The 54,964-nt window shown below is 59.5% G+C and carries 59 protein-coding genes, 1 tRNA gene and 1 riboswitch; of the genes, 26 read left to right on the forward strand and 34 right to left on the reverse strand.

Annotated elements, in window-relative coordinates; translation table 11 throughout:
* Positions 1 to 125: 125 nt before the first annotated feature.
* From ASC74_RS16555 to ASC74_RS16565, 3 genes are read right to left on the reverse strand one after another with little or no spacing between them, the layout of a single operon-like run.
* Positions 126 to 668, reverse strand: a complete 543-nt coding sequence (locus ASC74_RS16555) for a DUF2937 family protein (RefSeq protein ID WP_056742513.1) — start codon at positions 666 to 668, stop codon at positions 126 to 128.
* A 12-nt stretch (positions 669 to 680) separates the two neighbouring features.
* A complete protein-coding gene (locus ASC74_RS16560; protein WP_046046095.1) occupies positions 681 to 1,457 on the reverse strand; it encodes a class II glutamine amidotransferase in 777 nt (258 codons plus the stop codon).
* Positions 1,458 to 1,489: 32 nt separating this feature from the next.
* The gene (locus ASC74_RS16565; protein ID WP_056742515.1) at positions 1,490 to 1,987 is read right to left on the reverse strand and encodes a hypothetical protein; all 498 of its coding nucleotides are present in this window, start codon (positions 1,985 to 1,987) and stop codon (positions 1,490 to 1,492) included.
* Between the two features lie 100 nt (positions 1,988 to 2,087).
* On the opposite strand from ASC74_RS16565, the gene ASC74_RS16570 reads away from it, so the two are divergent.
* Positions 2,088 to 4,142: a S9 family peptidase gene (locus tag ASC74_RS16570; protein WP_056742517.1), complete on the forward strand. Its 2,055-nt coding sequence runs from the start codon at positions 2,088 to 2,090 to the stop codon at positions 4,140 to 4,142.
* A gap of 216 nt (positions 4,143 to 4,358) precedes the next feature.
* On the forward strand, positions 4,359 to 4,832 hold the full coding sequence (locus ASC74_RS16575; protein ID WP_056742518.1) for a cyclic nucleotide-binding domain-containing protein: 474 nt from the start codon (positions 4,359 to 4,361) through the stop codon (positions 4,830 to 4,832).
* On the opposite strand, the gene ASC74_RS16580 is transcribed toward ASC74_RS16575, so the two are convergent.
* Positions 4,829 to 5,119, reverse strand: a complete 291-nt coding sequence (locus ASC74_RS16580) for a hypothetical protein (protein ID WP_056742521.1) — start codon at positions 5,117 to 5,119, stop codon at positions 4,829 to 4,831. The two genes, ASC74_RS16575 and ASC74_RS16580, sit on opposite strands and share 4 nt — an antisense overlap.
* Before the next feature lie 98 nt (positions 5,120 to 5,217).
* Here ASC74_RS16580 and ASC74_RS16585 point away from each other — a divergent pair, with 98 nt between their 5' ends.
* The 4 genes from ASC74_RS16585 to ASC74_RS16600 all read left to right on the forward strand — a co-directional run bounded on the left by ASC74_RS16585 (position 5,218) and on the right by ASC74_RS16600 (position 7,477).
* The gene (locus ASC74_RS16585) at positions 5,218 to 5,904 is read left to right on the forward strand and encodes a spermidine synthase (protein ID WP_056742522.1); all 687 of its coding nucleotides are present in this window, start codon (positions 5,218 to 5,220) and stop codon (positions 5,902 to 5,904) included.
* A gap of 49 nt (positions 5,905 to 5,953) precedes the next feature.
* Positions 5,954 to 6,328: a YajD family HNH nuclease gene (locus tag ASC74_RS16590; RefSeq protein WP_056742523.1), complete on the forward strand. Its 375-nt coding sequence runs from the start codon at positions 5,954 to 5,956 to the stop codon at positions 6,326 to 6,328.
* 208 nt (positions 6,329 to 6,536) lie between these two features.
* On the forward strand, positions 6,537 to 7,007 hold the full coding sequence (locus ASC74_RS16595) for an RNA methyltransferase (RefSeq protein WP_007944014.1): 471 nt from the start codon (positions 6,537 to 6,539) through the stop codon (positions 7,005 to 7,007).
* Positions 7,008 to 7,099: 92 nt separating this feature from the next.
* Positions 7,100 to 7,477: a YgaP family membrane protein gene (locus ASC74_RS16600; protein ID WP_056742524.1), complete on the forward strand. Its 378-nt coding sequence runs from the start codon at positions 7,100 to 7,102 to the stop codon at positions 7,475 to 7,477.
* Positions 7,478 to 7,607: 130 nt separating this feature from the next.
* Here the strand turns inward: ASC74_RS16600 and ASC74_RS16605 are convergent, their stop codons facing one another.
* A complete protein-coding gene (locus ASC74_RS16605) occupies positions 7,608 to 8,837 on the reverse strand; it encodes a hypothetical protein (RefSeq protein WP_056742525.1) in 1,230 nt (409 codons plus the stop codon).
* A 36-nt stretch (positions 8,838 to 8,873) separates the two neighbouring features.
* Entirely contained in the window at positions 8,874 to 9,323 is a 450-nt protein-coding gene (locus ASC74_RS16610; protein ID WP_007898698.1) for a YcgN family cysteine cluster protein, read from the reverse strand.
* A gap of 165 nt (positions 9,324 to 9,488) precedes the next feature.
* Between ASC74_RS16610 and ASC74_RS16615 the strand changes: the two genes are divergently transcribed.
* A complete protein-coding gene (locus tag ASC74_RS16615) occupies positions 9,489 to 10,082 on the forward strand; it encodes a nitroreductase family protein (protein WP_033054040.1) in 594 nt (197 codons plus the stop codon).
* A 124-nt stretch (positions 10,083 to 10,206) separates the two neighbouring features.
* On the opposite strand, the gene ASC74_RS16620 is transcribed toward ASC74_RS16615, so the two are convergent.
* The 6 genes from ASC74_RS16620 to ASC74_RS16645 form a co-directional block, all read right to left on the reverse strand.
* A complete protein-coding gene (locus ASC74_RS16620) occupies positions 10,207 to 11,139 on the reverse strand; it encodes a D-2-hydroxyacid dehydrogenase (RefSeq protein WP_056742527.1) in 933 nt (310 codons plus the stop codon).
* 120 nt (positions 11,140 to 11,259) lie between these two features.
* Positions 11,260 to 11,553 (reverse strand): YcgL domain-containing protein, encoded by a 294-nt coding sequence (locus ASC74_RS16625; protein WP_007898694.1) that lies wholly within the window; start codon positions 11,551 to 11,553, stop codon positions 11,260 to 11,262.
* Positions 11,550 to 12,683, reverse strand: a complete 1,134-nt coding sequence (gene rnd / locus ASC74_RS16630) for a ribonuclease D (RefSeq protein ID WP_056742529.1) — start codon at positions 12,681 to 12,683, stop codon at positions 11,550 to 11,552. Before rnd ends, ASC74_RS16625 begins: the two co-directional genes overlap by 4 nt.
* 123 nt (positions 12,684 to 12,806) lie before the next feature.
* Positions 12,807 to 13,469, reverse strand: coding sequence for a class I SAM-dependent methyltransferase (locus ASC74_RS16635; protein ID WP_056742531.1), 663 nt, complete (start codon positions 13,467 to 13,469; stop codon positions 12,807 to 12,809).
* A 72-nt stretch (positions 13,470 to 13,541) separates the two neighbouring features.
* On the reverse strand, positions 13,542 to 15,191 hold the full coding sequence (locus ASC74_RS16640) for a phosphoethanolamine transferase (RefSeq protein ID WP_056742533.1): 1,650 nt from the start codon (positions 15,189 to 15,191) through the stop codon (positions 13,542 to 13,544).
* Between the two features lie 179 nt (positions 15,192 to 15,370).
* Complete coding sequence (locus ASC74_RS16645; RefSeq protein WP_056742535.1) at positions 15,371 to 16,753, reverse strand: glutamine synthetase family protein; 1,383 nt, start codon at positions 16,751 to 16,753, stop codon at positions 15,371 to 15,373.
* Positions 16,754 to 17,296: 543 nt separating this feature from the next.
* Here ASC74_RS16645 and ASC74_RS16650 point away from each other — a divergent pair.
* The 3 genes from ASC74_RS16650 (at position 17,297) to ASC74_RS16660 (ending at position 20,483) form a co-directional block, all read left to right on the forward strand.
* Entirely contained in the window at positions 17,297 to 18,481 is a 1,185-nt protein-coding gene (locus tag ASC74_RS16650) for a cyanate transporter (RefSeq protein WP_056742537.1), read from the forward strand.
* A 16-nt stretch (positions 18,482 to 18,497) separates the two neighbouring features.
* Complete coding sequence (locus ASC74_RS16655; RefSeq protein WP_056742539.1) at positions 18,498 to 19,415, forward strand: DMT family transporter; 918 nt, start codon at positions 18,498 to 18,500, stop codon at positions 19,413 to 19,415.
* Between the two features lie 132 nt (positions 19,416 to 19,547).
* Positions 19,548 to 20,483 carry a LysR family transcriptional regulator gene (locus ASC74_RS16660; RefSeq protein WP_046046111.1) on the forward strand — a complete coding sequence of 312 codons (936 nt, stop codon included), beginning with the start codon at positions 19,548 to 19,550 and terminating at the stop codon, positions 20,481 to 20,483.
* Positions 20,484 to 20,486: 3 nt separating this feature from the next.
* Here ASC74_RS16660 and ASC74_RS16665 read toward each other — a convergent pair whose 3' ends face one another.
* From ASC74_RS16665 to ASC74_RS16680, 4 genes are all read right to left on the reverse strand, one after another.
* Positions 20,487 to 20,852, reverse strand: coding sequence for a 5-carboxymethyl-2-hydroxymuconate Delta-isomerase (locus ASC74_RS16665; protein ID WP_056742541.1), 366 nt, complete (start codon positions 20,850 to 20,852; stop codon positions 20,487 to 20,489).
* A 57-nt stretch (positions 20,853 to 20,909) separates the two neighbouring features.
* Positions 20,910 to 21,833 (reverse strand): LysR family transcriptional regulator, encoded by a 924-nt coding sequence (locus tag ASC74_RS16670; protein WP_056742543.1) that lies wholly within the window; start codon positions 21,831 to 21,833, stop codon positions 20,910 to 20,912.
* Positions 21,834 to 22,003: 170 nt separating this feature from the next.
* Positions 22,004 to 22,195, reverse strand: a complete 192-nt coding sequence (locus ASC74_RS16675; RefSeq protein ID WP_056742545.1) for a YegP family protein — start codon at positions 22,193 to 22,195, stop codon at positions 22,004 to 22,006.
* A gap of 290 nt (positions 22,196 to 22,485) precedes the next feature.
* Positions 22,486 to 22,830 (reverse strand): hypothetical protein, encoded by a 345-nt coding sequence (locus ASC74_RS16680; protein ID WP_056742606.1) that lies wholly within the window; start codon positions 22,828 to 22,830, stop codon positions 22,486 to 22,488.
* 204 nt (positions 22,831 to 23,034) lie between these two features.
* On the opposite strand from ASC74_RS16680, the gene ASC74_RS16685 reads away from it, so the two are divergent.
* The gene (locus tag ASC74_RS16685) at positions 23,035 to 24,282 is read left to right on the forward strand and encodes an MFS transporter (RefSeq protein ID WP_056742548.1); all 1,248 of its coding nucleotides are present in this window, start codon (positions 23,035 to 23,037) and stop codon (positions 24,280 to 24,282) included.
* A gap of 84 nt (positions 24,283 to 24,366) precedes the next feature.
* On the opposite strand, the gene ASC74_RS16690 is transcribed toward ASC74_RS16685, so the two are convergent.
* The 5 genes from ASC74_RS16690 to dapA all read right to left on the reverse strand — a co-directional run bounded on the left by ASC74_RS16690 (position 24,367) and on the right by dapA (position 28,056).
* Positions 24,367 to 24,456: transfer RNA gene (locus ASC74_RS16690), tRNA-Ser, on the reverse strand.
* 83 nt (positions 24,457 to 24,539) lie between these two features.
* Positions 24,540 to 25,253 (reverse strand): phosphoribosylaminoimidazolesuccinocarboxamide synthase, encoded by a 714-nt coding sequence (purC, locus tag ASC74_RS16695; RefSeq protein ID WP_008034929.1) that lies wholly within the window; start codon positions 25,251 to 25,253, stop codon positions 24,540 to 24,542.
* A gap of 28 nt (positions 25,254 to 25,281) precedes the next feature.
* Positions 25,282 to 26,040, reverse strand: coding sequence for an MBL fold metallo-hydrolase (locus tag ASC74_RS16700; RefSeq protein WP_008153089.1), 759 nt, complete (start codon positions 26,038 to 26,040; stop codon positions 25,282 to 25,284).
* A 4-nt stretch (positions 26,041 to 26,044) separates the two neighbouring features.
* A complete protein-coding gene (bamC, locus tag ASC74_RS16705) occupies positions 26,045 to 27,160 on the reverse strand; it encodes an outer membrane protein assembly factor BamC (protein ID WP_056742549.1) in 1,116 nt (371 codons plus the stop codon).
* Between the two features lie 17 nt (positions 27,161 to 27,177).
* On the reverse strand, positions 27,178 to 28,056 hold the full coding sequence (dapA, locus tag ASC74_RS16710; protein ID WP_046046122.1) for a 4-hydroxy-tetrahydrodipicolinate synthase: 879 nt from the start codon (positions 28,054 to 28,056) through the stop codon (positions 27,178 to 27,180).
* 329 nt (positions 28,057 to 28,385) lie between these two features.
* On the opposite strand from dapA, the gene ASC74_RS16720 reads away from it, so the two are divergent.
* Both ASC74_RS16720 and ASC74_RS16725 read left to right on the forward strand, forming a co-directional pair.
* Positions 28,386 to 28,946 (forward strand): glycine cleavage system protein R, encoded by a 561-nt coding sequence (locus tag ASC74_RS16720; protein ID WP_008034925.1) that lies wholly within the window; start codon positions 28,386 to 28,388, stop codon positions 28,944 to 28,946.
* 10 nt (positions 28,947 to 28,956) lie between these two features.
* Positions 28,957 to 29,430: a peroxiredoxin gene (locus ASC74_RS16725; RefSeq protein WP_008153083.1), complete on the forward strand. Its 474-nt coding sequence runs from the start codon at positions 28,957 to 28,959 to the stop codon at positions 29,428 to 29,430.
* Between the two features lie 134 nt (positions 29,431 to 29,564).
* On the opposite strand, the gene ASC74_RS16730 is transcribed toward ASC74_RS16725, so the two are convergent.
* The gene (locus ASC74_RS16730) at positions 29,565 to 30,635 is read right to left on the reverse strand and encodes an AI-2E family transporter (protein ID WP_046046124.1); all 1,071 of its coding nucleotides are present in this window, start codon (positions 30,633 to 30,635) and stop codon (positions 29,565 to 29,567) included.
* A gap of 31 nt (positions 30,636 to 30,666) precedes the next feature.
* Entirely contained in the window at positions 30,667 to 30,906 is a 240-nt protein-coding gene (locus ASC74_RS16735; RefSeq protein WP_020300476.1) for a sulfurtransferase TusA family protein, read from the reverse strand.
* Between the two features lie 98 nt (positions 30,907 to 31,004).
* Between ASC74_RS16735 and ASC74_RS16740 the strand changes: the two genes are divergently transcribed.
* The gene (locus ASC74_RS16740; RefSeq protein WP_056742551.1) at positions 31,005 to 32,438 is read left to right on the forward strand and encodes a M48 family metalloprotease; all 1,434 of its coding nucleotides are present in this window, start codon (positions 31,005 to 31,007) and stop codon (positions 32,436 to 32,438) included.
* A 75-nt stretch (positions 32,439 to 32,513) separates the two neighbouring features.
* Here the strand turns inward: ASC74_RS16740 and ASC74_RS16745 are convergent, their stop codons facing one another.
* The 4 genes from ASC74_RS16745 to rpoE all read right to left on the reverse strand — a co-directional run bounded on the left by ASC74_RS16745 (position 32,514) and on the right by rpoE (position 36,284).
* A complete protein-coding gene (locus tag ASC74_RS16745; RefSeq protein WP_056742553.1) occupies positions 32,514 to 33,941 on the reverse strand; it encodes a DegQ family serine endoprotease in 1,428 nt (475 codons plus the stop codon).
* Between the two features lie 181 nt (positions 33,942 to 34,122).
* Positions 34,123 to 35,076: a MucB/RseB C-terminal domain-containing protein gene (locus ASC74_RS16750; RefSeq protein ID WP_056742555.1), complete on the reverse strand. Its 954-nt coding sequence runs from the start codon at positions 35,074 to 35,076 to the stop codon at positions 34,123 to 34,125.
* 8 nt (positions 35,077 to 35,084) lie between these two features.
* Positions 35,085 to 35,672: a sigma-E factor negative regulatory protein gene (locus ASC74_RS16755; protein ID WP_033054066.1), complete on the reverse strand. Its 588-nt coding sequence runs from the start codon at positions 35,670 to 35,672 to the stop codon at positions 35,085 to 35,087.
* 30 nt (positions 35,673 to 35,702) lie between these two features.
* Positions 35,703 to 36,284, reverse strand: a complete 582-nt coding sequence (rpoE, locus tag ASC74_RS16760) for an RNA polymerase sigma factor RpoE (protein ID WP_007944079.1) — start codon at positions 36,282 to 36,284, stop codon at positions 35,703 to 35,705.
* 558 nt (positions 36,285 to 36,842) lie between these two features.
* Between rpoE and nadB the strand changes: the two genes are divergently transcribed.
* Positions 36,843 to 38,459, forward strand: a complete 1,617-nt coding sequence (nadB, locus tag ASC74_RS16765) for an L-aspartate oxidase (protein ID WP_046046129.1) — start codon at positions 36,843 to 36,845, stop codon at positions 38,457 to 38,459.
* On the opposite strand, the gene ASC74_RS31170 is transcribed toward nadB, so the two are convergent.
* Together ASC74_RS31170 and ASC74_RS16770 are read right to left on the reverse strand one after the other, a co-directional pair.
* The gene (locus ASC74_RS31170) at positions 38,428 to 38,880 is read right to left on the reverse strand and encodes a protein YgfX (RefSeq protein WP_082555836.1); all 453 of its coding nucleotides are present in this window, start codon (positions 38,878 to 38,880) and stop codon (positions 38,428 to 38,430) included. The two genes, nadB and ASC74_RS31170, sit on opposite strands and share 32 nt — an antisense overlap.
* Positions 38,864 to 39,118, reverse strand: coding sequence for an FAD assembly factor SdhE (locus ASC74_RS16770; RefSeq protein WP_007944081.1), 255 nt, complete (start codon positions 39,116 to 39,118; stop codon positions 38,864 to 38,866). The genes ASC74_RS31170 and ASC74_RS16770 overlap by 17 nt, the downstream gene beginning before the upstream one ends.
* Positions 39,119 to 39,267: 149 nt before the next feature.
* On the opposite strand from ASC74_RS16770, the gene ygfZ reads away from it, so the two are divergent.
* Positions 39,268 to 40,209, forward strand: a complete 942-nt coding sequence (ygfZ, locus tag ASC74_RS16775; RefSeq protein ID WP_056742557.1) for a CAF17-like 4Fe-4S cluster assembly/insertion protein YgfZ — start codon at positions 39,268 to 39,270, stop codon at positions 40,207 to 40,209.
* A 34-nt stretch (positions 40,210 to 40,243) separates the two neighbouring features.
* Positions 40,244 to 41,065 carry an HDOD domain-containing protein gene (locus tag ASC74_RS16780; protein ID WP_046046131.1) on the forward strand — a complete coding sequence of 274 codons (822 nt, stop codon included), beginning with the start codon at positions 40,244 to 40,246 and terminating at the stop codon, positions 41,063 to 41,065.
* Between the two features lie 126 nt (positions 41,066 to 41,191).
* Here ASC74_RS16780 and ASC74_RS16785 read toward each other — a convergent pair whose 3' ends face one another.
* Both ASC74_RS16785 and ASC74_RS16790 read right to left on the reverse strand, forming a co-directional pair.
* The gene (locus ASC74_RS16785; protein WP_056742559.1) at positions 41,192 to 42,577 is read right to left on the reverse strand and encodes a sensor histidine kinase; all 1,386 of its coding nucleotides are present in this window, start codon (positions 42,575 to 42,577) and stop codon (positions 41,192 to 41,194) included.
* Positions 42,570 to 43,241: a response regulator gene (locus ASC74_RS16790; protein ID WP_008153060.1), complete on the reverse strand. Its 672-nt coding sequence runs from the start codon at positions 43,239 to 43,241 to the stop codon at positions 42,570 to 42,572. The genes ASC74_RS16785 and ASC74_RS16790 overlap by 8 nt, the downstream gene beginning before the upstream one ends.
* 234 nt (positions 43,242 to 43,475) lie before the next feature.
* Here ASC74_RS16790 and ASC74_RS16795 point away from each other — a divergent pair, with 234 nt between their 5' ends.
* The 5 genes from ASC74_RS16795 to ASC74_RS16815 are packed head-to-tail and all read left to right on the forward strand — an operon-like array spanning position 43,476 to position 48,852.
* Entirely contained in the window at positions 43,476 to 44,768 is a 1,293-nt protein-coding gene (locus ASC74_RS16795; RefSeq protein ID WP_056742561.1) for an OprD family porin, read from the forward strand.
* A 39-nt stretch (positions 44,769 to 44,807) separates the two neighbouring features.
* A complete protein-coding gene (locus ASC74_RS16800; protein ID WP_056742562.1) occupies positions 44,808 to 45,785 on the forward strand; it encodes a Bug family tripartite tricarboxylate transporter substrate binding protein in 978 nt (325 codons plus the stop codon).
* 59 nt (positions 45,786 to 45,844) lie between these two features.
* A complete protein-coding gene (locus tag ASC74_RS16805) occupies positions 45,845 to 46,303 on the forward strand; it encodes a tripartite tricarboxylate transporter TctB family protein (RefSeq protein ID WP_056742564.1) in 459 nt (152 codons plus the stop codon).
* 1 nt (position 46,304) lies between these two features.
* A complete protein-coding gene (locus tag ASC74_RS16810; protein WP_056742566.1) occupies positions 46,305 to 47,819 on the forward strand; it encodes a tripartite tricarboxylate transporter permease in 1,515 nt (504 codons plus the stop codon).
* The gene (locus tag ASC74_RS16815; protein ID WP_056742568.1) at positions 47,812 to 48,852 is read left to right on the forward strand and encodes an AbrB family transcriptional regulator; all 1,041 of its coding nucleotides are present in this window, start codon (positions 47,812 to 47,814) and stop codon (positions 48,850 to 48,852) included. Before ASC74_RS16810 ends, ASC74_RS16815 begins: the two co-directional genes overlap by 8 nt.
* A gap of 129 nt (positions 48,853 to 48,981) precedes the next feature.
* Here the strand turns inward: ASC74_RS16815 and ung are convergent, their stop codons facing one another.
* The gene (gene ung / locus ASC74_RS16820; protein ID WP_056742570.1) at positions 48,982 to 49,674 is read right to left on the reverse strand and encodes a uracil-DNA glycosylase; all 693 of its coding nucleotides are present in this window, start codon (positions 49,672 to 49,674) and stop codon (positions 48,982 to 48,984) included.
* A gap of 132 nt (positions 49,675 to 49,806) precedes the next feature.
* Here ung and ASC74_RS16825 point away from each other — a divergent pair, with 132 nt between their 5' ends.
* The gene (locus ASC74_RS16825; protein ID WP_056742572.1) at positions 49,807 to 50,910 is read left to right on the forward strand and encodes an enoyl-CoA hydratase/isomerase family protein; all 1,104 of its coding nucleotides are present in this window, start codon (positions 49,807 to 49,809) and stop codon (positions 50,908 to 50,910) included.
* Between the two features lie 60 nt (positions 50,911 to 50,970).
* Here the strand turns inward: ASC74_RS16825 and ASC74_RS16830 are convergent, their stop codons facing one another.
* Positions 50,971 to 51,423, reverse strand: coding sequence for a hypothetical protein (locus ASC74_RS16830; protein WP_082555837.1), 453 nt, complete (start codon positions 51,421 to 51,423; stop codon positions 50,971 to 50,973).
* 167 nt (positions 51,424 to 51,590) lie between these two features.
* A complete protein-coding gene (locus ASC74_RS16835; protein WP_056742607.1) occupies positions 51,591 to 51,833 on the reverse strand; it encodes a hypothetical protein in 243 nt (80 codons plus the stop codon).
* A gap of 277 nt (positions 51,834 to 52,110) precedes the next feature.
* Positions 52,111 to 52,211: riboswitch (guanidine-I (ykkC/yxkD leader) on the forward strand.
* 62 nt (positions 52,212 to 52,273) lie between these two features.
* On the opposite strand from ASC74_RS16835, the gene ASC74_RS16840 reads away from it, so the two are divergent.
* The 3 genes from ASC74_RS16840 to ASC74_RS16850 are packed head-to-tail and all read left to right on the forward strand — an operon-like array spanning position 52,274 to position 54,958.
* Positions 52,274 to 53,341, forward strand: coding sequence for a putative urea ABC transporter substrate-binding protein (locus ASC74_RS16840; protein WP_056742576.1), 1,068 nt, complete (start codon positions 52,274 to 52,276; stop codon positions 53,339 to 53,341).
* A gap of 16 nt (positions 53,342 to 53,357) precedes the next feature.
* Positions 53,358 to 54,173, forward strand: a complete 816-nt coding sequence (locus tag ASC74_RS16845; RefSeq protein WP_046046146.1) for an ABC transporter permease — start codon at positions 53,358 to 53,360, stop codon at positions 54,171 to 54,173.
* Complete coding sequence (locus ASC74_RS16850) at positions 54,170 to 54,958, forward strand: ABC transporter ATP-binding protein (protein ID WP_056742578.1); 789 nt, start codon at positions 54,170 to 54,172, stop codon at positions 54,956 to 54,958. The genes ASC74_RS16845 and ASC74_RS16850 overlap by 4 nt, the downstream gene beginning before the upstream one ends.
* Positions 54,959 to 54,964 lie beyond the last annotated feature (6 nt).

Genomic DNA, 54,964 nt, shown 5'->3' on the forward strand with positions numbered 1-54,964 from the left:
CCAGAGCAGTAATCCTGTACCGCTAGCAGCTTCGCTTGAACCGTATACTTTCGCATTAAGCACCCCATCAGTTGTGTCCAACTTTTGGGGTGCAGACCAGAGCGTGGGAACGATCAATCATCGACTCAAAGACCGCGCACATCCCGATCTTCGATCGGCCGGCTCTGGCGCAGGCGTTTGCCGCCCAGCACCACCCAGTCGATCAGACGGAACAGGCATTCAATGCCGAACGACAACAGCAACGCCCCGCTCATGCCCCAGATCATCGCTTCCGGCGTCAGCAGGATCTGGTAGCTGTAGCCGTTCCAGGTTTCCTTGCGAATATCCGGATCGGCGGCCAATGCCACTTGCAGGAAGCGGATGTACCACGGGCCCTGCATGGCCTGGAACTGTTTATCGAGGGCCAGTTGACGGGTCAGCAAGGTGCTCAGGCTGTCGGCATCGTTGCGAAAGATCGGGTCTTCGCTGGCGCGGTAATGGGCCACCAACGCCTGCATGTCACCCTTGAAGAACTGATTCGCCGTGCCCTGAAAACCGCTCAGACTGGTCTGTGCCTCAATCAAATGCGCTTCGACCCGCTTGGCATAATCGCTGATGAACCCTGGCACCTGGACACCGATCAACAGGCCCGCCGCAAACAACACCAGCCGTAGATAACTGAGCAACATGAAGGGAAATCCTTATTCGGTCTTGCCCTGGCTGACGCATTCACCGCGTCGCCAGAGGCTCCATTGGCCCGGTTCGTAGCGGGTCCAGGTTTCGTTTTCAGTCAAGGGTTCGGTGGCGATCACCGTGACCACGTCGTTGGGCGTGGTTTCGGCCTGGAAGTCGACGATTACATCGACGTCCTTCAAGCGCGCCGGGCCGAATGGCGCGCGGCGGGTGATCTGCGCCAGTTTGGTCGAGCAATAGCAGAACAACCAATCACCATCGCTGAGCAGGCAGTTGAACACGCCTTTGCTGCGGTATTCGGCGCAGGCGGCCACCAGATCTGGCAGCAGTTCTTCGACCTCTACCGGTTCCGGGAATGCGGCGCGCACGCGGTTGAGCAAATCGCAGAACGCCGCTTCGCTGTCGGTATCGCCAACGGGGCGGTAAAAACTCTTGATCGGTTGAAACTCCGCGAGCTGGCCATTGTGGGCAAAACACCAGTTACGCCCCCACAGCTCGCGCACGAATGGATGGGTATTGGACAGGCAGACCTTGCCGACATTGGCCTGGCGGATGTGCCCGATCACCACTTCGCTCTTGATCGGATAGCGTTGCACCAGGTTGGCGACTTCGGACTCACAACTCGCCGCCGGGTCCTGAAACAGGCGCAGGCCACGACCCTCGTAAAAGGCAATGCCCCAGCCGTCACGGTGTGGACCGGTGCGGCCGCCGCGCTGCATCAGCCCGGTGAAGCTGAACACGATATCGGTCGGGACATTGGCGCTCATGCCCAATAACTCACACATGCTCGGATTCTCGCTGAAAGGCAGGGGCAAGGTTACAGACGCGGTTCGACCCGCAATCGCTGAGGGTTGCTCGGCACCGGTGGACGACCGTAACGATCATCGCCCGCACCGCCGAAAGGATGATCCTCTTCAGGGTCATCGGCCCGGGCCGCAGCCTTGGCAGCGGCAGCCTGTTCCTTGCGAGCGTTGGACGCACGTTCGATAGGGAAACGGATCGCCACGAATACCAGGTAAATGCCGAAAGCGATCATGCCATACATGAACAGATCGGAAATCGCGCGCCAGGCGTTGTTGCCGACCTTGAACAGCAAATCGAGGGCCGTGATGGCGATGGCCGGAGCGACCTTTTCCTTCACCGGGTCGATGATGGTGGGGCTGAACAGCAACACAGCAACCAATAGTCGTAACGGCTCACGCAGCCAGCGCCACATCCAGCGGGTGATACGCATCCACACCAACAGGCAGCCCAAAGCGGCGAAGGCGTAGAGGCCCCAAGCGATCAGATAGTCGTTCTCGGTCATGGTGTCCATGGCAAGGCAGGCAAAGAGGCGCTTATAGTAACGACTTTTCGCACGTCAGGCTTGCCCGCCGTCTGCGAACCCTACTTCGTAAAACGCTCGAGAGTCCTTCATGCCCCTATCCGTCAACGTTTCCGACGCTCCCATTGCCCGCAAGGCCGAAGGCGACGACCCGTATGCCTGGCTGCAGGAGCGCGACACCGACGCGGTGCTCGACTACCTGAAAGCGGAAAACCGCTACCAAGAGGCGCAAACCGCCGATCAGGCCGGGTTGCGTGAAACCCTGTTCGAAGAGATCAAGGGCCGGATTCTCGAAACCGACCTGTCCTTGCCCTCCCCTTGGGGTCCGTACCTGTATTACACGCGCACCACGGCCGGTGATGAATATGCTCGTCACTACCGCTGCCCGCGCCCTGTCGATGACAGCCTGCAGCTCGACGAAAGCCAGGAACAGTTGCTGCTGGACCCGAACGAACTGGCCAAAGGTGGCTTCTTTTCCCTGGGCGCCTTCAGTATCAGCCCGGACCACCAGCGTCTGGCCTACAGCATCGATGCCACGGGCGATGAAATTTTCACGCTGTTCGTGAAGGAATTGTCCAACGGCCGTGTCAGTGAACTGGAATTCCAGGATTGCGACGGCAGCATGACCTGGGCCAATGACAGCCTGACGCTGTTCTTCGGCGAACTGGACGACACCCATCGCCCGCACAAACTGTTCCGCTATCGGCTGGACGGTACGGCGGCCGAAGAAGTGTTCCATGAGCCGGACGGTCGATTCTTCATGCATTGCTACCGCTCCAGTTCCGAGCAGCAATTGCTTCTGTCCCTGGGCAGCAAGACCACCAGCGAAGTCTGGGTGCTCGATGCGTTCCAGCCGCAGCAGGCGTTTACCTGCATCGCACCGAGGGTTGAAGACCATGAGTACGACGTCGACCACGGCGCGCTCGACGGTCAATGGACCTGGTTCATTCGCACCAACCGCGACGGCATCAACTTTGCCCTCTACCACGCCGTAGACACCGGCGTGGCGCCGACCGAGGCCGACTGGCAGAACCTGATCCCGCACAGCGACACGGTGATGATCGAAGGCATGAGCCTGAACGCCGGGGCCATGACCCTGAGCTTGCGTGAAGGTGGCTTGCCGATCATCGAAGTTCATCCGCAAGACCTGCCGAGCTACCGCGTGCAATTGCCGGATGCGGCCTACAGCCTGCACGTACAGAACAGTCTGGAATTCGTCAGCGACAGGATCCGTCTGCGCTACGAAGCGCTGAACCGTCCGGCGCAAATCCGCCAACTGGTATTGGGCAACGGTGAGCAGAAAGTCCTCAAAGAAACCCCGGTGCTCGGCCCGTTCGACGCCGATGCCTACGTCAGTCAGCGCCTGTGGGCGAACGCACCGGACGGTACGAAAGTGCCGATCAGCCTCGTCGTCAAACGCGAAGCCCTCGGTAAGCCGACGCCGCTTTATCTGTACGGCTACGGTGCTTACGGTGAAAGCCTCGACCCGTGGTTCTCCCACGCTCGTTTGAGTCTGCTGGACCGTGGCGTGGCGTTCGCCATCGCTCACGTGCGTGGCGGCGGTGAACTGGGCGAGGCCTGGTATCGCGCCGGCAAGCAGGAACACAAACACAACACCTTCAGCGACTTCATTGCCTGCGCCGAGCACCTGATCGCCAATGGCTTCACCACACCTCAGCAACTGGCGATCAGCGGCGGCAGCGCCGGTGGTCTGCTGATCGGCGCGGTGCTCAATCAGCGGCCGGAGTTGTTTGCTGCTGCGATTGCCGAAGTGCCGTTCGTCGACGTGCTGAACACCATGCTCGACCCGGATCTGCCGTTGACCGTCACCGAATACGACGAGTGGGGCAATCCTGAAGAACCGGACGTCTATGATCGGATCAAGGCCTACGCCCCGTACGAAAACGTCACCGCACAAGCTTATCCGGCGACCCTGGTGATCGCCGGCTACAACGACAGTCGCGTGCAGTACTGGGAAGCGGCCAAGTGGGTGGCGAAATTACGCGCGACCAAAACCGACACCAATCCCCTGCTGCTCAAGACCGAATTGGGTGCCGGGCATGGCGGGATGAGCGGTCGTTATCAGGGATTGCGTGACGTAGCACTCGAATACGCATTTGTTTTCAAGGTTTTGGGCATCGCCTGAGGAACTTGGCCCGGTGATTCGGTCTTAAGACCAGACACCGGGCCCGGTACGACACATACCCCCTGTGGGAGCGGGCTTGCTCGCGAAGAGGCCATCACATTCAACATCAATGTTGTCTGACACACCGCCTTCGCGAGCAAGCCCGCTCCCACAAGGGATTTGTGGTGGATTGCAGATCCGGAACAGCAACAAACACAAGAAAAAGACCGTGACGACATGTCAGAACCGACCTTACTGAACAACGAAATTCGCGACTGGCTGATGGACTGTGGCCTGTTCGATCAACTGCTGCCGGCGGACTTCGCCACGGCCTCGGGTTACTTCAGCATCAGCACCATTGCTCAGGGCGAAGAGATTTTCCATGAGGGTGATGCCGGCAGCTTCATGTGCATCATCCACACCGGCCAGGTGGCGGTGCAGAAAACCAACAGCGACGGGCACCTGGTGACCATGGCAACGTTACGCAGCGGTCGGGCGTTCGGCGAAATGGCCGTACTCGACGGCGAACGCCGCTCGGCCAGTTGCGTGGCCGCGAGCAATTGCCAGTTGCTCAATCTGGGCAAGGATTCGCTGGAAAAGATGCTCAACGATGCGCCGAAAATCGCCGCCAAAATAATCCGCGCCCTCGCCTTCTCCCTCTCCAAACGCTTGCGCATGGCCGATGGGCAACTGCTCTCGCAGCAGGTTTAACCGCCGGGTGACTTGATCTTCGTGCTGTTTGGCTCAAGGCCCGGTAACGGTTGATCCTTGGTCGGAGGACTGGGCATCTCGATCGGCACCAGCGGCGGGCCGCCACTGCCGGGGCCGACCTTGGGCACGCTGGTCGGGGTGATTTGCGGGTACGGTGTCGGTGTCGCGGTGCCCGGCGAACCGGGCAGCGGCGCAGGGCTGGTCGGAATGGTTTGCAACTGCTGGGCCTGCACTGCAGTTATCGAGAGCGCGGCCAAGGCAATGACCGTTAGAATGGTGCGCTTCATCAATGGCTCCGTTGGCCTTGTTGTCTTTTTGCAGGCTACTCCCAACGGCGCGTGTTTGCCTTCTCCCTCTTATGCCAATTTCTCCTCAAGTGAGTCCCATGAAACGTTTCGTTCTGCTCGACACCACTCCAATTCCTGAAAATGGCGGTGCCTTGTGCCTGTTCGAATACGGTGAGGATTTCGTCATCAAGATCCAGGGCGGCGACGGCGGGCAACTGATGAACACCCGCATGCACGGCTCGGAAGACGCTCTGGCGGAGATCCCGTGCCGTAAAGTGGCCGGCCGGCCGAATTCGCGCGTGCTGATCGGCGGCCTGGGTATGGGCTTCACCCTCGCGTCGGCCCTCAAGCATCTGGGCAAGACCGCTGAAGTGGTGGTCGCCGAACTGGTGCCGGGCGTGGTGGAGTGGAACCGTGGACCGCTGGGCGAGAAAGCCGGGAACCCGCTGCTGGACCCGCGCACGGCCATTCGCATGGAAGACGTGGCCAAAGTCCTGCAAGCCGAGCCGCAAGGTTTCGACGCAATCATGCTCGACGTCGACAACGGCCCCGAAGGCCTGACCCAGAAGGCCAACAGCTGGCTCTACTCCGCTGGCGGCCTGAGCGCCTGCGCCAAGGCCCTGCGGCCTAAAGGCGTGCTGGCCGTCTGGTCCGCGAGCGCTGACCGACAGTTTTCCGACAAACTGAAGAAGGCCGGCTTCAAGGCCGAGGAAGTCCAGGTCTTCGCCCATGGCAACAAAGGTACCCGCCACACCATCTGGATTGCCGAGAAGCTCAAGGGCTGAGCTAAACTGCGATTAATACCGTCATTAGTCTTTTTACAAAGGTGAACCCATGAGTTCGTCAACGCCTCCCACCAACACGTCGAAACTGGACCGCATCCTTGCAGACAACCAGCGCGACAAGGAAATGGGTTACCGCGACAAGGCCTTGAAAATGTACCCGCACGTGTGCGGCCGTTGCGCCCGTGAGTTTTCCGGCAAGCGCCTGAGCGAACTGACCGTGCACCACCGCGACCACAATCACGACAACAACCCTCAGGACGGCTCGAACTGGGAACTGTTGTGCTTGTATTGCCACGATAACGAACACTCGCGGTACACCGATCAACAGTATTTCGGTGAAGGCTCGCTGAGCTCGCCGAAAATCGCCAAGGCGACACATAACCCGTTTGCCGCGTTGGCTGGCCTGATGAAGAAAGACGAGTAATATCTTCAGCGCCTCGACCGGCCCCTTCGCGAGCAAGCCCGCTCCCACAGGAGATCTTCTGTGAACACAACATTTGTGAACACTCAGGATCCATTGTGGGAGCGGGCTTGCTCGCGAAGACGGCCGACCAAACACCACCAATCTACAAACTGACCACCCTCCCCCAATCCCCGTATAATCGCCGTTTTTTCCCCGAAGGCATCCGCTCGTGGCAGACAAACGGTACAGCTGCATTGGTTTGTATAACCCCAAATCACCGGAGAACGTCGGTTCGGTGATGCGCGCCGCTGGCTGTTATGGCGTGGCGTCCGTGTTCTATACCGGCAAGCGTTATGAACGCGCCGCCGACTTCGTCACCGACACCAAGCGTGTCCACTACGACATTCCGCTGATCGGCATCGACGACCTGAAAAAAATCCTGCCGCTGGGCTGCGTGCCGGTTGCTGTGGAATTGGTGGACGGCGCCCGTTCGCTGCCGGAATACACCCACCCGGACCGCGCGCTGTACATCTTCGGCCCGGAAGACGGCTCGCTGGATAAAGAGATTCGTGACTGGTGCGAAGACGTGGTCTACATCCCGACCACCGGTTGCATGAACCTGGCGGCCACCGTCAACGTCGTGCTCTATGACCGCATGTCCAAGGGACTCAACACTCGGTCCGGGGCGAAATTTCGCTGATTCACCGCACATCCGATGGAACAAGCCGCCCGCCTCGGCAGTCAGCTTAAGTATCTATTCCTGAAGCAGCTATTCCCGACTGGAGACAGATCATGAGCGAACTCAAACGCGTAGAGCGCATCGAATCCACCCCGTTCCAGACTCACACTGAGCAGAACGTGCAGGGCTGGGAACGCATCGGCTCCCTGGCCGGCGGCGTGGTGATGGTCGGCAAGGGCCTGCGTCGCGGTGGTGTGTTCGGGTTGATTCAAGTGGCGATCGGCGGTGTGGCCCTGGCGCGTGGTATTACCGGACACAGTTCGGCGAAAAGCCTGCTGGAGAAAAGCCGTCAGGACATGAACAACGTGCGGGCGAAGATTCAGCGGGCGGGTGAAGAGTTGAACCGGTTGAAGGCGAATGCGGAAGCGGCGACCAATACCGCTACCGTGACCGGTAATGATTCGTTGAAATCTCCGAAAACCGGGGCTTGATCCAGGAAATTCGATGAGGCTTAGGGCCTCTTCGCGAGCAAGCCCGCTCCCACATTTGATCGTCAGTGGACACTGGTTATGTGTACGACAGAGATCTAATGTGGGAGCGGGCTTGCTCGCGAAAGCGGTGTTACTGAAGTAACTCCGTATCAAGGACTTTGGAGGGCTCGCCAATGATGCTTTCGGCGAGCTGAACAAATTCCTTGGTGTCCACGCTCTCCAGATGCATCGCCCCGCGTAACACATCATCCAGCGAGCGTTTGTTGCGGGTCTTCAGGCGAATCTCGCGATCCAGTTCCTGCAGTAACACGACCGCTTTCGACACCTGCGCCGGGCTGACCTGCTCAGCGCGCAAGGTCGTGACGTTCTGGCTGTCCTTGGCCAGCTTCTTCTGCAAACTCTCATACCGCTCGTCACTCATGCCACCGGCGCGACGCACCAGTTCGATGGCGTAATACTCGGCAAATCCTTCGCTGATCCAGTCACTGCGCTGCTGATCGTTGATCCGTCCGAACACCTGCGCCAACTCCCGCACCAGCGCGCTGGTACCGCTTTCGCTGACCAGCGGCAGACGGGTGTTCAGATAGATCGATTCGTGCGCGCCCAGGCTGCCACGCCACATCGGGTCGTTGGCGCCGACAATCAACAGTTTGACGGGATGACGGGGATACACCGCCTGCACTTGCGGCCAGACAAAGGTCAACAGTGTCAGCACATCCATGCGGCGCATGCCCTGGCCCTGAGGTGAGGCAACGGTGACTTCGGTTTCCCCAAGCCGCGTGCGACGGCTGCCGAGGTGGCCGGCGAGCATCCAGCCGGTGGGCCGGTCGAACAATCGAGAGACGTTATCGATCCGGAATTTGTTCTTGCCAATTCGCGGCCAGGCGGTTTCAACGCTTTTCCAGCCGGTGGGCAATTCGAATTCAAGGCGTGAAACCAGCTCGATGCCGTCCTGCTGATCGAGTTTGGCTGCCGGCACCAGATCGTCGCCGCGCATCAGCGCCCAGGTCGGGGTCATGCGCGTATCGAAGCTGCCGCTCTTGCGTCCGTGGCTGATGCGTACGCGGTAGGTCAGGCTGGCCTTGTCGGCGGCCGGACGCCAGACACCACGGGGCTGCTTGCCCGGCGTGAGCTGCCATTGGCCGTCGGCCTTGAAATCGCTGTAGTGGCTGCCATCGCCCAGGTCGAAATCCAGACTGCGCACCGCCGCCCCCTGAGCCAGGGTCAGCCGCACTTCAGCCTGATCGCTTTGCGGCAACAGGCGCACGTGGTAATCCAGATCAACCTTCTTCGCCGCCCACACGGGCGAACTCAGGGCCAAAAGCCCAAAGGCCAACGCCAGCCGCAATCCCACAGCCATACACACTCCTTCGTGAAACGTTAATACGCTTGGCGATTAACCCGCCCGAAAAATCAGATGGTCTTCCCAATCGTCTTCGGCCACGCTGCCTTCGGCGAGCATGCGTCCGGACTGGGAAATACGTTCGTGGTGCACCGCATCGCGATCACCGCACACCAGATGGTGCCAGAGCGGCAGGTCCTTGCCTTCGCTGACCAGTCGATAGCCGCAGGTCGGTGGCAACCATTTGAACTCATCAGCCTTGCCCGGCGTGAGCTGGATACAGTCGGGGACGAAATCGCGGCGGTTCGGGTAATCGGTGCACTGACAGGTTTTCAGGTCCAGCAGCTTGCAGGCGATGCGCGTGTAATAGACGCTGTTGTCGTCTTCATCTTCGAGCTTTTGCAGGCAGCACAGGCCACAGCCGTCGCACAGCGATTCCCATTCCTCTTGATCGAGTTGATCGAGGGTTTTGCGTATCCAGAACGGTTCGACTTTGGCGGCCATGGCTCAAGCATCAACATCAGGTGGTGAAAAGGCCGCCAGTCTAGTGCCAAGGCCCTTGTGGGCCAAGCGTTGGCGACTGCCGGTAGAACGAGCTTGTCAGTTATCGCGCCGCCCAGTAGGGTTTTGCGTCGCCCCACACCTTCAAACGTAGCAAGGAATCTCCTGATGAGTGCTAATCCACGCGTTGCCGACTATGCCATCCACCCTCAGTTCACCGACCGCTGGTCGCCCCGTGCCTTCACCGGCGAAGCGATCTCCGAAGAAACCCTGCTGAGCTTCTTCGAAGCTGCACGCTGGGCGCCATCGGCCTACAACTCGCAGCCGTGGCGGTTTCTGTATGCGCGTCGCGACACGCCAAACTGGGAGCGCTATCTGGGGCTGCTGAACGAATTCAACCGCAGCTGGGCGCAACACGCCTCGGCACTGGTGATCGTGATCTCGAAAACCACCTTCGCGGTGCCCGGCGCCACTGAAGAAACCCCGGCCTTGTGGCACACCTTCGACACCGGTTCCGCTTGGGGCCATCTGGCGCTGCAAGCGAGCATCAGCGGCTGGCACACCCACGGCATGGCCGGTTTCGACCAGGACCTGACCCGCAAGGAGCTGAACATTCCTGAGGGTTATGCGCTGCACGCGGCGGTGGCGGTGGGCAAACTGGGCGACAAGGCGACGCTGGCGGACTACCTGCAAGCGCGCGAAGAGCCAAGCCCGCGTCGTCCGCTGAGCGAGTTGGCGGCCGAAGGCGACTTCACCCTCTAAGCCACACTACAAAACCAATGTGGGAGCGGGCTTGCTCGCGAAGGGGCCATCACGTTCAACATCGATGTTGACTGACAGACCGCTTTCGCGAGCAAGCCCGCTCCCACATTTTATTGCGGTGTACTCAGTAGCCGCGATTGAAATCCACTTCCCCGCGCAACGCCTCACCCGCCTGATACGCCCGCAGGTTTTCGACAAACAGTTTCACCATCATCGATGGCGAGGTCGGTGCCGAGCTGTGGCCGGTCAGCAGCAAGCCCCAAGCGGTCCAGAACGGATGACGTTGCGGCAGCGGCTCCTGACGGCAGACGTCGATCACGGCACCGGCCAGATGCCCTTCTTTCAAGGCCTCCACCAGGTCCGCGTCGACCACTGCCACGCCGCGCCCGACGTTGATGAACAACCCGGTCGGCTTGAACTGCTTGAACAGCGCCGCGTCGTACAGGTCGTGGGTGTTCGGCGTATTGGGCAGCAGATTGATCACGTAATCCACTTCACCGACCAGACGCGGCAGATCAGCCAGCGCCCCGACTTCGGTAAACGGCGCCTGCTCGCGGGCTTCGCTGGCGATGCCGTACAACTCGACACCAAACGGCACAAGGAACTGCGCCACGGTCTGGCCGATGTCACCGGTGCCGACGATCAACACTTTACGGCCGGCCAGGCTTTGGCCTTGGCGACTGTCCCATTTGCGCTCGACCTGGCTGACCAGCCGCGGCAGCACTTCGCGCTCGTGGCCGAGCATGTAGGTCAGCACGTATTCGGCCATGACCTGCCCGAAAATCCCCACCGCCCGAGTCAGGCGATAGTGACGTGGCAAGCCATCGGCCAGCAGCGGCGTAATGCCCGCCCAGGTCGATTGCAGCCATTGTGGCTCGTGGCCCTGACGCAGCAAGGTCGCCAGCAGGTCCGGCTGACCGAGCCAGATCGGACAATCAGCGGCCTGGCTGGCCAGTTCGGCGGAGTCGCCGCTGGTCAGCACTTCCAGGTCGGGCGCTGCTTGACGCAACAGCTGGGCGTACACCGGGTGGTCGTGTTCAGCAATCAGAACGCGCATGGTTCAAACCTTTCAAAAACAGTGCAGACGGCCGCCGACGGAGTATCACTCCATCGCCCTGGCTATCGCCAAAATCATTCCAGTGTTTCATAAAGGCTCTGAACAGAGCCTGTCTGCCGGTCACATCGGATCGTTGCGGCGCAGCAATTCTTCCGGCAAGTGTTCGATGTACTCGTCTTCGGCCGGCGGCATTTGCAAGTGGTAACCCTGCTTCTCAAGGTTTTCCAGCACCACGGTGATGTCCTCGCGCGACAGTTTGCGCTCGGGGGTCAGCACCAGGTCAAAGGCGTGATGCGGTTTGCCGAAGGCGGCCATCAGACTTTCCGGGACGCGCTCCAGTGCATCGCTTTTGAGCACATAGAGGTACATCTCGTTTTTCTTCAAGCTTCGATAGATGGAGCAAATACGTTTCAAGGCTGTTCTCCGGCGGTGGCCAGGCTGTCGAGCAGCGCCTGGCCCATCAATTCGCGGCGCCAGCCACGCAGCGAATCAGGCAATTGGTAAGGACCGTTGGGATAGCCGCTCTTGAGCAGCGCTTCCAGGGTTTTCTTGCGCAGCATCAGCTCTGGTGCAATGTTCAGGCGTTCGGCTTCGGCCTGGCCGATCGCACGCAGCCGTTTGACCAGCGTGGCGGCGTCCACCGGCAAAGGCTCCGGCACCGCAGGCGGCCATTGATCAGGCGACACACTGCCAGAGCGTTTGATCAGATCAAGCAGAAATTCGCCGTCCTGACGCACGGTACGCGGGTGCATGTCTTCGATTTTCGCCAGCGCGCCGAGGTTGTCCGGCTGAGTCCGCGCCAGCGGCCACAGCGAATGCTCACGGACGATGCGGTTGCGCGGCAGATCACGGGCGCGGGCCTCGCGCTCGCGCCAGGCACACACTTCACGCAACACGGCGAGTTGGGCGCGGGAGAGTTTCCAGGCCAGCTTGGCTTCGCGATAGACCTCATACGGATCAACTTCGCGACGCAGGTTGGCCACCAGCTCGGCGCCGTCTTCCAGGACCCAGGCGTACTTGTCGTCAGACAGCTTCGGACGAAGCTGTACGAAAACCTCCGCCAAGTGCAAAGCATCTTCGGCGGCGTAGCTGATTTGGGTGTCGGAAAGCGGACGTTGCAGCCAGTCGGAACGGGTCTCGCCCTTGGGCAGGTCGATGCCGAGCACTTCCTGCACCAGCCGCGAATAGCCCATGGAAAAACCGAGGTTCAGATAAGCGGCGGCCAACTGAGTGTCGAACAGCGGCACCGGCAGGCTGCCGGTCAGGCGCAGCAGGACTTCGAGGTCTTCGCTGCACGCATGGACGACTTTGATCACGGCCGGGTTTTCCAGCAACGCGGCCAGTGGCTGCCAGTTATCGATGCTCAGCGGGTCAATCAGGTAAGCGCGTACGCCATCGCCGATCTGCAGCAGGCCTGCAATCGGATAAAAGGTGTCGACCCGCATGAATTCGGTGTCGAGGGCAACGAATGGCAGCTGCTGCCACTCGGCGCAAAACTGACCGAGGCTATCGTTGTCGCGAATCCAGTGAATATCGATGGCCACACGGCTCTCCCTTGAAGAATGGCGCGCAGTATATATCGCCCCCGGCGATTTCCGCGCATTCACTGAACAAGAGCTTTAGCGAAAACGCCTGCAAAACAGCAAGAAATGTCTGACAAGCGGAGACTAGCCGGCCTTACGCAGTACGTAGACGCGCATCCGCGCACAGCCGGGCAGGAAGTCCTGATGACTGAGCAAACGCAAACCTGCGAGCTTGAACTCGGCTTCGACGTCGGCCTTGCTGGCCAACGGTCGGGCCAGAGCGCCCTGTGCGTCCGTGCGCCGACCTTTGAAATGAGCATCGACCCGTACGGCCACAATCACCGTATCGCGACTGACCCGATGGAACTCCTTGAGCATGGCCAAGCGATGCTCGGGGCAGGTGAGGTGTTGAAACAGTTGCATGCAAAAAATGCAGTCAACCGCATTCGCCGACAAGCCGATGGTAAACGCCGAACTCTGAAAGGTTTTGACCCGCTCCAGCAAACTCTGCGGATGGTGGGTACGGGCATGATCGAGTATGTCCTGCGATGGGTCGGCCGCGAGGATCACCCGGTTTGCATGCTCGGCCAGTACTGGCCAAAAGCGCCCGACACCGCAAGCCAAATCAAGAACAAGACCCGGCTCGCCGGCAGCCTTGAGCGCGTTGCGCACCAATTGCTCGTCACGCCAGAACGTCAACCGCCCGGCCAGGCCACGCGGTCGCGGCTGAAGACAGACGCGGGCGTGCTCCTGATCGTAGCGCCGGGCGATCTCAAGCTCGATGGCAGATGGGGGTTGAGCGGACATGTGCAATGGCTCTCGGGGGAAACTCTGCCGGCCGCACGTTAGCGGCCGGGACATGAAAAAAGGTTGAGGTACTCACTCTGTGGCCAATACGCCGTCGTTCACCGCACCACGACATCCAGCAAACATATCCAGACTCTGCTTGTACACCTTGCTCTGGACCTCCAGCAGACCGAGCATCGAATGGAACAGGTTGTCCTGGCTCAAGGGCTTGTTGCGACTCAGTTGCAGGCAATTGGCGTCCACCAAGAACGACTTTTGATAGCTGTCGGAAAACCAGGCCAACATCGCGACATGCTTTTGTTGTTCCGGTGCCAGCATGTAAGGCGTGCCATGCAGGAACAAGTTGTACTCGCCCAAGGATTCGCCGTGGTCCGACAAATAGAGCATCGCGGTGTCGACTTTGTCCTGATTTTTGCGCAACAAATCGATCAGGGTGGACAGCACGTGGTCGGTGTACACCAGGGTGTTGTCGTAGCCATTGACGATACTTTCGCGACTGCAATTGTTCAGGGCGTTACTTTCACAAACCGGGGTGAAGCGCTCGTATTCTTTCGGGTAGCGCTTGAAGTATTCCGGACCGTGACTGCCCATCTGGTGCAATACCAGTACCGTGTCTTTATCCAGGGTATCGATGAAGTGCTGCAAACCCTGCAACAGGATTTCATCGCGGCACTCACTATCGGCGCACAGTACCGGGTCTTTCAGGTTACTGACGTCGTCGACGGTAACCCTATCGCAAGTACCTTTGCAGCCCGATTGGTTATCGCGCCAGATCACGTCGAGACCCGCGCGTTTGAGCACGTCCAGCAGGCCTTCCTGATTCTTTGCCTTGCTGGCGTTGTAATCCTTGCGACCCATGTCGGAGAACATGCACGGCACCGACACCGCTGTTTCCGTCCCGCAGGAATGCACGTCGGTGAACGCGATCAGGCCGGCCTCTTTACTCAGTTTGGGTGTGGTGTCACGGTCATACCCCAGGACGCCGAAGTTCTCGGCCCGGGCACTTTCGCCCACCACCAGCACGGTCAGGGATTTGCGCTCATGGGTTTGCCAGGCGGGATTTCGCTGGGCATCTTCACCCAGTTTGACGAAGGGCTGCTGCGCAGACGCGACCTGCTCACGCAGAAAGCCGAAAGAGGCACCGATGTAGTTGCTTGGCACGACCATCAGGCGCAATTCATGATGATTGCGAAACAACGAAGACAGGCCCTGATAGTTAATCAGTGCAACGCCACCGATCACGGCAACCGACGCAACACATACCAGTGCTTTACTTAACAGTTCACGGTGCCAGCGACGGTAATTAACCGGGGTCCGCCACAATAACAACGATGGCAAGACACCCAACAGAAGGATATAAACAAGCAACTTCAACGACAGCAAGTCACGCACTTCTGTCGCATTAGTTTGCGCAAAGTTACGCAGCATGCCGGTGTCAATCAGCACGCCATATTGAGCCATGAAGTACGCTACGCTGGCACTGACCATAAAGATCAGCGTCAAAACGGGCTTCATTAGCGGCCGGAACGCCAGCAGGGTCAGCACAATGTTGAATGCAGCAACGATCATCGCCCCGAATGCCACACGCATGACGATGCCTTGACCGTCAGAGGTCGTGATTTCAAACAGGTGTTGCCACAGAACTAAATTGAACCCTGCCAATAGAAAGGCACTGGCAATCAGTGTCACCCACTCGGGGCGCACGGCTTTAATCTTCAACATGATGATCGGCTGTTCCTGAATAAAAGTGCCTTCGCCAAATGTGAAAATTTCATTGGCCGTAACATCACTAAGTTTAAGCTGCCAACCATCAATTTTTTGTGAAAAAGAAGCCAACGATTAGTTGGCTTCTGGTTCGAGGCAAAAACGGTTCACTTATTTGAGAATGATTCAGGTTCTGTTCAGGCTTGATTCAAATACCAACGCCAGTCCTGCTCGCCGACTTCGCCCATGAACTGTCGATACTCGGCACGTTTTACCGCCAGGTACACGCCGAGGAACTCACCGCCGAACGCTTCCCGAGCCCAGCTTGAACCTTCCAGTGCCCGCAACGTGGTCAGCCAGTCAGTCGGCAACAGTTCCGTGGCCTGGGCGTAGCCATTGCCCTCCACCGGCGCGCCAGGATCGAGTTGTTCGCGAATACCGCGATGGATCCCGGCCAGAATCGCCGCAGCCGCCAGATACGGGTTGGCGTCGGCGCCACAGATGCGGTGTTCGATATGCCGGGAAAATGCCGGCCCGCCGGGCACGCGCAAACTCACGGTGCGGTTGTCCACGCCCCACGTGGGTGCCAGCGGCGCATAGCTGTTGGTCTGGAAGCGACGGTAAGAGTTGGCGTTCGGACAGAACAGCAGCAATGAATCGAGCAGCGTACTGAGCATCCCGCCGACCGCCTGCTTGAGCAGTGGTGTGCCGTCCGGGGCTTCGCTGGCGAACAGGTTATTGCCCTCCTGGTCCGCCAGGCTGACGTGCATGTGCATGCCAGTGCCCGCCAGGTCATCGAATGGTTTGGCCATGAAACACGCCGTCATCCCGTGTTTGTGGGCCACGCCTTTGACCAGCCGTTTGTAGCGCACCGCTTCGTCCATCGCCTGCAAGGCGTCGGTGCGGTGTTCGAGGGTAATTTCCACTTGTCCCGGCGCGTATTCGGAAATCGCCGTGCGCGCCGGAATGCCCTGGAGTTTGCAGGCACTGTAGAGATCGGCCAGAAACGGTTCGATCTGCTCCAGTTCACGCAAGCCGTAGACCTGAGTCCCTCGCGGCCGCCCGCCATCGACATCTCGCGCCGGTTGCGGCCGACCGTTGCTGTCGCGCTGCTGATCCAACAGGTAGAACTCCAGCTCCGCCGCCATCACCGGGTAATAACCGTCGGCCTGCAAGCCCTCGATGACTTTCGCCAGCAGATGCCGTGGATCGGCAATCGTCGCGGGCATGCCCTCCTTCGGGTGCATGCTGACCTGCACCGCCGCCGTAGGAATCAGCCGCCAGGGCATGCGCGTCAAACTGCCGCTGATCGGGTACGCCCGGCAGTCGATATCGCCAACGTCCCAGACCAGGCCGGAGTTTTCCACGTCATCACCGTTGATGGTCAGACCAAGAATGGTGCTCGGCAATGGCCGCCCGCTTTCGTACACCGCCAGCAGTTCATCGCGGTGCAGCAACTTGCCCCGAGGTACACCGTTGTTGTCGAGGATGAACAACTCGAACATCTCGATATCCGGATTCTGTTCCAGAAAGGTCAGGGCTTCTTGCTTGGAGGCGAAAGATGTCGTGGCAACACTCATGGGAATTCTCTTATTTCCGCGTCAGGCAAACGCACAGGCGTCGCCGCTTTGATCCCGGCGCATTGCGCGGGACCTGTAAGAACAATCAACGAGGAATGCAGGAATCCGGTGGGCGCGCGTGACGGCAGTGCCACAGCGCCCAAAAGGCTAATTCGGAGGGAAGTGCGACGGGACAACCGTCCATAGATAAAACCGCAGAGAACAGATGACCCGCAGCGTCACACGGGAGGTTAAGTCGTTAAATCGTGATTTGAAGAACTTTGGTTGCAGGTTGGCTAAACAATTGAGCAGCACCACGGTACTTGTAGCAGCTGCCGAAGGCTGCGTTCGGCTGCGAAGCAGGCGCAAATTCTGCCACCGGATTAACCTGCCATACCGCATTGGCTGTTTTAACGTCTGCTTCGCAGCCGAACGCAGCCTTCGGCAGCTGCTACAGGGAGTACGGGGTGTTATTTAATTTCTAAATACTGCTTCGGACTTTCTGATTTGCGGCCCTCAGGCCTCGCGCGCCTAATCGGCTCCTTGTCATTCAAGGTCCGATAGATGGAAAACGTTCGCGCAACCTCTCGCCCCGCCCTCTGGCTGATGTTCAGCATCATTCTTGTCGCCCTGAACCTGCGGCCTTCCATGGCCGCCGTTGGTCCTTTGCTGTCGGCGATTCGCGGCGACATAACACTGAGTTTCAGCCTGGCCTCGCTGTTGACCATGCTGCCAGTGATGGCGATGGGGTTGGCGATGTTCTTTGGGCTGAGCGTCAGCCAACGAATCGGCGAACAACGCACCGTGGTGCTCTCGCTGCTGATCATCGGCGTGGCCACGGTGTCGCGGTTGTTCCTCGATTCAGCGGCCGAACTGATCCTCAGCGCCGTGCTGGCGGGTATCGGTATCGCGCTGATCCAGGCGTTGATGCCGGCGCTGATCAAATCCCGCTTCAGCGACAACGTTTCCGTGTGCATGGGGCTCTACGTCACATCGATCATGGGCGGCGCAGCGATTGCGGCGTCGTTTGCACCGCTGGTGATGATCCGTACCGGCAGCTGGCGCGTAGGCCTGGCGATCTGGGCGGCGCTGGCGCTGGTAGCGTTGCTGTTTTGGTGCGTGCAACGTGAAAGGCTGCCGGCGCAGCCTGCTCAGGCGCAGCGAAATGGCTCCTTCTTTGGTAATTCCCGCGCCTGGTTACTCGCCATCTTCTTCGGCCTGGGCACGGCGTCCTACACCTGCGTGCTGGCCTGGCTGGCGCCGTACTATGTGGAAAAGGGTTGGAGCGAACAAAATGCCGGGTTGCTGCTGGGTTTCTTGACCGCCATGGAAGTGTTGTCCGGCCTGCTGACACCGGCCATCGCCAACCGCAGCCGTGACCGGCGCGTGGTGCTGGTGGTGTTGCTGGCGTTGATCATGGCCGGTTTCTGCGGGCTTGTTCTCAGCCCGCAACACTTGAGCCTGTTGTGGCCCTGCCTGTTGGGGCTCGGCATCGGCGGGCTGTTCCCGATGAGTCTGATCGTGTCCCTGGATCATCTGGACAATCCCCAGCGTGCCGGTGGCCTGACCGCGTTCGTGCAAGGCATCGGCTACCTGATCGCCGGTCTCTCGCCGTTGATTGCCGGGTTGATCCGCGATCAGCTCGGCAGCTTCGAATGGGCCTGGTGGTCACTGACCGGCGTTATGGCACTGATGATCCTGATGGTCTTACGCTTCGATCCGCGGCATTACGCCCAACACATTCGCTGACCCAGGAACCCACCTCATGAAACACACCGGTTTCGCCGCCGCTCACGTCGGCATGCTGCTCTGGGCACTGTTGATCGCTGCATCGTTTTCTGCGGCAGCACAGGTCAGTCAGGCCATCGACCCGATCCTGCTGACCGGTTTGCGCCTGCTGTTCTGCGCCCTGGTATTTTTGCCGCTGCTGCTGTTCAAGGGCGATACCGCCATGACCGCCCGCGGACTGTTCGGCCATGCCGCGCTCGGCTTGTTGCTGGCGGTGTATTTCGGCTCGCTGTTCGAAGCACTGCGCTACACCTCGGCCGTCAATACCGGAACGATGTTCACCTTGGTGCCACTGCTGACATTGCTGTTCGAAGCCGTATTGATGCCCGACAGCAACCTGAAACAGCGGGTGCTGCCGATGCTGATTGCCGCTGCCGGGGCCGTGTTGCTGGTTTTGAAAGGCGCAGGCCCTGGTGAGCTGCCATCGCCGTATGCGGTGGCGGTGTATGGCGTCGGTTGCCTGGCGATGGCGCTCTACTCGCCCCTGAGTCAACGGCTCAAAGCCAGCAGCCTCAAGGGTCGCGGCCCGGTGGGCATGACTTTCTGGAACATGCTGTTCGGCGCGCTGTTTCTGCTGGCATTCTGTGGGTTCAGCGGCGGATGGCGATCGGCGTCATTGCTGACCGTGAGCGATTTCTGGTGGCTGATTTACCTGGCGGTGTTCGCCACGCTGGCGACCTTCTGGCTGCTGCATCGGGCCATCGGCGTTATCGCCCCTTCCTCGGTCATTTCCTACATTTACCTGAGCACGCTGTTCCTCACATTGTTCCACTGGTTCTGGTTACGTCAGTCGCCACTGCCACTGGAAATCATCGGCGCGCTGCTGGTGGGAGTCGGCATATGGGCACTGCTGATGTCCAGCCGCCGCGGGGAGCCTGCAGCCGTTCAGGGCTAAAGGCCTCTGGAACTGCCCCACAACTTTCCATGAAAACTCCTACAAGGCATTCTCCTGGCACCATCGTTCCGTTAGGATCACTCGCACAAGTTTGCGCACAGTCAGCGCAAGGAGCACAGCGAGACGGAACGGATGTTGAACAGTAACTTGCTTAGAAAGCTCGATATGCAGGACCTCATGGTGTTTATTGCCGTGTATGAGCAAAGCAGCGTCAGCGGTGTATCCGAGGCGCTCTGCGTCAGCCAGTCCACCGTGAGTTACTGCCTGAAAAAGCTGCGCACCAGCTTCGAAGACGAACTGTTCATCAATACCCGTGCGGGTATGCGCCCCACCTACAAAGCCAGCACCATGTACGCCCACGTGCTGAAGATCCTCGAAAGCATCAATCTGTGTCACGCCGGTGCGCCAGCATTCGACCCCACCCTGCAACCAGTCACCTTCAATATCTGCGCACCGGAATACTTCGAGCAGTTGATCCTGCCGCGTCTGTTGAAAAGCTTCGATTTCGCCGACCTGCCAGTGATGGTCAACATGCACAAGTTTGAAACCGACATCCCGGCCGAAGAGCTACGCGACGGCAGCCTCGACCTGGTGATTTGCTTCGGCCCGAACTTTCATCGCAATCACGGTGATTTCAAATCCCGGATGCTGCTGGAGGACGACCTTGTCTGTGTCTTCGATAAACGCGCCACACCGCCGGAGCCGCGTTTAAGCCTGCAAGCCTTCGTTGAACGCCGGCACGTGTTCCCGACACCCTGGACTTCCACCACCAACATGGTCGACGGCTGGCTGGCGCAGCAGGCGCAAAAACGGCAGATCGTCGCGCGTTCCAACAGCTACAGCGCGGCACTGAAGATGATCACCGGCACCGACTTCATCCTGACCCTGCCTCGGCGTATCCAGCAATTGCTGGCCAATGACGCGATCTTCAATCACTGCGAAGCGCCCAACGGCTTGCCGGGGTTCAGCCTCGACATGCAGTGGAGCCAGAATGCCGATCAGGACAGCGCCAACACCTGGCTGCGCGAGCAAGTGGTCAAGGCCTGCACCGAGCAGGAAATGGCCTGAATCTCAGTGGCTGATGGCTATCTTGGTGTAGGACTCTCGATCGATGTCGAGGATTTCCACGGCCAGTTGGACGTCAATGTCCGTCGGCCAATCACACAGCTCCTGCACCACAGCCAGCAAACTTTCGGACAACTGCTGCTTGATCTGCGGTGAGCGACCGCTCAACAGTGCCAGTTTCACATGCACAAAAGCTCGCTCACCCGACACCGTGCCGACCTTGAACGTCTCAACCTTAACCGCTCGGCTCTTGATGTCGTATTCGGCAGCAAACTGACCGGAAGCCACCAACGCATTATTAAGCCGAATCAACGCCACGTCGGCATTGAGCTCCGGCAGGTTGGCGGTGTATTCCATGTGCAGGTGAGGCATGACTGAGCTCCTGAAAGTGGGCAGAAAGGTCGTACATATAACACAGCATCGCCCTACTCACTCGGGCGGTAAAAGCGCGCGTTCACTCATGAACGCCTCCAGCCTCGACCTCAACCAGCGCTCGGCGGGGTCCGTATCGACATGACTGAGCCAGACCATGGACAGATCCAGGGTCGGCGCCTTGAACGGGAACGGTTCTTTGAACAGCTGGCCGGACGCGGCCATCGCTTCGGCGGCGTAATCCGGCAGACTGGCGATCAGATCGGTCCCGGCTAGCAAGGCCGGTAGCGAGCTGTATTGCGGCACGGAAAGGACGACTTGGCGCGTACGACCAATCTCCGCTAGCCACTCATCGGCGTAACCACTGACATTGGCAGTGTGGGAAACCAGCACGTGCGGTCGCGCGCAATATTCATCGAGCGTCAACGGTGTATCCGATGCGTCGGCGCGCAAAATGCTGGGCAGGATGTGCCGCAATAACTTGCGCTTGGCGTTGGCCGGCAGCCCGCGAGTCTGGCTGATACCCACCGTGATGTCGCCCGACGCCAGCAAATCCGGAATCCGCCAGTAATCGACATGCTGCACCACGAACACCACCTTGGGTGCTTCCTGGCGCAAGGCACGCAGCAACGGCGGCAGCAGGCCAAACTCGACATCGTCCGACAGCCCGATACGAAAGGTCATGGTACTGCTGGCGGGGTCGAAATCATGGGTCAGGCTCAACGCCACCGACAACGAATCCAGCGCTGGCGACAGGTGCAGAATAATCTCCTCGGCCCGCGCCGTCGGCTCCATACGATGCCCGACACGAATGAACAGCGGGTCGTTGAACATCGTGCGCAAGCGATTGAGTGCCGAACTGATGGTCGGCTGACCGAGAAACAACTTTTCCGCCACCCGGGTGACGTTACGTTCGAGCATCAGCGTTTCAAACACCACCATCAGGTTGATGTCGGCCTTGCGTAGTTCGTTACGATTCATCCACTGACCCCGCTCCCAAATCTGATGACAGTTTAGGTAGGTGTCGCAATCGGCGTCTATGCGACTCAAGCAGTTTGCGCTTAATTCGGATTCAGGCAGCGGCACTCACAACCGTAAGACCGCCCGTTGAAACGAAGCTGCTCTGACCGAGCAGCTTCACCGCCTGAAGCCTAGATTTCCTTGACCGGGGTCTGATCGTGGGTCCCTTGAATCAAACTGATGGCATGCACACAATCAGACTTGTTGACGTAAGCCTCCCCGCTGGCAATCGTTTCATGATTTCCCGCCCTCAAACGCCACCGCCATTGACCTTTGCCGGTCTGTGCGATGCCACGGGTTTGCCTGTAAATCTCAAAATACATTGCTCGCTCCTTGCGATTGCTGATGACGGCAGATCAGTGACCTGCGAAACCAGAGTAGATGAGGTCTTTTTGAGGCAGGGTCTTTCAATGTCAGGGGATGTTTCGCAGATATAGACTTGAATTGCGGGACGACCAATGGATTCGGGGGGCGGTAAATTGGGTGACTGCGCCGAGTAACTTTTCCCTTGAAGATGCATATTTTTCTTACGCTGCGATGCTGTCTGTTCCGACGCAAAAACTCTGATTCGAGCCTTTGGCGATCGCCCAGTCATCCATGCCATACAGACTGTTCACTGATTTTTCTGCTGAGTTGAATCGTCAGCTGACAGGACCAAAGGCTGTTCTTCCATCAGCACGGCATCTTCCTCAAGTTCTGTTTGAGGTTGAGCCGCTACCGTGGTGGTGACTGAGTCAGGATGGGGTAGGAAAACCCGCACAGCCCTTTCAATCAGTGAAAGGATTCCATAGGTGATGAAGCCAAAGATCAGTCCGACAACCACAATGCTCAAAGGGTGCATCTGCTCTGCGTCGGGACTTTCCAGCATGTAGCTAAAAGCCTGAACAGCAACGGCCAGGCAGGCTGAAAATGCTGCCACCAGTTTCACAAACACCCAAATCCGTCGCCATCTGTTCATGCACTCCCCCGTCATCCGGTGATTTGCCCTGTATTGCATGATAGCTAATGACCAGGGTTACACCGAAAGCCAGGGACATTGCGTAACTGTTTGATCGAAATCACTCGTTGATACAGCGTATGTTGGCGGAGGTAGCGGCAACACGGCTGCAGGGGTGCGAGGCGCTATTAGATGTCTACGCCAAACAGGCTTTCGAGGCTCATGATGAAAACCACTGACAAGTCGGGTGGCACTTCGACTACTGCGCCAATCGAGAAGGCGTCAACCGGCAATGTCTGGCGCACCATGCCTGGCGGCATCTGGGCATTGGGCTTCGTCTCGATGCTGATGGACATCTCCTCAGAGATGATCCATGCATTGTTGCCGCTCTATATGGTCACCGTACTGGGTACCTCCGTTCTGGCGGTGGGTCTCATCGAAGGCATAGCCGAGGCTACGGCCTCGATCACCAAGGTATTCTCCGGGGCACTCAGCGATCGATTGGGCAAGCGCAAACTGCTCGCGGCGCTGGGCTATGGACTGGGGGCACTGTCCAAACCGATCTTTCCTTTGGCGGGCTCGCTGGACTGGCTGATCGGGGCGCGTTTTATCGACCGCATTGGCAAAGGTATTCGCGGCGCCCCGCGCGATGCGTTGGTCGCCGACATCACGCCGCCCGAGATACGGGGGGCAGCTTTCGGCCTGCGGCAAACTCTGGATACCGTGGGTGCATTCCTGGGACCGTTGCTGGCGATCGGATTGATGTGGCTAACCGCGAACCACTTTCAGACTGTGTTCTGGGTGGCCGTCATCCCGGCCTTCCTTGCCGTCGCGGTGCTGCTGGTGTTCGTTCATGAGCCCAAACAAGTGGAAGGGACGCACCGGGTGCGTGCGCCTTTGAGCCGGCGGGAATTAGCCCGACTGGGTGCTGGCTACTGGTGGGTAGTGGGTGTCGCTGCGGTATTCACCCTGGCGCGTTTCAGCGAAGCCTTTCTGATTCTGCGCGGTCAGGCTGTCGGGCTGGCGCCGATGTGGGCACCAGCGGTGCTTGTCCTGATGGGGGTGGCGTACTCACTGTCAGCCTATCCCGCCGGGGCCTTGTCTGATCGTGTCAGCCGCGTAGCGGTGCTCGGCGCAGGGCTGGTATTGCTGATTGCTGCCGACCTGACTCTGGCGTTCGCGCCGGATATCGGAGGCCTGGTCGTTGGCGTCGTTCTATGGGGGCTGCACATGGGGTTTACCCAAGGGATATTCGCCGCCCTGATCGCCGATTGCGCGCCGGCTGAACTGCGCGGGACGGCATTTGGCATGTTCAATCTGTTGACCGGGTTGACCTTGCTGCTGGCCAGCGTCATCGCTGGGGCGTTGTGGGACACGGTAGGCTTCCAGGGCACTTTCTTGATGGGAGGGGGCTTTGCTGTTCTGACGTTGCTGGGACTGTGGGTGATCCAGGCGAGAGTTCAGGTTCGTTAGCAAAGAGCGACCTGAACGAAATACCAGAAACGAAAAAGCCCCTGAAATGTTTAACCATTTCAGGGGCTTAGTCTTATTCAATAATGGCGGAGAGATAGGGATTCGAACCCTAGGTACCGGTGAAGGTACAACGGATTTCGAATCCGTCCCATTCGGCCACTCTGGCATCTCTCCAACGGCGCGCATCATAACAACACTTTTGCCGGAAGCGAACCCCCTAAGCGAAATTTTTCCGTGCTATCAGATGCTTGCGTCGATTAAAGCGGTACGCCCAGACGATTGGCGACTTCTTCGTAGGCTTCGATGACGTCACCGAGGCCCTGACGGAAGCGGTCCTTGTCCATTTTCTTGCCGGTGGCTTTGTCCCACAGACGGCAGCCGTCCGGGCTGAATTCGTCGCCCAGGACGATGGAGCCGTCGGAGAACACACCGAATTCCAGTTTGAAGTCGACCAGCAGCAGGCCGGCGTCGTCGAACAGTTTGCTCAGGACTTCGTTGACCTTGAGCGACAGTTCTTTCATGCGAACCAGTTGCTCGGCGGTGCCCCAACCGAAGGCCACGACGTGGGATTCGTTGATGAACGGGTCGCCCTTGGCGTCGTCCTTCAGGAACAGTTCGAAGGTGTAAGGGTTGAGCTTCATGCCTTCTTCGACGCCCAGGCGCTTGACCAGGCTGCCGGCGGCGTAGTTACGCACGACGCACTCGACCGGGATCATGTCGAGTTTTTTCACCAGGCATTCATTGTCGCCCAGCAGTTTGTCGAATTGAGTCGGCACGCCGGCTGCTTCGAGTTTCTGCATGATGAAGGCGTTGAACTTGTTGTTCACCATGCCTTTGCGGTCGAGCTGCTCGATGCGCTTGCCGTCGAACGCCGAAGTGTCGTTGCGAAACAGCAGGATCAAGCGGTCAGCGTCGTCGGTCTTGAAAACCGATTTGGCTTTGCCGCGGTAGAGTTCTTCACGTTTTTCCATGATGGGCTCCGCTTGCTAAGTAGGTGGGCTAGGCGATGTGTCGCCAGTCGAGCCCTGAATCTTGATCGGCCAGTTGCAGCCAGTCCGGGTCGCACCCGAGGGTGTCGACAAAACATTGCCGGGCCAGCTGCGGCAGGTTGTTCTTGCTGCTCAGATGGGCCAGGACCAGGTGTTGCAGGCCTTGCCAGCCCAACTCGGACACCAGGAATGCCGCCTGATGGTTGTTCAAATGCCCCAGTTCACCGCCTACCCGCTGCTTGAGAAAGTACGGGTAGTGACCGCGAGCCAGCATGTCACGGCAATGGTTGGACTCGATCATCAACGCATCGAGGTCCCGATAGCCGTCCAGCACCTTGTTGCAATACGAGCCCAGGTCGGTCAACAGGCCAAAACGCCGCTCACCGTCACTGAAGACGTATTGCGTCGGCTCCTGTGCATCATGGGCCACGGCAATGACGCCGATGCTCAGTGCGCCGATCTGCAGTTGCTCGCCGCCGGCCAGAAGGCCAGCCGGTTCAATTGGTTTGCGCATCCCGCGCAGGGTACCGCGACTGAGGTAGACAGGCAGATTGTAGCGCCGAGACAGTAAACCCACGCCATGCACGTGGTCGGCATGTTCGTGGGTCACGAGTATCGCGCTCAGCTGCGCAGGGTTCACACCCAGGCGCAGCAGGCGTTTTTCGGTTTCCCGCAGGGAGAAACCACAATCCACCAGCACATACGTGTCAGCGCTGGCTATCAGCGTGCCGTTCCCTTGGCTACCGCTGCCGAGAACGGCAAAACGCATGTGATCAGCCCAGGTTGTCCTGAATCACGCTCAATACCTTGCGCGCCACATCTGCCGGCGCCACGGTGTTGATGTTTTTCTCGACGGTGACCTGGACGTTTTCGCCGACCTTGCTCAGGCGAACCTGATAACGCTCGGCACGGGCTTCAACTTCTTCCTTGCTCGGCGCGCTGCCGAACAGGCCGCTGAAGAAACCAGGTTTCTCGTCTTTCTTCTCGGCTTTTTCAGACAGGTTGATGTAGTACAAACCCAGACTGCGGTTGATGTCTTCAACGCGCCATTCGCCCTGTTCCAGCGCACGACCGACGCTCGACCAGGCACGATCCAGGTCGGTGCCGACGTTCAGGACAGGGTTACCGCTGCCGTCTTCGCTCAGGCTGACACGACTTGGCGTATCGGAGTCACGCGAAGCCAGCATGGAGACCGAACCGCCCTTCTCCGAGGTGCGGCTCATGCTCGCGAGCATGTCGTCGACCAGTGCCGCGTCCAGGCCAGTGTTGACCGAACGGTTGGTGAAGGCCACGTCGGAGGTGCTACCGGCAGGACGCTCGGCGCTGACCACGTAGATTTCACTGGTGTTGCGCTGCACGCCTGGCTCGATGCGGACCCGCACGCGGGTTTCGCTGTCGGCGCCGACACCGGCTGCGCTCAGGCGCTTGGCCATCGCGGCGGACAGTTCGTCGGAATGCTGCCAGGTGGTGGTGAATTCGCCGGTTTGCGGACGCTGTTCGTCCAGACGGAAACCGTTGTCCTGGAAGAACTGCACGGCCACTGGCCAGGCTTCGGCCGGCGGGTTCTGAGCGACGATCCAACGCGAATCACCGGTCTTTTGCAGGGAGTAGGCGCTGGCGTCAGCCGCTGCCGACAACGGCTGCGGACGAGGAACGATGTACTCGCCCTTGACGGTGTCATCGGCCACGTTGCGCGGGATCGGCAACAGCGGATCCAGACGTTTGGCGGTGCTGACATCCGGCGGCATTTGCATGGGTGCAGTCTGTTGCGCTTCCAGGTAATCGCTACCGCGGTCACGGAAATAACCTTCCGGGCCCCAGACCCATCCGCAGCCACTGGTGCTGGAGATGATCAAGGCAAGTGCGGAAAGTCCGGCCAATCGCTTCATGCGTAGTACTTCCTCAATTAAACCAGGACGCTGCACTGGCGCAGGGCCGTGCGAAGCGTTTCATGACAAGGTGCGCTCAGCCAGGTCAGCGGCAGGCGAATGCCTTCGTGCATCAGGCCCATTTCGACCAAAGCCCACTTCACCGGAATCGGGTTGGCTTCGATGAACAGATCCTTGTGCAGCGGCATCAATTTTTCGTTGATTGCCCGTGCAGTCTCGGCGTCGCCCTTGAGCGCGGCCTCGCACAGGTCAGCCATTTCGCGCGGGGCGACGTTGGCGGTGACGGAGATGTTGCCCTTGCCGCCCATCAGGATCAGCTCGACAGCGGTCGGATCATCGCCGGACAGCACGATGAAGTCCTTGCTCACGCCATCAAGGATTGCCTTGGCACGCTTCATGTCGCCGGTGGCTTCCTTGATACCGATGATGTTCGGCACAGTGGACAGGCGAATCACGGTCTCGGCCTGCATGTCGCAGGAGGTGCGGCCAGGAACGTTGTAGAGGATCTGTGGAATGTCGACCGCTTCAGCAATGTGCTTGAAGTGCAGGTACAAACCTTCCTGGGTCGGCTTGTTGTAGTACGGAACGACCAGCAGACAGGCGTCGGCGCCGGCCTCTTTGGCGTTGCGAGTCAGTTCTACGGCTTCGCGGGTCGAGTTGGCGCCGGTACCGGCGATGACCGGAATACGGCCATTGACCTGCTTGACCACGGCCTTGATGACGGCGATGTGTTCGTCTACATCGAGGGTTGCCGACTCGCCGGTAGTACCGACCGCGACAATGGCATGGGTGCCGTTTTCAAGGTGGAAGTCCACGAGTTTGCTGAGGCTGTCCCAGTCAAGACGCCCTTGTGCATCCATGGGTGTGACCAGTGCCACCATACTGCCCGCAATCATGAAACCGCTCCTGCCGGAAAAAGAGAGCGGTAATGGTACTGGCGCCAAGATGCTTGCACAAGCGAAGTACTGCGCTGCTGCCATTCCCCTTGGCGCTGCTTTTCGCTACCCTTCAGACTTTGATCGGTACTGATAAGCTCGTACGCCGGGTTCCAGCCTCCATTTTCGGCATCACAAGCCCCGATCCAGCGTTGCCACCCCTCGCTCTTGCCACTCTGGAGCACGTTGCAACCTTGCGGCTCGGGTTTTTTGAATTCGCATCCGCAGGCTCGCTCCCGGTAAAAAAAGCCCGTAGAAGTATCGACCGCTCATCGCTTTAGGAATGCTGCATGTCCACCCCCACAGTTCGCGAACAATTCCTTGTCATCAGTGCCCTCGGCGCCAACCCCATGGAGCTGACTAACGTCCTGTGCCGCGCCAGCCATGAAAACCGCTGCGCCGTGGTCACCTCTCGCCTGACGCGTCATGGCGAGTGCAGTGCGTTGATCCTCGAGATCTCCGGCAGCTGGGACGCCCTGGCGCGCCTCGAAGGCAGCCTGCCGAGTCTCGCCAAGAAGCACGCCTTTACGGTCAATGTGGTACGCAGCGCCGCGCTGGAGAATCGTCCTCAGGCCCTGCCATACGTCGCCTATGTCAGCTCGGCTTACCGCTCGGACATCATTAATGAGCTGTGCCAGTTCTTCATGGACCACAACGTCGAACTCGAGAACCTGACCTGCGACACCTATCAGGCTCCGCAAACCGGCGGCACTATGCTCAATGCCACGTTTACCGTGACCTTGCCGGCCGGCGTGCAGATCAGCTGGCTGCGCGATCAGTTCCTGGATTTCGCCGACGCGCTGAACCTGGATGCCCTGATCGAACCGTGGCGCCCACAAAACCCAATGTAAGGAAACTTTCATGGCCGTTGCCATCGACCAACCGGTTGCCGACTTCGAAGCACCCGCCACCAGCGGGCAGACCGTCAACCTCGCGAGCCTCAAAGGCAAGCAGGTGGTGATTTACTTCTATCCGAAGGACAGCACGCCAGGCTGCACCACTCAGGGTCAGGGCTTTCGTGATCAGCTTGATGCGTTTAAAGCCGCCAACACCGAAGTCTTCGGCGTGTCCCGCGACAGCCTTAAATCACACGAAAACTTCAAGGCCAAGCAGGCGTTCACCTTCGAGCTGATCAGCGACAAGGAAGAAGCACTCTGCCAGCAGTTCGACGTGATCAAACTGAAAAAGCTCTACGGCAAGGAATACATGGGCGTTGATCGCAGCACGTTCCTGATCGACAAGGACGGCGTGCTGCGTCAGGAATGGCGCGGAGTGAAGGTGCCGGGCCATGTGGATGCTGTTCTGGCTGCCGCTCAGGCGTTAAACAAAGCCTGAACATTTGGTGTCCTCTCGGACGCTATCGCGAGCAAGCTCGCTCCCACATTGGTTTTGTGTTCACACAGATCAAATGTGGGACCGAGCTTGCTCGGGATGAGGCCATCAGCCCCACCCTCCATTCTGGCTAGCTGTTAAAGCAGCGGCGCGACTTCTGGCTCCTTGCGCGGCCATGCATCCAGTACGGCCTTGAACAGGGTTGCTAGCGGAATCGCAAAGAACACCCCCCAAAAGCCCCACAGCCCGCCAAACAACAACACCGCGCAGATGATCGCCACCGGATGCAGATTGACCGCTTCCGAAAACAACAGCGGCACCAGCACGTTGCCGTCCAGCGTCTGGATGATCCCGTAGACCGCCATCAAATAGATGAACTGATCGCTCCAGCCCCACTGGAACAACGCAATCAGCATGACCGGCACGGTCACCACCACGGCACCGACGTAAGGCACCACCACCGACACGCCCACCAGTAACGCCAGCAGTGCCGCGTAGTTGAGGCCCAGAACAACGAAACCGATGTAGGTCACGCCACCGCAAATGAAAATCTCGATGACCTTGCCGCGAATGTAGTTGGCGATCTGCCGGTTCATCTCGTGAGCGACGCGGGTGATCAGCGCCCGCTCACGGGGCAAGTAACCCCGCACCCACTGACCGATCATCTCCCGGTCCTTGAGAAAGAAAAACACCAGGATCGGCACCAGCACCAGGTAGATCATGATGTTCACCAGCAGCGGCAGACTCGACAGCGAGAACGTCAGCGCCCACTGACCGAACTTGCCAATCTCGCCCCGCGCCACTTCGATGGCTTGCAGCACCTGCTCGTCGGACACCAGATGCGGGTAGCGTTCAGGCAGCAGCAATAACAGCGACTGCCACTTGGCGAGCATGCCGGGTAACTCGTTGAACAGCGTGATCAACTGATGCCAGAGCAACGGCACTACAACCACGATGAACACCAGCAATAGCCCCATGAACAACGCAAAGACCAACCCCACCGCCACCCCGCCCGGCATGCGCAGGCGCTCTAGAGTGACGACCAAGCCTTGCATCAGATACGCCAGCACCATCCCGGCCAGCACCGGTGCGAGCATGCCGCCCAGCGTCAGCACGGCGGTAAACGCCAGAAACAGCAGGACCGCCAGCACAACGGCCTCTTCATCGGAGAAGTAGCGCTGAATCCAGTCGCGTAACACTTTGAACATCAATAATCCTTAGAAACGAACGCAGCAGAATTCAGGCTTTTTTCAACCAGTAGCGGTAAACACCCGCTTCATCTTCTTCACGAAGCAGCGTATGACCCGCCAATCGGGCAAAGGTGCGGAAGTCGCGCTGTGAGCCCGCATCGGTGGCGATTACCTTCAGCACTGCGCCGCTGGCCAGTCGATTGAGCTCCAGCTTGGCCTTTAGTAACGGCAAGGGGCAATTCAGGCCGCTGGCGTCGAGCTCGGCGTCATGGGCTACAGCGTCGGTCATTGCATCACTCCGGGGGCAGGTGGTCGAGTGGCTAGAATATCTGGTCCGAAGCGTAGTGTCCGGCTACAGTAAGGTCTTTGTCGACTAAGGCTTTGTGCATGACTTTTTTGCGCCCTACCCTGCTGACGCTCGCTTGCCTGCTCGCCTCACCGGGCTTCGCCGACGACCTGCCGTCACTCGGCGACGCCAGTTCTGCCATCGTCTCGCCGCAACAGGAATACCAGTTGGGTCGCGCGTGGCTCGCGCTGTTGCGCAGCCAGGTTTCACAGCTCAACGATCCACAGCTCAAGGACTACGTCGAATCCAGCGTCTACCGGCTGGTAGAGACCAGCCAGGTCAATGACCGGCGCCTGGAATTCATCCTGATCAACAGCCCGCAACTCAACGCCTTCGCGGCACCGGGCGGCATTGTCGGGGTTAACGGCGGCTTGTTCCTCAATGCCCAGACCGAAGGCGAATACGCCTCGGTACTCGCTCACGAATTGGCTCACTTGTCGCAGCGCCACTTTGCCCGTGGCGTCGAAGCCCAACAGCGCATGCAGGTGCCGATGATGGCCGCGCTGCTGGCCGGGATCGTGATTGCCGCAGCTGGCGCCGGCGACGCCGGGATCGCTGCCATTGCAGGCACGCAGGCGGCAGCCATTCAGGAACAGCGGCGTTTCTCTCGCCAGAACGAACAGGAAGCTGACCGCATCGGCATCCTCAATCTGGAAAAGGCTGGTTACGACCCGCGCTCAATGCCGACCATGTTCGAGCGATTGGCGCGCCAATACCGCTTCGACGCCAAGCCACCGGAATTTCTGCTGACTCACCCGGTGACCGAGTCGCGGATCGCTGACACCCGCAACCGCGCCGAACAGGCAAAACCCGGCGGCATCGAAGACACGATGCGTTATCAGTTGATTCGTGCACGGGTCCAGTTGATCTATGAAGAAACCCCGGGCCTGGGCGCCAAACGCTTTCGCGCCCAGCTTGATGAAAACCCGAAAAACGATGTCGCTCGCTATGGCCTGGCCATCGCCCAGATCAAGGGCGGCCAGCTGAATGAAGCACGGGAAAACCTCAAGTTGCTGCTGGCCAAGTCGCCGAACGAGATCATCTACAACCTGGCGCAGGTCGATCTGGACATCACCAACAATCGCCTGCCGGACGCCCAGTCCCGGGTTGACCGAATGTTGACGCAGTATCCCGGCAACTATCCGCTGAATTCGGTGCGTGTTGACCTGCTGCTCAAGCAGAACCGTGCGCCGGAAGCGGAAAAAGCACTGGAGAATCTGCTCAAGAGCCGTCCGGACGATCCGGACGTCTGGTACATGGTGGCCGAGACTCGCGGCCTGTCAGGCAACATCATCGGCCTGCATCAGGCCCGCGCCGAGTATTTCGCCCTGGTCGGGGATTACCGTCAGGCCATTCAGCAACTGGACTTCGCCAAGCGCAAGGCAGGCACCAACTTCCCGCTGTCATCGCGGATCGATGCACGGCAACGTGAGCTGATGGAGCAAGAGCGCATGATCAAGGACATGATGGGCTGACGCTTGTCAGAAAAAATTTCAGACATAAAAAAACCGCCTCTTTCGAGGCGGTTTTTTATTCAGCCAACAACCGGATTATTCAGCCAGTTTGAAGGTGATGAAGCTGGCGCGACCTTGACGCAGAACCCGCATCGACACCGAGCGGTTCTTCGGCAGCGCCTTGGCGATATCCGTGAACTCCTTGGTGGAACCGATTGCCTGATTGTTCAGGTGAGTGATCACATCGCCTGGCTGCAGGCCAATCAGAGAAGCAGGACCGTCCTGGACTTCCTTGATGACGACGCCGCCCTTGAGGTCGTAGGTTTTCTTCTGTTCATCCGTCAGCTCGACCACGGAAACACCCAGCCGGTTGCTGCTGCGCTCGGTGCTGGATTTCGGCAGTGCATCCAGCTCTTTGCCTTCTTCCGGGATAGCGCCGACAGTCAACTCGACATTCTTGCGCTTACCTTCACGAATCACTTCCAGATCAGCTTTCGAGCCGGCCTTCAGCGCGCCCACCAGATGCGGCAGATCGGCGGACATGACGATCGGTTGGCCGTTCATGCTCAGGATTACGTCCCCTACTTGCAGGCCACCCTTGGCAGCCGGGCCGTCATCCTGGATCTGAGCCACCAGCGCGCCGGCTGGCTTCTCCAGACCGAACGACTCGGCCAGGTCCTTGTTCACTTCCTGTATCACCACACCCAACCAGCCACGGCTGACTTTGCCGCCGCTTTTGAGCTGATTGGAAACGTCCATGGCTACGTCGATAGGGATCGCAAACGACACGCCCATGAAGCCGCCGGAACGGGTGTAGATCTGCGAGTTGATGCCCACCACTTCACCGGCCAGGTTGAACAGCGGACCACCCGAGTTACCCGGGTTGATCGGCACGTCGGTCTGGATGAACGGCACATAGTTTTCGTTCGGCAGGCTGCGACCGATGGCGCTGACGATACCTTGGGTCACGGTATGGTCAAAACCGAATGGCGAGCCAATTGCCACAACCCATTGGCCGGCCTTCAGGTCCTGGGATTTGCCGAGCTTGAGGACCGGCAGATCCTTGCCTTCGATTTTCAGCAGAGCCACGTCGGAACGCGGATCGGTGCCAACCAGTTTGGCTTTCAATTCGCTGCGGTCAGCGAGGCGGACGAGGATTTCGTCTGCATCGGCAATCACATGGTTGTTGGTCAGGATGTAGCCATCAGACGAGATGATGAAACCCGACCCCAGGGATTGGGCTTCGCGTTGACGATCACCGCGGGGCGTACGCGGCTGTGGCGGCATACCGCGCTCGAAGAACTCGCGCAACATGGGCGGCAAGCCTTCAAGGTCGGGCATCTGCTCGCTCACTTTGCGATCCGGCAGTTTCTGCGTGGTACTGATGTTTACCACCGCGGGCGAGGCCTGCTCGACCAACTGTGTGAAGTCAGGCAACTCGGCCGCTTGAACAGCGACCGCCTGACCAAGCACCAGCACGGTGGCAAAAATAGAGAGATAAGACTTCAAGCGTGGTATCGACATACGGCTCCCGTTACGACGAGCATGGTTAAGCGATATGGAGCAAGGAACACCGGGAACGATACGCCGGTATTTTTGTTCCGGGAACAACAAACAAGGCCAGAGCCGAGGGGCTCTGACCTATAGAAAAAATCGGGGATATTTGCAAGTTGAAATGCTCACCAAACATTTCGATTTCAGCTCACTACTTGGTTGCAGTGGCGTCGCTGCGCATGGATAGCGCAATCCGTTCGGCGGTGCCAATCGGAATCTCACCGACCACGGTCACCATCATCTCGCCTTGCGGGGTAGTCAAGCGTCGGGAAACTGCAACGGTCGGCCCCAACTGAGTGCGAGTGTCAGTAATTGTTGCGCCATTCAACGGCTCAAGGAAAACCGAGAAACGGGCCAGACCATCGTCATACATCAGACTGTTGACTTGGGTTTTGGTCTCTGGATCCTTGCGGGAGGTACTGCTGGTCAGCTCGAAACCAGGCGGTAACCAGTCCGAACGCCATACTTGCGCCGCCTTGATTGCAGAAGCCTTGTCGCTGTCGAGGGCAACCGTTTTGCAATCGGCGCCAGGCTGCAAGTCGCTGTCGGACGGACCATCGGTGGTGAGTTGTGTGAACTGGAATCGCTCCAGCAACTGCCCTTTTTCATTCAGAAGCAATGATTTGAGAGGCAGGCCGGTTTCTTTATCCAGATGCAATTCAAAACCGTAGCGGTGTTGATCGCGAGGCGTCAGTGAAACGATCACTGCCGCACGCCCGGCCACACGCGACTTGCCAATGACGGCAAGGTCGTACCAATTCTTTATCTTTTGTGGATCGAGTGCACGAGCAGAGGAGCTGGGGGAATCTCCAAGCCCAGCTATCAGAATGCCGCTGACGCATTGAGTACGCCCATCAATGCGCACGACTTCCTGTGCCGAGCCGTCGAGCTGGAGTAAACGCTCGCGGACCTTGCCATCCTGGACGCGGTGCCAGATGTTGTGGGTAGAAAAACTACCGTTACGCTCGTAGACGAATGTACCGTGAAAGCTTTGCTGTTGCTCGGCTTGGCCCAGACGGGTCAACCAGTCCTGGGCTTCATCAGCATGGGCTGGAACAACAAACCAGCCACCGAGCAGAAGCGTAAGTAGAGGGATGGCGCGCATGATCCTCCTTAACGGTTTTCCAGACTTGCTGCACGAGCGTAAGGCAGAGCGCTCTCAGTACCTTTCAGTGCAGCTTGTTGAGCATGTTGGCGCAAGTAGCCTGGCAGACGCTGATCGTGCCAGCCTGGCTGACCTTGCAATACGCCGTTGGCCATAGGGCCAGTGGCTTCCGAACTCTCATTGTAGCCTGCTAATACAGCTGGACCCTTGACCTGAGGAACGGCCAGACCCGGTTGACTGGATTGCTGAGCCAGTTCGACCCCTGCGATCTCGTCCTGGTTATACAGACGAACACCTGCCAGTACGGCGAGGGTTACCGAAGCAGCGACCGCCAGACGACCCAGGCTGCGCCATGGACCACGGGAGGCTTTTGCCGGTACAGCTTCGTCAGCCAGCGCAGCAGAGACTGCCGCAGCGATATCCAGACGTGGAAGCAGCAAGTCCTTGTGCATAACTGCCCGAGCGATTTGATAACGAGCCCAGGTATCACGGGTTTCAACATCGTCAAAGGCATTCAATACCCGACGCAATTCCAATTCGTCCGCTTCGTTATCCATCACTGCGGACAGCGATTCCTGCAGGGCTTCACGACTCATGGCGTTCCTCTCTTGGCTGTCGCCGCTGTCTCAGTTTTCCTGCAACAACGGCTGCAGGGCTTTATCGATGGCTTCCCGAGCGCGGAAAATCCGGGAGCGCACGGTACCCACCGGACACTGCATGACGGCCGCAATGTCCTCGTAACTCAGACCATCGAATTCACGTAAAGTTAAAGCCGTACGCAAATCTTCTGGCAGTTGCTGAATGGTTCGATGGACGGTGCCTTCGATCTCATCCCGCAGCAATGCACGTTCTGGCGACTCGAGATCCTTGAGGCCATGATCGCCATCGTAGAACTCTGCATCCTCGGAACTGACATCGCTATCCGGCGGCCGACGGCCGCGTGAAACCAGATAGTTTTTCGCCGTGTTGATGGCGATGCGGTAAAGCCACGTATAAAACGCGCTGTCCCCGCGAAAATTTCCAAGTGCACGGTACGCCTTGATAAAGGCTTCCTGCGCCACATCCTGGGCTTCATGGGTGTCGTGCACGAAACGCACGATCAACCCGAGAATTTTGTGCTGGTATTTCAGCACTAGCAGATCGAAAGCTCGCTTGTCGCCGCGCTGAACGCGTTCGACCAGCTGCTGATCCTCTTCCTGGGTTAGCATGAACACTCCTCGATAAGCTCGGAGGAGGCTTGCATAACTAAACAACCAGACTTGCAAACATAGACTCGGGCTTTTCGCAAAAGTTCTCCCCCTCCAAGCAAGTTTCCTGCGGGCTCTGATTTGGCACGCACGAAAAGCGCAGCGCGGGTCAACCCGGCTGCGCGAATAATCTTGTCATCGGATTCGCCGGCAAGGATCAAATCACAGATCCCGCGTTGAAGCCGACACTGTCCCTTGAATCAGGTAACGGTCTATTGATCTTGGGCCTTTGGCAAAAGTTCCAAATATTTATAGCTGCACAAGATCGACATTGTGCAACCGTGAATAGAAAAAGACTGTTAAATCGTTGATACAGTCGTCTTGTCGCCGAACCGGCCGAAAAACCATCCGACGAAGCGTCAGGTATTTTCCGTCACAGTAGTTTCACAATGCCATGTGTGCTCGCTATTGTGCCGCTCCCCCCCTCTATATACTAGGGGGCTGTGTGGCTGTCTTGACTCGCCGATCCAGGTGTCTTGCGCCAACCCCGACCCGGGTCGCTTTGAGCGGAATCCTGAAATGAGCCAACAGTTTCAACATGATGTTCTGGTCATTGGCAGCGGCGCTGCCGGTTTGAGCCTTGCGCTGACCTTGCCCGGTCATTTGCGCATCGCCGTACTGAGCAAAGGCGACCTCGCCAATGGCTCGACATTCTGGGCCCAGGGTGGCGTCGCTGCCGTCCTGGATGACACCGACACCGTTGAATCACATGTCGATGACACCCTCAATGCCGGCGGCGGCCTGTGCCACGAAGACGCCGTGCGCTTTACCGTCGAGCACAGTAAAGAGGCGATTCAATGGCTGATCGACCAAGGTGTGCCCTTCACCCGCGATGAACAGTCCGGCACCGAAGATGGCGGATTCGAGTTCCACCTGACCCGCGAAGGCGGTCACAGCCATCGGCGCATCATTCATGCCGCCGATGCCACGGGCGCAGCGATTTTCAGAACCTTGCTCGACAAAGCCCGGCAACGACCGAACATCGAACTGCTGGAGCAGCGAGTCGCGGTCGACCTGATCACCGAAAAGCGCCTGGGCCTTGAAGGTGATCGCTGCCTCGGCGCCTACGTCCTCAATCGCGGGACCGGTGAAGTCGACACCTACGCCGCTCGCTTTGTGATCCTCGCATCGGGCGGCGCAGCAAAGGTCTATCTCTATACCAGCAACCCCGACGGCGCCTGCGGTGATGGCATTGCCATGGCCTGGCGTTCGGGCTGCCGAGTGGCGAATCTGGAATTCAACCAGTTCCACCCCACTTGCCTGTATCACCCGCAAGCCAAGAGTTTCCTGATCACCGAAGCCCTGCGCGGCGAAGGTGCACACCTGAAGCTGCCCAACGGCGAACGCTTCATGCACCGCTTCGACCCTCGCGCCGAGCTGGCGCCGCGCGACATCGTCGCACGGGCCATCGACCATGAGATGAAGCGCCTGGGCGTCGATTGCGTCTATCTGGACATCAGCCACAAGCCGGAAGCGTTCATCAAGACTCACTTCCCGACGGTGTACGAACGCTGCCTCGAGTTCTCGATCGACATCACCAAGCAACCGATTCCGGTGGTTCCGGCGGCGCACTACACGTGCGGCGGCGTGATGGTCGATCAGCAGGGTCGTACCGACGTGCCGGGGCTATATGCCATTGGCGAAACCAGCTTCACCGGCCTGCACGGCGCCAACCGCATGGCCAGCAACTCGTTACTGGAGTGTTTCGTTTACGCGCGTTCGGCGGCGGCGGACATTCTTGAGCAGCTGCCGCAGGTTTCGATTCCGATCGCCCTGCCCGTCTGGGATGCGAGCCAGGTCACCGACTCCGATGAGGACGTGATCATTGCGCACAACTGGGACGAACTGCGGCGATTCATGTGGGACTACGTCGGCATTGTGCGCACCAACAAGCGCTTGCAACGGGCACAGCACCGCGTGCGTCTGTTGCTCGATGAAATCGACGAGTTCTATAGCAACTACAAGGTCAGTCGGGATTTGATCGAATTGCGTAACCTGGCCCAAGTGGCCGAGCTGATGATCCAGTCAGCCATGGAACGCAAGGAGAGTCGCGGTCTGCATTACACCCTCGACTATCCGAACATGCTGCCGGTCGCTCTGGACACTATTCTGGTGCCGCCCACCTACGTCGACTGAACGTGAGCCGAACCCGCAGGCGCCGGTGCAGATCCGCCGCCTGCGAGTCACGGGGAACGCAGATTGATCTGACCCGCCGCTCGTCTCGCAGTCGAAAACGCAGCACAACAAGCAAAGGTAGCGCCAGGCTGTCCGGTCGTAGCTGCACCGATTGCCAACCCTCCTCCTGATTCCACAACTGCCAGCCATCGGCATTGCGACGCAAGCCGCGAAATGCCCTTGGGTGTGTCAGCAGAATCTGTCGCGGTAACGCCCAAGCGCCGTGAGCCAGACAGCAAAAAGCGCCGAGCAGGCAGGCCCAGACCGGAATAGAGAGAAGGCACAGCGAACCCAGCGCGAACAGCTGGGCCAGAAGATACGCCGCCAGCAATTGCCGTGAGGCATGCCAGCGGCATTCGAACGCATTACTTGGGCTGGACACGATCCAGGATCATGCGAACCATGCGCTGAAGCTCCGGATCTTCCGATTCGGCACGTTCCATGAACCAGCCGAACATGTCCTGATCTTCGCATTCGAGCAGCTTGCGGTAGCAATCGCGGTCGACATCATTGAGGTGCGGATAGACCTCTTTCACGAACGGTACCAGCAACACGTCAAGCTCAAGCATGCCGCGGCGGCTGTGCCAGTAGAGGCGATTCAGTTCAACATCTTCGACCATGGAGCGCTCCTCAAATAGGCGGCAAGTATACAGCCCCAGGCACAGTCGAACACTCGGCTTTGGTCGGCCACCAACGATCCTTTGTGAACTACCCATTTCGAGAGCGCACCCTTATGATGTCCCCCAGACTCTTTACCCTGCGATGACCCATGGCCGATTCTGCTTTTTTCTGCACCCTGTCTCACGAAGGCGTTCTCGCAGTACGCGGCGCGGATGCCGGCAAATTCCTGCAAGGCCAATTGACCTGCAACCTCAATTACCTGAGTGATACCCAGGCCAGCCTCGGCGCCCGCTGCACGCAGAAGGGCCGGATGCAGTCGAGTTTCCGCATCCTGCTGGAAGGCGACGGCGTTCTGATGGCCATGGCTACCGAACTGCTGGAACCGCAACTGGCGGACCTGAAAAAGTACGCGGTGTTTTCCAAATCCAAACTGACCGACGAAAGCGCCGCTTGGGTCCGCTTCGGCGTGGGCCATGGCGATGCGGCACTGATCAGCCTCGGTCTCGAGCTTCCGGCCGACACCGACAGCGTCGCGCGCAATGACGGTTTGATCGCCATTCGCGTCTCGCCGGACCGCGCCGAACTCTGGGTCGCCGCCGAGCAGGCCGACCTCATAAAGGGCAAGCTGTCCGCCGTATTGGCCGAAGTCGATCTGAATCAATGGCTGTTGGGCCAGATCCGCGCAGGGATCGGTCAGGTCATGCCGAGCACGCGCGAGTTGTTCATCCCGCAGATGCTCAATCTGCAAGCCGTGGGTGGCGTGAGCTTCAAAAAAGGTTGCTACACCGGCCAGGAAATCGTCGCGCGCATGCAGTACCTGGGCAAACTCAAGCGCCGCTTGTATCGCCTGAAACTGGATGCCAACGAATTGCCTGAACCTGGCACACAATTGTTTTCCCCTACCCACGGCAGCTCTATCGGCGAAGTGGTGCTGGCCGCCAACGCCGGGCAAAACATTGAACTCCTGGCCGTGCTGCAAGCTGAAGCAGCGGAAGGGGGTGATATCCATCTGGGCGCGCTCGAAGGGCCAGCCCTGCACCTGCTCGACCTGCCTTACGAACTGGATCGCGATCGCGAAATCCAGCGTTAACAGCAGCATTGGTCGCAATACCTAGAGAAACGAAATGAGTGAGCTGGCGGAAAAGGTCCAACAGGATTTGGTTGAGGCCATCGATAACGATGACCTGGTTCTGCCAACGTTACCGGAAGTGGCCCTGCAGATTCGCAAGGCCGCTGAAGACCCGGAAATCAGTGTCAGCACCCTGAGCAAAGTGATCGGCCGCGATACCGCGCTGTCGGCGCGTCTGATCAAAGTGGTCAATAGCCCGCTGTTGCGCGCGACCCAGGAAGTCACTGACCTGCACACGGCAATCACTCGATTGGGCATCAACTACAGCAGCAACCTGGCCATCGGTCTGGTCATGGAACAGATTTTCCATGCCCGCTCCGAGGTGGTGGAACAGAAAATGCGCGATGTCTGGCGCAAAAGCCTGGAAATCGCCGGGATCAGCTATGCACTGTGCCGCAGGTACACGCAACTCAAGCCCGATCAGGCAGCCCTTGGCGGACTGGTGCACCAGATCGGTGTGCTGCCGATTCTGACCTACGCCGAAGATCACTATGAACTGCTGGCTGACCCGGTCAGCCTCAACCATGTGATCGATCACATTCATCCACTGCTCGGCGACAAACTGCTCAGGGTCTGGGAGTTTCCGGAGATGCTGGTACAGGTGCCGGGGCTTTATCTGGACTTCAATCGACAGTCCGAGCGGGTCGACTATGTCGATCTGGTGCAGGTGGCCAGCCTGTATTGCCACAAAGACACTGACCACCCCCTCGCGCGCATCGACGCATTCAGCGTGCCGGCGTTCAAAAAGCTGGGGATTGATCCGGAGAACGAGGCGATGTGCCGCGATCTGGAAGAGTCGCGGTCGATGTTCTATTAGTCGAGACCGCAGCGCCCCCTTCGCGAGCAAGCTCGCTCCCACACTTGACCGAGTTCTTCATGGAAAAATGCGATCGAATGTGGGAGCGGGCTTGCTCGCGAAGGGGTCAGCCCAGACACTGAAAAACTATCCCGCGATAAAACTCACCCGCACCTTCAACCCCGCCTGCTCTCCATCGTGCAGGCTGATTTGAGCCAGGTGTGCGCGGCAGATCTCGCCAACAATCGCCAGTCCCAACCCCGAACCGGCCACCTGCTGGTTGCGCCGGTAAAAGCGTTCGAACACCCGATCGCGCTCTTCAAGAGGAATGCCCGGGCCGTCGTCCTCGACTTCCAATACGGCCGGTGCCGTGACCCGAAGAATCACGTTGCCACCCGACGGCGTGTGCGCCAGCGCGTTATCCACCAGATTGCTCAACAGTTCGTTCAACAGCGTTGGCTCGCCGCGCAACCACACCGGTTCGTCCGCTTCCAGCGCCAGCGCCACACCGCGTGCGTGGGCCAGCGGCGCCATGGCCATGCCGAGTTCGCGCGCCAGTTGACTGAGGTCAAGTAACTGCGCGCCGCCCTCGGCGATGGCCCGGGCACCATTTTCGACCCGTGCCAGCGAGAGCAATTGATTGGCAAGGTGGGTCAAACGGTCCGTGCCTTGGGCGGCGGTTTCCAACGTATTGCGCCAGGTTTCAGGTTCGGTCGAGCGCAAGCCCAGTTCCAGCCGTGCCTTCAGCGCCGCCAAGGGAGTACGCAGCTCATGGGCGGCATCGGCGATGAACTGCGCCTGACGCTCGAACTGCCCGCGCAAGCGCTCGGTGAAGTGATTGAGCGCGCGCACCAGCGGCCATAATTCGTGCTGCACTTCCACCAACGGCAACGGCCGCAGATCGTCCGACTGACGCTCTTCCACCGCGGTGCGCAAGCGTTCCAGCGGACGCAACGCGGCGCTGACCGCAAACCACACCAGCAACAACGCACCGATCGCCAGCATGCCCAGACGCAGCAACGTGTCCGCTGCCAGGCTGCGGGCCATGCTGACCCGCGCTTCATCGGTTTCCGCCACGCGGATTTCCGCCATGCCGTTCATGTTCGGATCACTCACGGGTTTGAGCAGGCTCACCACGCGTACGTTCTGGCCCTGGTATTTGGCGTTATAGAAACGCGCCAGTGCCGGATAGTCATCGGTGCGCGGCGTTCCCGGCGGCGGTGGTGGCAGGTTTTCGTAGCCCGAGATCAGCTTCTGATTGATGTCGTTGACCAGGTAAAAAATCCGCCCCGCGCTGTCGTACGCAAAAGTATCGAGGGCCACGTACGGCACGTCAGCGCTCAGCGAGCCGTCGCGCTGGGAGACACCGGCGGCGATAGTCCGCGCCGAGGCCAGCAAGGTCCGGTCATAGGCGGTGTCGGCAGCTTCGCGACCGTTCCAGTAAGCGCTCAAACCACTGGCCAGCATCAACACCACCAGCAACAGCGCCAGATTCCACAGCAACCGCCAGCGCAAGCTGCTGGGCTTATGCATCGCGGCTTTCCAGCAAGTAGCCGAGACCGCGGAAGGTCACGATGACCACCGGTTGGCCATCTAGCTTCTTGCGCAGGCGATGGACATAGATTTCGATGGCGTCGGGGCTGGCCTCTTCGTCCAGACCGAATACCTGCGAGGCCAGTTGTTCCTTGCTCATCACCCGACCGGGACGGGCGATCAGGGCTTCGAGCACTGCCTGTTCGCGGGAGGTCAGGGTCAGCAATTCTTCACCGAGGGTGAAGCGCCGAGTGTCCAGGTCATAGGCCAGTACGCCGCAGCGCTGCAGGCGTTCACCGCCGAGCACACTGCGGCGCAGCAAGGCTTTGACCCGGGCCTCGAGTTCGGTCAGTTCGAAAGGTTTGGCCAGGTAATCGTCAGCGCCGAGGTTCAGGCCGTGGACCCGATCCTTGACGTCGCTGCGGGCGGTCAACATCAACACCGGCAGGTTCTTTCCCCGCGCCCGCAGGCGCGCCAGCACTTCGAAGCCATCCATGCGCGGCAGGCCGACGTCGAGGATCGCCATGGCGTATTCCTCGCTGCTCAACGCCAGGTCGGCCGCCACGCCGTCGTGCAGCACATCCACGGTCAACCCGGTGCTCTTGAGCGCCTGGGCGACACTTTCGGCGAGCTGCAGATGGTCTTCGACGAGCAGAACACGCATGGATCTTTACCTCATTCAGGGATGGTCGACGCCATTCTTTGGCGCGGAGTTTACAGCCGCAACCGCCGCTGTGAAGCCCGAGAACCGTGAAAGTCTTCTGAAAGGTTAGCGAAAGGTTGGCCCGTTAGAGTCCAGCCACGGACAGTTTCGACTGCTCGTCGCTACCGCACATAGCGTACGAAAAACGCCTCGAAGCGTTTTCGCCAATAAGAACAATAAACGGAGTACTTCAAGATGCTGTCCATTCAGCTTCAGGCTCGCCCGCCTGCTCGCTTTTCCCGCCTCAGCCACACCGCCCTTGCCAGTGCCGCCGCCCTCGCCGGCTTTTCGCCGTTGAGTCAGGCTGCCTTCTTCGAAGACAGTACGGCAACCCTCGAAACCCGCAACATGTATTTCAACCGAGACTTTCGCGACGGTACCAGCGCCCAGCAATCCAAGCGGGACGAATGGGCTCAGGGGTTCATGCTCAACCTGCAATCGGGTTACACCGATGGCACCGTGGGGTTCGGTGTCGATGCGCTGGGCATGCTGGGGGTAAAACTCGATTCAAGTCCGGACCGCACCGGCACCGGCCTGTTGCCGACCCATGACGACGGTCGCGCGGCTGACGAGTACTCCAAGCTTGGCCTGACCGGCAAAGTGAAAATCTCCGCCACGGAGCTGAAAATCGGCAGCCTGATTCCGGAACTGCCGATCCTCAAGCCCAACGACGGGCGCATCCTGCCGCAGACCTTCGAAGGCGGCATGCTGACCTCCAAAGAGATCAAGAACCTGACCTTCACCGGTGGTCGCCTGGAAAAAGCCAAGGACCGCGACAGCACCGATTTCGAGGACATCGCCCTCAACAACAAGAACAGCCGCTTCGCTGGTACCGCAGCCGGCAAGCATTTCGACTTTGGCGGCCTGGACTACAAGTTCACTGACAAAATCACCGGCAGCTACCACTTCGCGCAACTTGATGAAGTCTACAACCAGCACTTCCTCGGTGTTGTCGCTTCGCAACCGTTCGGCCCCGGCACTTTCGGCACCGATCTGCGCCTGGCCATCAGTGATGACCAGGGCGCGGCCCGCGGCGGCAAGATCGACAACAAGTCCCTCAACGGCCTGGTGAGCTACGCCTTGAGCGGGCATAAATTCAGCGCCGGCTATCAGCACATGTCCGGCGACAGCGCGTTCCCTTATGTCGATGGCAGTGACCCGTACCTGGTCAACTTCGTTCAGATCAACGACTTTGCCGGCGCCGAAGAACACTCCTGGCAGGCACGTTACGACTTTGACTTCGCCAGGCTCGGGGTTCCCGGCCTGAGTTTCATGAGCCGTTACGTGAGCGGTGACAACATCAAGCTCAAGAACGGCGACGAAGGCAAAGAGTGGGAACGCAACACCGAAATCAAATACGTCGTACAAAGCGGCGCGCTCAAGGATGTCGCCGTGCGCCTGCGTAATGCCACTTACCGCTCCAACTACTCCGCTCGCGATGCCGATGAAGTGCGTCTGCTGGTGAGCTATAGCGTTGCCCTTTGGTAATTCAGTACACCTATAACAACAACTCCCAAGGAGACTTGAATGAACCTTTCAATGCGTAAAGTTGCTCTCACCGCCAGCGCCCTGCTGTTCGCCGGCCAATTGCTCGCTGAACCCAAACGCCCGGAATGCATCGCCCCGGCCTCGCCCGGTGGCGGTTTCGACCTGACCTGCAAACTGGCGCAGAGCGCGCTGGTGAATCAGAAACTGCTGACCAAACCGATGCGCGTGACCTACATGCCCGGCGGTGTTGGCGCGGTGGCGTACAACGCGGTGGTCGCTCAGCGTCCAGCCGACGCTGGCACGCTGGTAGCGTGGTCCAGCGGTTCGCTGTTGAACCTGGCCCAAGGCAAGTTCGGCCGCTTCGATGAAAGCGCCGTGCGCTGGCTGGCGGCGGTTGGAACAAGCTACGGTGCCATCGCGGTGAAAAGCGATTCGCCTTACAAGAACCTGGACGATCTGGTTCAGGCGTTGAAGAAAGATCCGAGCAAAGTGGTGATCGGCTCCGGCGGCACCGTTGGCAGCCAGGACTGGATGCAGACCGCCCTGATCGCCAAGGCTGCCGGGATCAACCCGCGCGACCTGCGTTACGTCGCCCTCGAAGGCGGCGGTGAAATCGCCACCGCCCTGCTCGGCGGCCACATCCAGGTCGGCAGCACCGACATCTCCGACTCCATGCCGCACATCCAGAGCGGTGACATGCGCCTGCTGGCCGTGTTCGCCGAGAAGCGTCTGGACGAGCCGGAAATGAAAGACATTCCGACCGCCAAGGAGCAAGGCTACGACATCGTCTGGCCAGTGGTTCGCGGCTTCTACCTCGGGCCAAAGGTTAGCGACGAAGACTACGCCTGGTGGAAAGACGCTTTCGACAAGCTGCTGGCTTCTGAAGAGTTCGCCAAGCTGCGCGATCAACGTGAGCTGTTCCCGTTCGCCATGACCGGCCCGGAGCTGGACACCTACGTGAAGAAGCAGGTGGCAGACTACAAAGTGCTGGCCAAAGAGTTCGGCCTGATTCAGTGATCGCCTCTGTCTAGCGGCTGCGGCCCCCGTTCTGCGGGGCCGCGGCACAGGAGTTTCCCATGCTCTTACAACGCATTTTCGCTTCGGCGCTGTTGCTGGTCTGTGTTGGCCTGGCGCTGATGGCGTGGCCGTATCAAGCGGCATTTTCCTACGAACCGGTGGGGCCGCGCGCCTTTCCATTGTTGATGCTCGGCCTGATGGGGCTGGCGTTGCTGTACATGGTGTTTCGGCCGACGCCGATCGTGCACAGCGACGACGACCCGAAACTGGACCGCGAAACCCTGATCAAAATCGGCATCTGCGTGCTGCTGTTGCTGGTGTTCGCCGGGGCCTTCGAACCCCTTGGTTTCATCGTCGCCAGCATTCTGATTGGAATCCCCATGGCACGCCTGTATGGCGGCCGCTGGCTACCCAGCACGGTGATCATCAGCCTGATGGCTATCGGTCTTTATCTGCTGTTCGACAAGGTGATGGACGTGCCACTGCCGCTGGGCGTGCTCGACGTTCTGGAGAACTGATATGGATACTCTTGGCTATTTGGGTCAGGGCTTCGGCGTCGCGCTGACCCCGTACAACCTCGTGACCGCGCTGTGCGGCACCCTGATCGGCACCGTCGTCGGGCTGTTGCCGGGGCTAGGCCCGATCAACGGCGTGGCGTTGCTGATTCCGATCGCGTTCGCCCTCGGCCTGCCACCGGAGTCGGCGCTGATCCTGCTGGCGGCGGTGTACCTGGGTTGCGAATACGGCGGCCGGATCAGCTCGATCCTGCTGAACATCCCGGGCGAAGCTTCCACCGTCATGACCACCCTCGACGGTTACCCGATGGCCCGCAAAGGCCTGGCCGGTGTGGCGCTGTCGCTGTCGGCGTGGAGCTCGTTCATCGGTGCGTTCATCGCGACTTGCGGCATGGTGCTGTTCGCCCCGCTGTTGGCGAAATGGGCGATTGCCTTCGGACCTGCGGAATACTTCGTGCTGATGGTGTTTGCGATTGTCTGTCTCGGCGGCATGGCCGGCGACCGACCACTAAAGACCTTTATCGCCGCGCTGATCGGTTTGTTTCTATCGACCGTCGGGATCGATGCCAACAGCGGCGTGTACCGTTTCACCGGGGATAACATCCATTTGACGGACGGTATTCAGTTCGTTGTGCTGGTACTGGGCTTGTTCTCCATCAGTGAAATTCTTCTGCTGCTGGAAAAAACTCATCGCGGCCAGGAAGCGGTGAAAGCCACCGGGCGCATGATGTTCAACTTCAAGGAAGCCTCGGCGGTGTTCGTGGTGAACATCCGTTGCGGTCTGCTCGGTTTCATCATGGGCGTTCTGCCGGGTGCCGGCGCAACACTGGCCAGTGCCGTAGCCTACATGACTGAAAAACGTATCGCCGGCGCCAAGGGCACTTTCGGACAAGGTGACATGCGTGGCCTCGCGGCTCCGGAAACCGCTATCGGTGGCGCTGCCTGCGGTGCCCTGGTGCCAATGCTGACCCTCGGCGTTCCGGGTTCGGGTACCACGGCAGTGATGATCGGCGCGCTGTCGCTGTACAACATCACCCCGGGCCCGCTGTTGTTCCAACAGCAACCGGACATTGTCTGGGGCCTGATCGCGTCGTTGTTCGTCGCCAACGTGATGCTGGTGATCCTCAACATTCCGATGATCCGCATCTTCACGCGCATCCTTGCCGTGCCGAACTGGGCGCTGGTGCCGGTGATCGCGATCATTACCGGGATCGGCGTCTACGCGGTGCATGCCACCACCTTCGACTTGTTCCTGATGATCGGCATCGGCATCTTCGGCTACATCCTGCGCAAGCTGGACTTCCCGTTGTCGCCGGTTCTGCTGGGTTTCATCCTCGGCGGTTTGATGGAGCAGAACCTGCGTCGCGCCCTGTCGATTTCCAACGGTGCGCTGGAAATCCTCTGGTCGAGCCCGATCACCTTCGGTGTCTGGGTACTGACCGCAATCATGCTGCTTATGCCGATCCTGCGAATCTGGCGCAAACGTTCGGTCGCCCGGCGCGTTATCGCCGATGTCTGATCGAACACCCTTCAAAGCCTGGTGGGGAACCCCGCTGGTCGGTCTGCTGGGCGGTTACCTGGCCAGCCAGATCGGCTGGCCACTGCCGTGGATGGTCGGCTCGTTGCTGGCGATCATCCTGGTGCGTTGCCTGACACCCTGGCAATTGGCGGAAATCCCTGGCGGCCGCAAGTGCGGCCAGTGGATTGTCGGCATCGGCATCGGCCTGCACTTCACCCCGGTGGTGATGGAGCAGGTCCTGAGCCACTTCGGTCTGATCTTCTTCGGTGCGTTGGTCACCAGCCTGTCGGCCGTGGTCGGGGTCTGGTTGATGCGGCGTACCGGTGAAGATCGCGCCACCGCGTTCTTTTCCAGCATGCCCGGCGGCTCCGGGGAGATGGTCAACCTCGGCGCGCGTAACGGCGCGGTGCTCAGTCGTGTTGCGGCGGGGCAAAGTCTGCGGGTGTTGGTGGTGGTGCTGTGTGTACCGGCGGCATTCAAGTATTTGTTGGGTGACGGTGCACCGCTGGCCCATGCCACTTCCGTCGACTGGCGCTGGCTGGCACTTCTATTCCCGGCGGGCGCCCTCGCCGCCTGGCTCTGGGAGCGTCTGCGTCAACCCAATCCGTGGCTGTTCGGGCCGTTGCTGGTGAGTGCGGCGGTGAGTATTGGCTGGGACCTGCACATCGGGTTGCCCAACGGCGGCAGCCAGATCGGCCAATGGCTGATTGGCAGCGGGTTGGGGTGCCACTTCAATCGGCAGTTTTTCCGGCGTGCGCCGTCGTTTATGGGGCGGACGTTGATTGGCACGGTGCTGACCATGCTGATCGCCACGCTGGCGGCATTGGGGTTGAGTGCGCTGACCCATCTGGATTTGCGTTCGCTGACATTAGGCATGATGCCCGGCGGGATTGCGGAGATGAGCCTGACGGCGGAAACCCTGCAATTGTCAGTGCCGCTGGTGACGGCGATGCAGGTGATGCGGCTGTTGTTTGTGTTGTTTCTGGCGGAGCCGTTGTTCAAGTATTGGAATCGGGTGCCGGATTCTGTCTGAAAGACCAAGTCGCCTGCTTCGCGAGCAAGCCCGCTCCCACACTGGATCTCTGTGATCACAAATAATGTGTTCACAGAGATCCAGTGTGGGAGCGGGCTTGCTCGCGAAGGGGCCCTTTCGGTCAACGCATCAAACCGGAGGCAATCGCCATTCAATCGGCGTTTCGCCATTCTGCTCCAGAAACTTATTGGTTCGACTGAAGTGCCCGCACCCGAGGAAGCCGCGATAGGCGGACAACGGTGACGGATGCACCGACGTCAGCACCAGATGCTTGGTGGCATCGATCAGTTTCTGCTTGCTCTGGGCATGCGCGCCCCACAGCAGGAACACCAGATGTGGCTGGTGTTCGCTGACCACTTCGATAATCCGATCGGTAAAATACTGCCAGCCCTTGCCCGCATGGGCGTTGGCGTTGGCGCGTTCCACGGTCATGGTGGTGTTGATCATGAGCACGCCCTGGTCGGCCCAGCTTTGCAGGCAACCGTGGGTCGGGATGTCGATGTTCAGATCGCGTTTCAACTCTTTGTAGATGTTCACCAGCGACGGCGGTGCCGGTACGCCCGGTTGTACCGAGAAGCACAAGCCATGGGCCTGTCCCGGACCGTGGTACGGGTCCTGGCCGAGGATGACCACTTTGACTTTATCCAGCGGCGTCGAGTTGAGCGCGTTGAAAATCATCGGTCCTGGAGGGTAGATTTCCTTGCCGGCCGCGCGCTCCTCTTGCAGGAAGTTGCGCAACTCTGCCATGTAGGGCTGGTCGAATTCGGCACGCAGTGCCTCCTTCCAGCTCGGTTCGAGTTTGATACGGTCGTCAGCAGTCATGGTTACATCCGGCAAAAACAATGGGGCGAACCCTAGGAAAGCCCATCGCGCTTGTCAATTGATCTGACGCAGATCCGGCACTTTCCTGTACAGCGATCATACTGAACGCTCAAATTCCCGATCGAGGTCACGATGAATCTGCACTTCGAAGAACTCACTGGCACCGACGGCGCACGCATCGGAGTCGCCAGCCTGGATGCCGAAAAGTCCCTCAATGCCCTGTCCTTGCCGATGATCAACGCCTTGCGCGATCAACTGGACGTCTGGGCCAAAGAACCGCAAATCGTCTGCGTCGTGCTGCGCGGCAACGGCGCCAAGGCCTTTTGCGCCGGCGGTGAAGTCCGCAGCCTGGTGGAAGCCTGTCGCGCCCATCCCGGCGAAGTGCCGCCGCTGGCCGCGCATTTCTTTGCGGCGGAATATCGCCTGGACTTCAATCTGCACACTTACCCTAAACCGCTGATCTGCTGGGGGCATGGCTATGTGCTCGGCGGCGGCATGGGGCTGCTGCAAGGGTCGGGCATCCGAATTGTCACGCCGAGCAGCCGCCTGGCGATGCCGGAGATCAGTATCGGTTTGTACCCGGATGTCGGGGCCAGTTGGTTTCTGTCGCGTCTGCCCGGCAAGCTCGGATTGTTCCTCGGCCTGACCGGCGCCCATATGAACGGTCGCGATGCGATCGATCTCGACCTGGCCGACCGTTTCCTGCTCGATGAACAGCAGGAAGAGCTGATGGAAGGCCTGCTGCAGTTGAACTGGCAGGAACAGACGCCGATGCAGCTCAACAGTCTGCTCAAAGCCCTGCAGCAGGAAGCCATCGCGCAAATGCCCGAAGCCCAATGGCTGCCACGACGCCAGCAGATCGATGAGCTGCTGGATGTCAGTGACGTGCGCTGCGCCTGGAAGGCCATCAGCCAGCTGCGCGACAACACGGATCTGCTGCTCAGCCGTGCCGCGAAAACCATGAGCGAAGGTGCGCCGCTGACCGCTCATCTGGTGTGGGAACAGATCGCCCGCGCCCGGCACATGTCGCTGGCTCAAGTCTTTCAGATGGAATACACCATGAGCCTCAACTGTTGCCGTCATCCTGAATTCAGCGAAGGCGTGCGCGCACGGTTGATCGACAAGGATCAAAAACCCCATTGGCACTGGCCAGACATCAATAATCTGCCGGATGCAGTGGTAGAAGCGCACTTCCACAAGGCCTGGGAAGGCCGGCATCCTCTGGCCGATCTGTAGGAATACTGAAATCCGGGCATAAAAAAGCGGCGCTTCATGCGCCGCTTTTTTTATGAGTGTTTAACGGTGGCCGCCTCGGCCATCGTGATCGCCGCGACCGTTGTGATCGCCCCTTCCGCCACGGTTGTCGCGTCCGCCATGGCCGCCGCGATAGTCGTTGTTTCCACCGCGGTTACGGCCGTCCCAACCGCCACGGTCATGGCCATCCCAGCCGCGATTCTGATGGGCCCGATAGTCGCCTCGTTGCGACTGGTAATAGCGTGGTGCCGGTTGATAAACCCGCGGTTGATAGTAATACCGCGGTGTTGGCTGGTAATACCGCGCTGGCGGTGCGTAGTACCGGCGTGGTTGCGTGTAATAACCACCGCCGCCTGAATAGTAAGGTCCGCCGTCATAATAGGATGGCGAGGTATAGACCTCAGAACTGTAGTAACTGGCTCCTCCATCGGAATAGGGCACGCATGCACCAAGAGACAATCCCAATACAGCAATCAGAAGAATTCGCAGATACATGGCGGCCTCCTGGACCGCGAGTGAGCCACACCAGCGACGCTGGCAGGCGACAGTCAATTATTCGGTGACTGTCGAAAGATCAGACATCGATTTCGGAATCTGGTGCGTTCTTGAAACACATTGAAACAAGTCGCCGATGAAAGGTTTTTCATCTTTTCACCCGCTGATCAATGGTGGCCACCGCGATATTCACCACCGTAATGACGTGGGCCGTGCCCGCCCCAATAGTAGTAGCGATAGCCACCATAAAAGCGCGGTCCGTAGTAGTAACTCGGTCCGTAATAGTAGGAATAGGGTGAATAGCCTGGGTAGTAATAGGGCTCGGAATACACATCGTAACCACCGGCGTAGTAGTAGCAGCCGGACAATCCCAGGCCGAGAACAACACCAAACAACAGTCGACGAAACATGGCGGCCTCCTGAAAGACCCACAACCGGAACAGGCCGGCTGACACCTGTTTTGACTGGCGATGCTGCGCCGAGTGCCGAGCCGCCTGGACCTTCAGATCAGCGGCCGACCCGGTCCATTGCGGTGCACCCACGCACCATCACAAGGCAACGCCACCACCTCTTCCCAACGCGCCAACTGCGTAATCGCCCACGCTAGAGCGCTCAAGCCGACTTGGCACGGCTCTCGCTTTAGCAAACACGTGCAGGAGTCATCACAGGTTCGCGGCACCACAATTTGCAATGGCTGACTAGGGTTCCGGCTCGCTAAGGCGAGTGGCTGGTCCGAGAGTTGGCGACCTCCAGTTGAGGTTACACGGCGGGACAAAAGCCCGGGAGACAAGCCACCGTTCGCGGTGCCGCGTTGACTCCTGCCCGCCCTTGATCAACTGGAGAACCACCCATGCTCAAGCTTCGTTTACCCGCCATGCTCGCCGCTGCATTCGCAGCCTTCGTGAGCGTCTCGTCCCAGGCCGCCCAGAAAGACCACTTCAGCGTCTGCTGGACCATCTACGCCGGCTGGATGCCCTGGGAATACGCAGGCAGCCAAGGCATCGTCGACAAATGGGCGAAGAAGTACGGCATCAAAATCGATGTCGTGCAGCTCAATGACTACGTCGAATCCATCAATCAATACACCGCCGGCCAGTTCGATGGCTGCACCATGACCAACATGGACGCGCTGACCATTCCGGCGGCCGGCGGCGTCGACAGTACCGCGCTGATCGTCAGCGACTTCTCCAACGGCAACGACGGCATCGTGCTCAAGGGCGACGGCAAGAAAGTCACCGACCTCAAAGGCATGGACGTCAATCTGGTGGAGCTCTCTGTCTCCCACTACCTGCTGGCCCGGGCGCTGGATTCGGTCGATCTGACTGAGAAAGACCTGAAAGTGGTCAACACCTCCGACGCCGACATCTCGGCGGCCTTCAACACCGATCAGGTCAACGCTGTCACCACCTGGAACCCGATGCTTTCGGACATCAAGGCCAAACCCGCGGTGACCGAAGTGTTCAACTCCAGCCAGATCCCCGGCGAAATCATGGACATGATGGTGGTCAACTCATCGACCCTCAAAGACAACCCGGCGCTGGGCAAAGCGCTGACCGGCGCCTGGTTCGAAGTGGTCGAGTTGATGAACGCCAAAAACGCCGCCAGTAAAACCGCCCTCGAACACATGGCCAAAGCTTCCGGCACCGATCTGGCCGGTTTCCAGTCGCAACTGGACACCACCAAATTGTTCGCCACACCCAAAGAAGCCCTGGCGTTCTCCACCAGCACGCAACTGCCGGAAACCATGCGCAAAGTCGCCGAGTTCTCCTTCCAGCACGGCTTGCTGGGTGAAGGCGCCAAGGACACCAGCGCGGTCGGCATGGCGTTCGCCAACGGCGTGACCAGCGGCGACAAGACCAACCTCAAGCTGCGCTTCGACCCGACCTACGTGCAGATGGCCGCCGACGCCAAGCTGTAATCAGGAGGACCTGGCCATGCGCCTGATCAATCGCCACCCGGATCGCCCGAGTCGCCTGCTGTTGGTGATCCTGCCATTCGCCCTGGTGCTGTTCGCCTACTTCATGGGCTCGGCCGAGCGGCTGACGGACAACCCCAATGACAAGCTGCTGCCGAGCGCCGTGCAGATGACTGACGCGGTGAAACGCCTGGCGTTCACCGCCGACAGCCGCACCGGTGAATACCTGTTGTGGCAAGACACCGCGTCCAGCCTGCGCCGCCTGGCCATCGGCCTCGGCATCAGCGCGCTGGCCGGGCTGTGCCTGGGGATCGCCGCCGGTACGCTGCCGCTGTTTGGCGCGCCGTTGTCGCCGTTGCTGACGGTGCTGTCGATGGTGCCGCCGCTGGCGATTCTGCCGATTCTGTTCATTGTGTTCGGCCTGGGGGAATTGTCGAAAGTGATGCTGATCGTGATCGGCATCACCCCGTGCCTTGCTCGCGATCTGGAGCAACGCGCCCGGGAAATTCCCGTGGAGTTGCTGATCAAGGCCCAGACCCTCGGCGCCTCAACCTGGACGCTGATGCTGCGCGTGGTGCTGCCGCAACTGTTGCCACGTCTGCTGATCTCGCTGCGGCTGATGCTCGGCTCGGCGTGGTTGTTCCTGATCGCCGCCGAAGCCATCGCCTCCACCGACGGCCTCGGCTACCGGATTTTCCTGGTGCGCCGCTATCTGGCGATGGACGTGATTCTGCCGTACGTGGTCTGGATCACTCTGCTCGCCTGGCTGATGGACTGGGGCCTGAAGCGCCTGACCCAACGGGCGTTCCCTTGGTATGAGGGGGCCCGCGCATGAGCTTCATCACAGTGAAAAATGTCTGGCAGCAATACGCCGATCAGGTGGTGCTCGAAGGGCTGAACCTGAACGTCAACGAGGGTGAGTTCTGCACCTTGGTCGGTGCCTCGGGTTGCGGCAAGTCGACCTTCCTGCGGCTGTTGCTCGGCCAGGAACGCGCCAGTCGCGGCGAGATTCTGCTCGACGGCCAGGCCCTGGCCGGCGAGCCGGATGCCAGCCGTGGCGTGGTGTTCCAGCGTTACTCGGTGTTCCCGCACCTGACGGTGCTGGACAACGTCGCCCTCGGCCTCGAACTGCCACGTTCGCCGCTGCTCGGACGCCTTTTCGGCAGCGCTAAAAAAGACGCACGCGAACAAGCCTCAGTGCTGCTGCACAAAGTCGGCCTCGGCCATTCGCTGGACAAGTACCCGGCGCAGCTCTCCGGCGGCATGCAACAACGACTGGCGATTGCTCAGGCGCTGATCATGAAACCTCGCGTGCTGCTGCTCGACGAACCCTTCGGCGCCCTCGATCCAGGCATCCGCAAGGACATGCACGGTTTGCTGCTGGAGCTGTGGCGCGAGACGCAACTGACGGTGTTCATGGTCACCCACGACCTGTCCGAAGGCTTCAGTCTCGGCACCCGCCTGCTGGTGTTCGACAAGGTCCGCGTCGACCCGCACGCCCCTGGCGCCTATGGCGCGCGCATCACTTACGACATCCCTTTGAACAGCGACCGCCGCACCAACCGTGCCGCCGTCGATGCCTTGCCGGCTGAGCTGGCAGGCACGCTTCGTACCGCTTAAGAGGAT

This window comes from Pseudomonas sp. Root329 (assembly GCF_001424925.1).
GTDB lineage: Bacteria > Pseudomonadota > Gammaproteobacteria > Pseudomonadales > Pseudomonadaceae > Aquipseudomonas > Aquipseudomonas arabinosi.

Coding starts and splice junctions, on each gene's coding strand:
- ASC74_RS16555 (WP_056742513.1), bottom strand. CDS start 668: ATGTTGCTCAGTTATCTACGGCTGGTGTTGTTTGCGGCGGGCCTGTTG.
- ASC74_RS16560 (WP_046046095.1), bottom strand. CDS start 1,457: ATGTGTGAGTTATTGGGCATGAGCGCCAATGTCCCGACCGATATCGTG.
- ASC74_RS16565 (WP_056742515.1), bottom strand. CDS start 1,987: ATGGACACCATGACCGAGAACGACTATCTGATCGCTTGGGGCCTCTAC.
- ASC74_RS16570 (WP_056742517.1), top strand. CDS start 2,088: ATGCCCCTATCCGTCAACGTTTCCGACGCTCCCATTGCCCGCAAGGCC.
- ASC74_RS16575 (WP_056742518.1), top strand. CDS start 4,359: ATGTCAGAACCGACCTTACTGAACAACGAAATTCGCGACTGGCTGATG.
- ASC74_RS16580 (WP_056742521.1), bottom strand. CDS start 5,119: ATGAAGCGCACCATTCTAACGGTCATTGCCTTGGCCGCGCTCTCGATA.
- ASC74_RS16585 (WP_056742522.1), top strand. CDS start 5,218: ATGAAACGTTTCGTTCTGCTCGACACCACTCCAATTCCTGAAAATGGC.
- ASC74_RS16590 (WP_056742523.1), top strand. CDS start 5,954: ATGAGTTCGTCAACGCCTCCCACCAACACGTCGAAACTGGACCGCATC.
- ASC74_RS16600 (WP_056742524.1), top strand. CDS start 7,100: ATGAGCGAACTCAAACGCGTAGAGCGCATCGAATCCACCCCGTTCCAG.
- ASC74_RS16605 (WP_056742525.1), bottom strand. CDS start 8,837: ATGGCTGTGGGATTGCGGCTGGCGTTGGCCTTTGGGCTTTTGGCCCTG.
- ASC74_RS16610 (WP_007898698.1), bottom strand. CDS start 9,323: ATGGCCGCCAAAGTCGAACCGTTCTGGATACGCAAAACCCTCGATCAA.
- ASC74_RS16615 (WP_033054040.1), top strand. CDS start 9,489: ATGAGTGCTAATCCACGCGTTGCCGACTATGCCATCCACCCTCAGTTC.
- ASC74_RS16620 (WP_056742527.1), bottom strand. CDS start 11,139: ATGCGCGTTCTGATTGCTGAACACGACCACCCGGTGTACGCCCAGCTG.
- ASC74_RS16635 (WP_056742531.1), bottom strand. CDS start 13,469: ATGTCCGCTCAACCCCCATCTGCCATCGAGCTTGAGATCGCCCGGCGC.
- ASC74_RS16640 (WP_056742533.1), bottom strand. CDS start 15,191: ATGTTGAAGATTAAAGCCGTGCGCCCCGAGTGGGTGACACTGATTGCC.
- ASC74_RS16645 (WP_056742535.1), bottom strand. CDS start 16,753: ATGAGTGTTGCCACGACATCTTTCGCCTCCAAGCAAGAAGCCCTGACC.
- ASC74_RS16650 (WP_056742537.1), top strand. CDS start 17,297: ATGGAAAACGTTCGCGCAACCTCTCGCCCCGCCCTCTGGCTGATGTTC.
- ASC74_RS16655 (WP_056742539.1), top strand. CDS start 18,498: ATGAAACACACCGGTTTCGCCGCCGCTCACGTCGGCATGCTGCTCTGG.
- ASC74_RS16660 (WP_046046111.1), top strand. CDS start 19,548: ATGTTGAACAGTAACTTGCTTAGAAAGCTCGATATGCAGGACCTCATG.
- ASC74_RS16665 (WP_056742541.1), bottom strand. CDS start 20,852: ATGCCTCACCTGCACATGGAATACACCGCCAACCTGCCGGAGCTCAAT.
- ASC74_RS16670 (WP_056742543.1), bottom strand. CDS start 21,833: ATGAATCGTAACGAACTACGCAAGGCCGACATCAACCTGATGGTGGTG.
- ASC74_RS16675 (WP_056742545.1), bottom strand. CDS start 22,195: ATGTATTTTGAGATTTACAGGCAAACCCGTGGCATCGCACAGACCGGC.
- ASC74_RS16680 (WP_056742606.1), bottom strand. CDS start 22,830: ATGAACAGATGGCGACGGATTTGGGTGTTTGTGAAACTGGTGGCAGCA.
- ASC74_RS16685 (WP_056742548.1), top strand. CDS start 23,035: ATGAAAACCACTGACAAGTCGGGTGGCACTTCGACTACTGCGCCAATC.
- purC (WP_008034929.1), bottom strand. CDS start 25,253: ATGGAAAAACGTGAAGAACTCTACCGCGGCAAAGCCAAATCGGTTTTC.
- ASC74_RS16700 (WP_008153089.1), bottom strand. CDS start 26,040: ATGCGTTTTGCCGTTCTCGGCAGCGGTAGCCAAGGGAACGGCACGCTG.
- bamC (WP_056742549.1), bottom strand. CDS start 27,160: ATGAAGCGATTGGCCGGACTTTCCGCACTTGCCTTGATCATCTCCAGC.
- dapA (WP_046046122.1), bottom strand. CDS start 28,056: ATGATTGCGGGCAGTATGGTGGCACTGGTCACACCCATGGATGCACAA.
- ASC74_RS16720 (WP_008034925.1), top strand. CDS start 28,386: ATGTCCACCCCCACAGTTCGCGAACAATTCCTTGTCATCAGTGCCCTC.
- ASC74_RS16725 (WP_008153083.1), top strand. CDS start 28,957: ATGGCCGTTGCCATCGACCAACCGGTTGCCGACTTCGAAGCACCCGCC.
- ASC74_RS16730 (WP_046046124.1), bottom strand. CDS start 30,635: ATGTTCAAAGTGTTACGCGACTGGATTCAGCGCTACTTCTCCGATGAA.
- ASC74_RS16735 (WP_020300476.1), bottom strand. CDS start 30,906: ATGACCGACGCTGTAGCCCATGACGCCGAGCTCGACGCCAGCGGCCTG.
- ASC74_RS16740 (WP_056742551.1), top strand. CDS start 31,005: ATGACTTTTTTGCGCCCTACCCTGCTGACGCTCGCTTGCCTGCTCGCC.
- ASC74_RS16745 (WP_056742553.1), bottom strand. CDS start 33,941: ATGTCGATACCACGCTTGAAGTCTTATCTCTCTATTTTTGCCACCGTG.
- ASC74_RS16750 (WP_056742555.1), bottom strand. CDS start 35,076: ATGCGCGCCATCCCTCTACTTACGCTTCTGCTCGGTGGCTGGTTTGTT.
- ASC74_RS16755 (WP_033054066.1), bottom strand. CDS start 35,672: ATGAGTCGTGAAGCCCTGCAGGAATCGCTGTCCGCAGTGATGGATAAC.
- rpoE (WP_007944079.1), bottom strand. CDS start 36,284: ATGCTAACCCAGGAAGAGGATCAGCAGCTGGTCGAACGCGTTCAGCGC.
- nadB (WP_046046129.1), top strand. CDS start 36,843: ATGAGCCAACAGTTTCAACATGATGTTCTGGTCATTGGCAGCGGCGCT.
- ASC74_RS16770 (WP_007944081.1), bottom strand. CDS start 39,118: ATGGTCGAAGATGTTGAACTGAATCGCCTCTACTGGCACAGCCGCCGC.
- ygfZ (WP_056742557.1), top strand. CDS start 39,268: ATGGCCGATTCTGCTTTTTTCTGCACCCTGTCTCACGAAGGCGTTCTC.
- ASC74_RS16780 (WP_046046131.1), top strand. CDS start 40,244: ATGAGTGAGCTGGCGGAAAAGGTCCAACAGGATTTGGTTGAGGCCATC.
- ASC74_RS16785 (WP_056742559.1), bottom strand. CDS start 42,577: ATGCATAAGCCCAGCAGCTTGCGCTGGCGGTTGCTGTGGAATCTGGCG.
- ASC74_RS16790 (WP_008153060.1), bottom strand. CDS start 43,241: ATGCGTGTTCTGCTCGTCGAAGACCATCTGCAGCTCGCCGAAAGTGTC.
- ASC74_RS16795 (WP_056742561.1), top strand. CDS start 43,476: ATGCTGTCCATTCAGCTTCAGGCTCGCCCGCCTGCTCGCTTTTCCCGC.
- ASC74_RS16800 (WP_056742562.1), top strand. CDS start 44,808: ATGAACCTTTCAATGCGTAAAGTTGCTCTCACCGCCAGCGCCCTGCTG.
- ASC74_RS16805 (WP_056742564.1), top strand. CDS start 45,845: ATGCTCTTACAACGCATTTTCGCTTCGGCGCTGTTGCTGGTCTGTGTT.
- ASC74_RS16810 (WP_056742566.1), top strand. CDS start 46,305: ATGGATACTCTTGGCTATTTGGGTCAGGGCTTCGGCGTCGCGCTGACC.
- ASC74_RS16815 (WP_056742568.1), top strand. CDS start 47,812: ATGTCTGATCGAACACCCTTCAAAGCCTGGTGGGGAACCCCGCTGGTC.
- ung (WP_056742570.1), bottom strand. CDS start 49,674: ATGACTGCTGACGACCGTATCAAACTCGAACCGAGCTGGAAGGAGGCA.
- ASC74_RS16825 (WP_056742572.1), top strand. CDS start 49,807: ATGAATCTGCACTTCGAAGAACTCACTGGCACCGACGGCGCACGCATC.
- ASC74_RS16830 (WP_082555837.1), bottom strand. CDS start 51,423: ATGTATCTGCGAATTCTTCTGATTGCTGTATTGGGATTGTCTCTTGGT.
- ASC74_RS16835 (WP_056742607.1), bottom strand. CDS start 51,833: ATGTTTCGTCGACTGTTGTTTGGTGTTGTTCTCGGCCTGGGATTGTCC.
- ASC74_RS16840 (WP_056742576.1), top strand. CDS start 52,274: ATGCTCAAGCTTCGTTTACCCGCCATGCTCGCCGCTGCATTCGCAGCC.
- ASC74_RS16845 (WP_046046146.1), top strand. CDS start 53,358: ATGCGCCTGATCAATCGCCACCCGGATCGCCCGAGTCGCCTGCTGTTG.
- ASC74_RS16850 (WP_056742578.1), top strand. CDS start 54,170: ATGAGCTTCATCACAGTGAAAAATGTCTGGCAGCAATACGCCGATCAG.